This window comes from Paenibacillus sp. p3-SID1389, assembly GCF_025151705.1.
GTDB lineage: Bacteria > Bacillota > Bacilli > Paenibacillales > Paenibacillaceae > Fontibacillus > Fontibacillus phoenicis.
Window position 1 is genome coordinate 1 of the sequence record NZ_JALXVO010000040.1, and the last position, 40938, is coordinate 40938.

The 40938-nt window shown below is 53.2% G+C and carries 37 protein-coding genes and 1 pseudogene; 30 read left to right on the forward strand and 8 right to left on the reverse strand.

Features of this window, described 5'->3' with window-relative positions:
- Positions 1 to 35: 35 nt before the first annotated feature.
- Positions 36 to 1235: an IS4 family transposase gene (locus tag M3G15_RS15585; RefSeq protein ID WP_009227155.1), complete on the reverse strand. Its 1200-nt coding sequence runs from the start codon at positions 1233 to 1235 to the stop codon at positions 36 to 38.
- Positions 1236 to 1516: 281 nt separating this feature from the next.
- On the opposite strand from M3G15_RS15585, the gene deoC reads away from it, so the two are divergent.
- The 5 genes and pseudogenes from deoC (at position 1517) to trxB (ending at position 7724) form a co-directional block, all read left to right on the forward strand.
- Complete coding sequence (gene deoC / locus M3G15_RS15590) at positions 1517 to 2167, forward strand: deoxyribose-phosphate aldolase (RefSeq protein ID WP_036646551.1); 651 nt, start codon at positions 1517 to 1519, stop codon at positions 2165 to 2167.
- 179 nt (positions 2168 to 2346) lie between these two features.
- Positions 2347 to 2493: pseudogene (locus M3G15_RS15595) on the forward strand (ATP-binding cassette domain-containing protein); the annotation flags it as partial.
- Positions 2494 to 3002: 509 nt separating this feature from the next.
- On the forward strand, positions 3003 to 4295 hold the full coding sequence (locus M3G15_RS15600) for a homocysteine synthase (protein WP_009226868.1): 1293 nt from the start codon (positions 3003 to 3005) through the stop codon (positions 4293 to 4295).
- A gap of 326 nt (positions 4296 to 4621) precedes the next feature.
- Positions 4622 to 6568 carry a heavy metal translocating P-type ATPase gene (locus tag M3G15_RS15605; RefSeq protein WP_260071433.1) on the forward strand — a complete coding sequence of 649 codons (1947 nt, stop codon included), beginning with the start codon at positions 4622 to 4624 and terminating at the stop codon, positions 6566 to 6568.
- A 205-nt stretch (positions 6569 to 6773) separates the two neighbouring features.
- The gene (gene trxB, locus M3G15_RS15610) at positions 6774 to 7724 is read left to right on the forward strand and encodes a thioredoxin-disulfide reductase (protein ID WP_009226865.1); all 951 of its coding nucleotides are present in this window, start codon (positions 6774 to 6776) and stop codon (positions 7722 to 7724) included.
- Positions 7725 to 7805: 81 nt separating this feature from the next.
- Here the strand turns inward: trxB and M3G15_RS15615 are convergent, their stop codons facing one another.
- Positions 7806 to 8003, reverse strand: coding sequence for a hypothetical protein (locus M3G15_RS15615; RefSeq protein ID WP_009226864.1), 198 nt, complete (start codon positions 8001 to 8003; stop codon positions 7806 to 7808).
- 301 nt (positions 8004 to 8304) lie between these two features.
- Between M3G15_RS15615 and M3G15_RS15620 the strand changes: the two genes are divergently transcribed.
- On the forward strand, positions 8305 to 9438 hold the full coding sequence (locus M3G15_RS15620) for a transglutaminase domain-containing protein (protein ID WP_260071434.1): 1134 nt from the start codon (positions 8305 to 8307) through the stop codon (positions 9436 to 9438).
- Positions 9439 to 9505: 67 nt separating this feature from the next.
- Here the strand turns inward: M3G15_RS15620 and M3G15_RS15625 are convergent, their stop codons facing one another.
- Entirely contained in the window at positions 9506 to 10651 is a 1146-nt protein-coding gene (locus M3G15_RS15625; protein ID WP_260071435.1) for a virulence factor, read from the reverse strand.
- A gap of 285 nt (positions 10652 to 10936) precedes the next feature.
- On the opposite strand from M3G15_RS15625, the gene M3G15_RS15630 reads away from it, so the two are divergent.
- The 4 genes from M3G15_RS15630 to M3G15_RS15640 all read left to right on the forward strand — a co-directional run bounded on the left by M3G15_RS15630 (position 10937) and on the right by M3G15_RS15640 (position 14435).
- Complete coding sequence (locus M3G15_RS15630; protein WP_260071436.1) at positions 10937 to 12274, forward strand: cytochrome ubiquinol oxidase subunit I; 1338 nt, start codon at positions 10937 to 10939, stop codon at positions 12272 to 12274.
- 8 nt (positions 12275 to 12282) lie between these two features.
- Positions 12283 to 13314: a cytochrome d ubiquinol oxidase subunit II gene (locus M3G15_RS15635; protein ID WP_260071437.1), complete on the forward strand. Its 1032-nt coding sequence runs from the start codon at positions 12283 to 12285 to the stop codon at positions 13312 to 13314.
- Between the two features lie 5 nt (positions 13315 to 13319).
- A complete protein-coding gene (cydS, locus tag M3G15_RS21705) occupies positions 13320 to 13421 on the forward strand; it encodes a cytochrome bd oxidase small subunit CydS family protein (RefSeq protein ID WP_397376634.1) in 102 nt (33 codons plus the stop codon).
- A 63-nt stretch (positions 13422 to 13484) separates the two neighbouring features.
- A complete protein-coding gene (locus tag M3G15_RS15640; RefSeq protein WP_036646547.1) occupies positions 13485 to 14435 on the forward strand; it encodes an MBL fold metallo-hydrolase in 951 nt (316 codons plus the stop codon).
- An 8-nt stretch (positions 14436 to 14443) separates the two neighbouring features.
- Here M3G15_RS15640 and pgmB read toward each other — a convergent pair whose 3' ends face one another.
- Both pgmB and M3G15_RS15650 read right to left on the reverse strand, forming a co-directional pair.
- On the reverse strand, positions 14444 to 15130 hold the full coding sequence (gene pgmB / locus M3G15_RS15645) for a beta-phosphoglucomutase (protein WP_009226856.1): 687 nt from the start codon (positions 15128 to 15130) through the stop codon (positions 14444 to 14446).
- 15 nt (positions 15131 to 15145) lie between these two features.
- Positions 15146 to 17443 carry a glycoside hydrolase family 65 protein gene (locus tag M3G15_RS15650; protein WP_260071438.1) on the reverse strand — a complete coding sequence of 766 codons (2298 nt, stop codon included), beginning with the start codon at positions 17441 to 17443 and terminating at the stop codon, positions 15146 to 15148.
- A 102-nt stretch (positions 17444 to 17545) separates the two neighbouring features.
- Here M3G15_RS15650 and M3G15_RS15655 point away from each other — a divergent pair, with 102 nt between their 5' ends.
- The 8 genes from M3G15_RS15655 to M3G15_RS15690 all read left to right on the forward strand — a co-directional run bounded on the left by M3G15_RS15655 (position 17546) and on the right by M3G15_RS15690 (position 28864).
- Positions 17546 to 18298, forward strand: a complete 753-nt coding sequence (locus M3G15_RS15655) for a helix-turn-helix domain-containing protein (protein ID WP_009226854.1) — start codon at positions 17546 to 17548, stop codon at positions 18296 to 18298.
- A 2-nt stretch (positions 18299 to 18300) separates the two neighbouring features.
- Entirely contained in the window at positions 18301 to 20142 is a 1842-nt protein-coding gene (locus M3G15_RS15660) for a cache domain-containing sensor histidine kinase (protein ID WP_483874604.1), read from the forward strand.
- On the forward strand, positions 20139 to 21689 hold the full coding sequence (locus tag M3G15_RS15665; RefSeq protein WP_260071439.1) for a response regulator transcription factor: 1551 nt from the start codon (positions 20139 to 20141) through the stop codon (positions 21687 to 21689). Before M3G15_RS15660 ends, M3G15_RS15665 begins: the two co-directional genes overlap by 4 nt.
- Before the next feature lie 189 nt (positions 21690 to 21878).
- Positions 21879 to 23126 carry an ABC transporter substrate-binding protein gene (locus M3G15_RS15670; protein ID WP_036646545.1) on the forward strand — a complete coding sequence of 416 codons (1248 nt, stop codon included), beginning with the start codon at positions 21879 to 21881 and terminating at the stop codon, positions 23124 to 23126.
- A gap of 101 nt (positions 23127 to 23227) precedes the next feature.
- Positions 23228 to 24151: a carbohydrate ABC transporter permease gene (locus M3G15_RS15675; protein WP_009226850.1), complete on the forward strand. Its 924-nt coding sequence runs from the start codon at positions 23228 to 23230 to the stop codon at positions 24149 to 24151.
- Between the two features lie 4 nt (positions 24152 to 24155).
- A complete protein-coding gene (locus tag M3G15_RS15680; protein WP_009226849.1) occupies positions 24156 to 24980 on the forward strand; it encodes a carbohydrate ABC transporter permease in 825 nt (274 codons plus the stop codon).
- Positions 24981 to 25004: 24 nt separating this feature from the next.
- Positions 25005 to 27080 (forward strand): amylo-alpha-1,6-glucosidase, encoded by a 2076-nt coding sequence (locus M3G15_RS15685; RefSeq protein WP_260071440.1) that lies wholly within the window; start codon positions 25005 to 25007, stop codon positions 27078 to 27080.
- A gap of 152 nt (positions 27081 to 27232) precedes the next feature.
- Complete coding sequence (locus tag M3G15_RS15690; RefSeq protein WP_036646543.1) at positions 27233 to 28864, forward strand: ABC-F family ATP-binding cassette domain-containing protein; 1632 nt, start codon at positions 27233 to 27235, stop codon at positions 28862 to 28864.
- A gap of 63 nt (positions 28865 to 28927) precedes the next feature.
- Here M3G15_RS15690 and M3G15_RS15695 read toward each other — a convergent pair whose 3' ends face one another.
- Positions 28928 to 29116 carry a hypothetical protein gene (locus M3G15_RS15695; protein WP_016310846.1) on the reverse strand — a complete coding sequence of 63 codons (189 nt, stop codon included), beginning with the start codon at positions 29114 to 29116 and terminating at the stop codon, positions 28928 to 28930.
- Positions 29117 to 29344: 228 nt separating this feature from the next.
- Here M3G15_RS15695 and M3G15_RS15700 point away from each other — a divergent pair, with 228 nt between their 5' ends.
- The 7 genes from M3G15_RS15700 (at position 29345) to M3G15_RS15730 (ending at position 35370) form a co-directional block, all read left to right on the forward strand.
- Positions 29345 to 30214, forward strand: a complete 870-nt coding sequence (locus M3G15_RS15700) for a cation diffusion facilitator family transporter (RefSeq protein WP_260071441.1) — start codon at positions 29345 to 29347, stop codon at positions 30212 to 30214.
- Positions 30215 to 30687: 473 nt separating this feature from the next.
- Positions 30688 to 31713 carry a C40 family peptidase gene (locus M3G15_RS15705; RefSeq protein ID WP_260071442.1) on the forward strand — a complete coding sequence of 342 codons (1026 nt, stop codon included), beginning with the start codon at positions 30688 to 30690 and terminating at the stop codon, positions 31711 to 31713.
- Between the two features lie 164 nt (positions 31714 to 31877).
- The gene (locus M3G15_RS15710) at positions 31878 to 32381 is read left to right on the forward strand and encodes a DUF948 domain-containing protein (RefSeq protein WP_260071443.1); all 504 of its coding nucleotides are present in this window, start codon (positions 31878 to 31880) and stop codon (positions 32379 to 32381) included.
- Between the two features lie 186 nt (positions 32382 to 32567).
- Complete coding sequence (locus M3G15_RS15715) at positions 32568 to 33722, forward strand: PP2C family protein-serine/threonine phosphatase (RefSeq protein WP_260071444.1); 1155 nt, start codon at positions 32568 to 32570, stop codon at positions 33720 to 33722.
- Between the two features lie 71 nt (positions 33723 to 33793).
- Positions 33794 to 34132, forward strand: coding sequence for an STAS domain-containing protein (locus M3G15_RS15720; protein ID WP_009226841.1), 339 nt, complete (start codon positions 33794 to 33796; stop codon positions 34130 to 34132).
- 18 nt (positions 34133 to 34150) lie between these two features.
- Positions 34151 to 34600: an anti-sigma B factor RsbW gene (gene rsbW, locus M3G15_RS15725; protein ID WP_260071445.1), complete on the forward strand. Its 450-nt coding sequence runs from the start codon at positions 34151 to 34153 to the stop codon at positions 34598 to 34600.
- Positions 34597 to 35370 (forward strand): sigma-70 family RNA polymerase sigma factor, encoded by a 774-nt coding sequence (locus tag M3G15_RS15730; protein WP_260071446.1) that lies wholly within the window; start codon positions 34597 to 34599, stop codon positions 35368 to 35370. The genes rsbW and M3G15_RS15730 overlap by 4 nt, the downstream gene beginning before the upstream one ends.
- A 44-nt stretch (positions 35371 to 35414) precedes the next feature.
- Here the strand turns inward: M3G15_RS15730 and M3G15_RS15735 are convergent, their stop codons facing one another.
- On the reverse strand, positions 35415 to 35633 hold the full coding sequence (locus M3G15_RS15735; RefSeq protein ID WP_260071447.1) for a hypothetical protein: 219 nt from the start codon (positions 35631 to 35633) through the stop codon (positions 35415 to 35417).
- Positions 35634 to 35820: 187 nt separating this feature from the next.
- Between M3G15_RS15735 and M3G15_RS15740 the strand changes: the two genes are divergently transcribed.
- Positions 35821 to 36831, forward strand: coding sequence for an asparaginase (locus tag M3G15_RS15740; RefSeq protein WP_260071448.1), 1011 nt, complete (start codon positions 35821 to 35823; stop codon positions 36829 to 36831).
- 24 nt (positions 36832 to 36855) lie between these two features.
- Here M3G15_RS15740 and M3G15_RS15745 read toward each other — a convergent pair whose 3' ends face one another.
- A complete protein-coding gene (locus M3G15_RS15745) occupies positions 36856 to 37083 on the reverse strand; it encodes a DUF1128 family protein (protein ID WP_009226836.1) in 228 nt (75 codons plus the stop codon).
- Between the two features lie 134 nt (positions 37084 to 37217).
- On the opposite strand from M3G15_RS15745, the gene yyaC reads away from it, so the two are divergent.
- From yyaC to M3G15_RS15765, 4 genes are all read left to right on the forward strand, one after another.
- Positions 37218 to 37745, forward strand: a complete 528-nt coding sequence (gene yyaC / locus M3G15_RS15750; protein ID WP_260071449.1) for a spore protease YyaC — start codon at positions 37218 to 37220, stop codon at positions 37743 to 37745.
- Positions 37746 to 37995: 250 nt separating this feature from the next.
- Positions 37996 to 38802 carry an alpha/beta fold hydrolase gene (locus M3G15_RS15755; RefSeq protein ID WP_260071450.1) on the forward strand — a complete coding sequence of 269 codons (807 nt, stop codon included), beginning with the start codon at positions 37996 to 37998 and terminating at the stop codon, positions 38800 to 38802.
- A gap of 148 nt (positions 38803 to 38950) precedes the next feature.
- Positions 38951 to 39598: a DUF6483 family protein gene (locus M3G15_RS15760; protein WP_260071451.1), complete on the forward strand. Its 648-nt coding sequence runs from the start codon at positions 38951 to 38953 to the stop codon at positions 39596 to 39598.
- A gap of 45 nt (positions 39599 to 39643) precedes the next feature.
- Positions 39644 to 40825, forward strand: a complete 1182-nt coding sequence (locus M3G15_RS15765; protein ID WP_260071452.1) for a class I SAM-dependent methyltransferase — start codon at positions 39644 to 39646, stop codon at positions 40823 to 40825.
- Positions 40826 to 40938 lie beyond the last annotated feature (113 nt).

A 40938-nucleotide genomic window follows, 5' to 3' on the forward strand; every position in this document is an offset into this window, starting at 1 on the left:
ACCCGCACGTTACCCATTTTTTAAAATTTAAGTATTTAGTTCAATACTTCTACAATGATTCGTGGCTTCATCGATTTGTTCGCCTGCTTGGGGGGCCGACCGTTTCGCTTCGTTCGTCCTTTTGAACTCCGTGTGGGCTTTTTGAATAAGGCTTCATGCAGCCTAGTCCATGACCGATCGGCATAGAGTCGAATCAATCGAAGTAACTGCCAAACGGTTTGCTTGCACTCTAGCTTCAGGCGTAGCAACAGGCACAGAGCATAGGATATCAACGCGATATACATCTGGTTCCAGATGGCTTCTGCGGTGTACCCATGAGGCTTCACTAAACGGAGGTGTTGCTTAATCCATTTAAAGAATAGCTCGATTTGCCAACGATGCCGATATACATCTGCAATTTGGTGCACGGACAAATCCATGCGACTTGTCACAAGGCGATATAAACGACCTTGCTGATCCTGAAACTCAATGAGTCGCAACTTCATTTGCTGCCCTGGCAGAGTTACATCCGCATCCCGAATGAAATCTCCCCGCTTGGGAAGAGCCCGTTCCTTGAGGATCGTCAATCGGGTATTATCCTTAACCCGAGCCACAAACTTCATCCCTTGGTCCACCCAGGCTTGAAAATGCTTGTGCACCTGATAGCCTCGGTCCATCACATAGGTCACTTCTTTATCGACCGTAAAGTTTGGGGCAACTTCGTGGTCTGCGACATCTTTGGTTGAGGCGATGATTTTATCTGGAACCATCGTCTTCGCGTCGACGACTAGAAGTGAAGTGTGCATTTTCACGCCGTGATTGGATGCAGAGCAGTAAGCCCATTTGGAAAGAATCGCTGGCAAGGTGATTTGAGTAGAATCCATGATCGCGAGCTTTCCGATCTTAGTCGTGATTCCTGGCTTATTCTCCGTTAGTTGTTGGATTTGTCTCGTTACTTGCATGAAAAGCAGGTGAAGGTTCTCTAGGGGAAGCTTCTTCATTTTCCGCGAGAGTTGGGATGGGCTTATGCTTTCAAGTCCACCAAGTATCGCTTGAAAATCTTCATTGGCTTCAAGATGCTCGGACATTTCAGCATAAGACTCTCGTTGCTGTAACTGGGCTTCAATGAACAGCAGTAGGGAAGAACCGACAAAAAGCTTGCGAGCACGATAATCCAAAACGCTATCTCGGGAAGAATTAATATTTAACATTTGTAGACATTGACATATGACACTTAAATTTGTACTGTTATCCATAGAAATCTCCTTTTGTTGAGAGGTTGATGGATAACCTTTGGATCAACTCAACATTAGGGGATTTCTTTATTTTTGTACATGAAAACCAGCCTATAATTTGCAAATTTAGTAAATTGTTGATTTGAAATATCGTTTGAAAAGTTAATGCAACGCTAGTGGATTAAGCCAAGTTTTTAGAAAAAATACCTGCACTTTTGCAGGCATTCACGCATGCAGTTCATTATCTTAAAATCACGAACGGAGGAATTCCTTTGTCAACTCAATCCCAATCCATTACTGCTATGATCGATCATACGCTGCTCAAGGCGGACGCCGGACGCGCCGCCATTATTAAATTAGCGGAGGAAGCCAAGCAATACGGCTTCGCTTCCGTATGCGTTAACCCGACCTGGGTCAAGACCGCAGCGGAGGTTCTGAAAGACTCCCCGGTGAAGGTGTGCACCGTCATCGGCTTCCCGCTGGGCGCCTCGGCGCCGGAAGTGAAGGCGTTTGAAGCGTCTCATGCGATTGCCGAAGGCGCGGGCGAAGTCGATATGGTCATCAACATCGGCGCGCTCAAGGACGGCGACGACGGGCTGGTCCTCCGCGATATCGCCGGGGTTGTTCAGGCCGCGGCAGGCAAAGCGCTGGTGAAGGTCATTATCGAGACCTGCCTGCTCACCGACGAGGAAATCGTGCGGGCCTGCAAGCTGTCCGTGGAAGCCGGAGCGGATTTCGTCAAAACGTCGACCGGGTTCTCCACCGGCGGGGCTACCGTCGAAGCGGTGGAGCTGATGCGCAAAACGGTAGGTCCAAACGTTGGCGTGAAGGCGTCCGGCGGCGTGCGCACGCTGGCTGATGCCGAAGCGATGATCAAGGCGGGGGCAACGCGCCTTGGCACCAGTGCCGGCGTGGCCATCGCCCAAGGTCAAAGCGGCCAAAACGACTACTAAAATCAAGTGACATGAGGGAGAAACAGGGTGCTATTCCAGAGCGGTGGTGGAAATAGTACCCTTTTTTTCATTTCATCCAGACTTTTTATGTCCCCTTTCCGTTACAGCTACAGATGTCTCCCGCGGAAGGCATAACTTGATAAAATGTTCGGAAAAGAGGAACCGTATGATACCAATTGATCCCAAAATACACGCGCGGCGGCTTCGCGCTGCACGATGTCACCTTAACGCTAAACGAAGGGATGGTGGGCCTCCTGGGTCCCAACGGCGCAGGGAAATCTTCGCTGATGCGCATTTTGGCCACGCTGATGCCGCCCACTTCGGGCGATCGACCAATTGCGGTTGAAGCCGGGGATCACTTTGCGCTTATTTGAACCGGTATGCCGAAGGGCGAACGGTCATCACGGCGGTCCATGAGCTGAGCGAATGGGAGGAAGCGGCCGATCATGTGCTGTGGCTGGATCGGGGGAAGGTTCGCTTTTACGGAGGGAAAACATCCTGGATGGCAGACCCCTACCGGGTGTGGCAGGGGACGCTGACGCGCGAGCAATTTGATCAGTGTCCGGAGGCCGGGTTGATCGAGTTTCGGGAAACGCCGGAAGGAATCTATGCCAAGCTGGTTGGCGAAGCCCCCCTCTTTCCGGGGCTCCGCGAAGGTGAGCCAACGTTCGAGGATGCTTATTTTATCCGGAAATATCAACGGGTTTATCTCAATCTAAATAATACATATAAAAATTATAGGATTTCCTATTTTCAAATCACACGAGATGTGAGAGAATATGAAAAAACATTCTTGGTTTATCATTATTTCGATGATTTGAAGGAGGAATTATCCATGTCTGAAGAGCGTCAATATGCCCCAGAAACGCTGGCGATTCACGCCGGCCAGGAGATCGATCCCACTACATACTCCCGGGCGGTCCCGCTGTACCAAACGACGTCGTATGGTTTTCGCGACACCGAGCATGCGGCGAATCTGTTTGGCTTGAAGGAATTCGGCAATATTTATTCCCGGATCATGAACCCAACCAATGATGTGTTCGAGAAGCGTGTAGCTGCGTTGGAAGGCGGCGTCGGGGCATTGGCGACGGCATCGGGTCAGGCGGCGGTCACTTTCTCCATCTTAAATATTGCCGGGGCGGGTGACGAAATCGTCTCCTCCACCTCGTTGTACGGCGGTACCTATAATCTGTTTTCCACAACGTTGCCTAAGCTTGGTGTGCACGTGAAGTTCGTGGATTCCTCGAATCCGGAAAACTTTCGCGCAGCGATCACGGACAAGACGAAGGCGCTTTACGCTGAGACGATCGGCAACCCGAAGGGTGACGTGCTGGACATCGAAGCGGTCGCGGCGATTGCCCATGAGCATGGGATTCCGTTGATCGTCGACAATACGTTCCCAAGCCCGTATTTGCTGCGTCCGATCGATTTTGGCGCGGACATCGTCGTGCATTCGGCAACGAAGTTTATCGGCGGGCACGGTACCTCGATCGGCGGTATCATCGTTGACAGCGGTAAATTCGACTGGGCTGCCAGCGGGAAATTCCCGGGCCTGACCGAGCCGGATCCAAGCTACCACGGCGTTGTATATACGCAAGCAGTCGGTCCGCTCGCTTACATCATCAAGGCCCGCGTTCAGCTGCAGCGCGATCTTGGCGCTTCGTTGTCGCCGTTTAACGCGTGGCTGCTGCTGCAAGGGCTGGAGACGTTGCATCTGCGCGTGGAACGCCACAGCCAGAACGCCCTGAAAGTGGCGCAATATCTGGAAGCGCATGAACTGGTAGAATGGGTCAGCTACGCGGGATTGCCAAGCCACCCATCCTATGAACTGGCGCAAAAATACTTGCCCAAAGGCCAAGGCGCCATCCTCACGTTTGAAATTCGCGGCGGCGTGGAAGCCGGTCGCAAGCTAATCAATAGCGTGAAGCTGTTCTCGCATTTGGCCAATGTCGGCGATTCCAAGTCGTTGATCATTCATCCGGCCAGCACCACGCACCAACAGTTAACGGAAGCGGAACAATTGGCCGCCGGCGTCACGCCGGGTTTAATCCGCTTGTCCGTAGGGACGGAGTCGATCGACGACATCCTGTATGATTTGGAGCAGGCGATCGCTGCGAGCCAGGCCTAATAGCATTTATACCGAATTTATACTGAAGCCGCTGAATCGGAGGACCATGTTTGTCCGTCCGGTCAGCGGTTTTTTTCGTGTGCGGACAGGGGCTGATGCCGATGTGGGTCTGAAGCTGCGGTCAACAGGTGTTTACAAAATGGAAATATCGGCATATAATAGAGTCAAAAGTTTCTCTTAACCAAAATTATTGACCTGATTCAACAATGATTATCGTTCTCATTTGTGAGCTGCTCCGGGAAGATCCCGGGGCAGCTTGCGCCATTTTTAAGGGGTTAACAATAATATTCATTCTCAGCTAACCCGATTACAAGGAGGAATTTATGATGGAATTTGTCCATAGAAGAACGTTGTCGGAAGTGAACCAAACCGCCCATCAACCGAACCCGGGCGGGAAGCGGCGGGGCGATTGGAGGCGGCTCTTGAGCCACCGGGAGATGCTGCTTGCGCTGGGCAGCGGCGGGCTGATGCTGACCGCATGGGCCTGGGAGAACCAGGGGACGCTGCCTTGGATCTCCGTGGCGCTGTATATCGCGGCCTATGCGGTCGGCGGATATGTGAAAGCCCGGGAAGGCTTGATCACTTTAATCCAAGAGCGGGATTTGGACGTGAATTTGTTGATGATCGCGGCGGCGCTCGGTGCCGCCTCCATCGGCTATTGGAACGAAGGGGCGATGCTGATCTTTATCTTTGCATTAAGTGGCGCCTTGGAATCGTTCGCCAGCGAACGGAGCCGGAAGGACATCTCGGCGCTGATCGCGATGAAGCCGGAAACCGCGCTTCGCGTTGGCGAAGATGGGATGGAGCTGGTGCCGGTGGAGGCGCTGGCCGTGGGCGACCTGCTGCTGGTGAAGCCCGGGGAGGTGATCCCGGCCGACGGGATCATCCGCACCGGAAGCTCTGCGGTAAATCAATCGGCAATCACCGGAGAATCGATTCCGGTGGATAAACAGCCGGGGGATGGGGTGTATGCCGGAACGATCAATGGAGAAGGGGCGATTTACGTGGAGGTGTCCAGCCCGGCGGAAGGCACCTTGTTTGCCAAGATCATCACCCTTGTGGAGCAGGCTCAGCAGGAGCTGCCGGGGACGCAGCGGTTTATTAAGCGGCTTGAAGGCATTTACGCCAAGACAATTGTAGCCGCAACGCTAGCCCTCATCCTGCTCACGCCGTGGCTGCTTGGCTGGAGCTGGTCGTTCGCCTTTTACAAGGCGATGGTGTTTCTTGTAGTAGCTTCACCGTGCGCGATTGTATCGTCGGTGATGCCGGCCATGCTCTCGGCGATGTCGAAGAGCGCCCGCAAAGGCGTGCTGTTCAAGGGCGGAGCCCATATGGACCATCTGGGCAGCATTCGGGTCGTCGCGTTTGATAAAACCGGGACGCTGACGGAAGGCTCGCCGGTGGTGACCGGGCTGTACACCATCGAAGGCGTTGACCCGCGGGAGGTGCTGGCTGCCTGCGCTGCGGCGGAGAGCCTGTCGGAGCATCCGCTGGCTCAAGCGATCGTACGCAAGGCGCAAGCCGAAGGGCTGCCGATCGACGGGGCCGAGGAGCTGCGGGCGCTACCGGGCTGGGGCATCGAAGCGAAGGTCAGCGGCGCGGCGTGGCGCATCGGCAAGGCGGACGATGGCGACTCGATGCTACCGGGGCCGCTGGCTGAGCAGCTTCGCCGATGGATCGCCGAGGGGCACACCGTCTCCGTCGTTCAGCGGGACGATGCCAACGTCGGCCTCATCGCGCTCCGCGACGAGGTTCGCCCGCAGGCCAAGGCAGCCATCGCCCGGCTGCACGAGCTGGGTGTCGCCGTCGCGATGTTGACCGGCGACCGCAGCGTGACCGCACACGCGCTGGCCAAGGAGATCGGCGTCGACCTCGTGTACGCCGATCTGCTCCCGCAAGAGAAGGTCGCGCATGTCAAGGCGCTGCGGGAGCGCTATGGCAGCGTCGCGATGGTCGGCGACGGCGTCAACGACGCGCCGGCGCTCGCAGCCGCAAGCGTGGGCATCGCCATGGGCGGCGGCGGCAGCGGGGCCGCGCTGGAAGTGGCCGATGTCGTGCTGATGAACGACAGCATCGAGCGGATTGCGGAGACGATCTCGCTCGCCCGGCGGGCTCGGCGGATCGTGAAGCAGAACCTGGTTTTTGCCGGTGCCGTTATTCTGATGCTGATCGTAAGCAATTTTGCGGCGGGTATTCCGCTGCCGTTTGGTGTCGTGGGTCATGAGGGCAGCACGCTATTGGTGATTCTGAACGGGCTGCGGCTGCTTCGGTAGTGGTTTCGATAGTGGTTTCGGTAGCGTCGCGCGTAGTGGCTCGCGCTGTGGTCCTGACATAGCGGTCTTCACCATTCCTTCATTTAACCTTCACCAAACCTATCCATTACAAAGATTGACAGATTCCTGCAACGTTCACATAATTAGAATCAAGCCATCTTATATCTATAATTTGTGATGAATCCATTTGAAAGGATTTGAGGATATGTACAAATCAATTATTATCGGAACCGGCCCGGCAGGGTTAACCGCTGCAATATATCTGGCCCGCGCGAACATGAATCCGCTGGTGATCGAAGGTCCGCAGCCAGGCGGCCAATTAACAACAACCACGGAAGTAGAAAATTTCCCGGGGTTCCCGGAAGGGATCATGGGCCCGGAATTGATGGATAACATGCGCAAGCAAGCCGAACGTTTCGGAGCTGAATTCCGCACGGGCTGGGTGAACAGCGTGGATCTGAGCCAACGTCCGTTTAAACTTCAGGTAGAAGGAATTGGTGAGCTCGTGACTGAGACATTGATCTTGTCGACAGGTGCTACGGCTAAATACCTGGGCATCCCGGGCGAAGAGGTGAACGTTGGACGCGGCGTAAGCACTTGCGCGACCTGCGACGGCTTCTTCTTCCGCAACAAAGAGATTATTGTGGTCGGCGGCGGCGATTCCGCAATGGAGGAAGCCGGATTCTTAACCCGCTTTGCTTCGAAAGTCACCGTGGTGCATCGCCGCGAAGAGCTGCGCGCCTCGAAGATCATGCAGGATCGCGTGCGCAGCAACGAGAAAATCGAGCTGGCCCTCAACCGCACGCCGCTTGAAGTCATCGCCGGAGAGCATGGGGTTACCGGCCTGAAAGTGCGCAACAACGCAACGGGCGAGGAAGAAATCATTCCGGCCAGCGGCGTATTCGTGGCGATTGGCCATCAACCGAACACCTCGTTCCTGGGCGGCCAAATCGATCTGGATGCCAACGGGTATATCGTGGTGAAGCCAGGCACTTCCGAGACCAACGTTCCGGGCGTCTTCGCTTGCGGCGACGTACAGGACACCCGCTACCGCCAAGCGATTACGGCGGCAGGAAGCGGCTGCATGGCTGCGATCGATTGCGAGAAATTCATCGAAAGCATGGAGCATGAGCAAGCTGCAGCAGCTGTAAAATAAGGAACAGCAAAACGGCGATACAGGAAGGGCCTGTATCGCCGTTTTCTTTTGCATGGAGCAATCAATTTATCGTTATGCTTCCTAGATAAACAGTCCGGCAATCAGTTGGAACACGAAATATCCCAACACTCCGCCGCCGATTAAGGCAAAGCCCGCCCGCTTGCGGCCCTGGAACAATCGCAGTACACCGAGGCTCACCATGGGAGCCACAATCAGCAGAAAAAACATGACGGCTAAAAATAATTCCACCGAAATATCCGAAATATTTACGATAGTCATCCAATCGATTCTCCATTCCTATGGAAGTCTGAAAATTCACGCAATGACATTTATCACATTTTTTTATATTTTTTATTATACATAAGCCCTGCTTTCATTTGTAGAAGCTGATTGTGAATTTTAGGAAACAGATTTTCGTGAGATCTCGAAGGAACCGCCTTACGGGGGCTGTCCAAATCCTGTTTTGCGTTCGACAAAACTAGTAAGCTTTTGCAGGAGAGGCTGTGTTACAATGGGCTTGATCGAAAGATTGGCAGAAGAAATCGTTTATGCAGCTTGACCGGAAGGTGAGGGAAGCCAGATGGGAAAGAAAATCGGGAGACTTTCAACAGGTTGGCTCATAACCGGGGTGATCGGCGGTTTACTGCTGAGTACCGAACCACTTGGAGGGATTGCCGTCCCGGTTCAAGCGGCGGCGGAGCCGGCGACGGTCACGACCGCCAAGCAACTGCAGGCTAAGCTGGCGCAAGGGATGGAGGCGCGGAACACGACGATTACCTTGAAATATAAGGGGTCGACCAAAAATTTGGAGAATCAGCTGAAGCAAGCGGTGCACGATGCGCTGGAAGCCGATCCGTATACGAAATATATCGTGGATCGTTACGTCTACTCCTGGCGAGGCACAACGGGATCGGCCAAGATCACGCTGCAGGTTCATTACCGCGAAACGGCTGAGCAGACCGCTTACGTCCGCCAAAGCGTGAAGAACATCCTCAAGCAGCTGATCCAACCGGGCATGAACAACCATCAGAAAATCAAAGCGATTCACGATTATGTCGTGTTGAACCTGAAGTACGATACCGATCTGCAAAAATATACCGCTTATGAAGGGCTCAAAACTGGCGAAGCGGTATGTCAAGGCTACGCCTTGCTGACTTACGAGTTGCTGAAGGAAGCCGGGATTGAGAACCGTTTAGTGGAAGGGACGGCGGGAGGCCAGCTGCATGCGTGGAACCTCGTGCGTCTCGACAACCGCTGGTACCATCTGGACACGACCTGGGACGACCCGGTCCCTGATGTGCCCAAGCGGGTCAATTATACGTATTACTTGCGAACCGATGAGCAGATGAGGCAGGATCATATCTGGAAAGCGGCCGATTATCCTCGGGCGTCCGTACCTTATATCAAAACTCTGCAGGCGCTAATTGAGGCAGGCGGGGAGAAGAAGCAAACCTATCTTGCGCTGAAGACTGCGCTGGGGTACGACTTATACGACGCCGACGCGGCAGTGTCCACCGCCAAAGGACTGGCAGAACGGGTCAAGTCCGGCATGAAGGCCGGAAAAGCCACGGTGACCGTGCGTTACGCCGGTTCGGATGAGCAGTTGCTGGAGGACTTGACCGGGCTGTACAACCTGGGCATCCGAAATATCCGTTACCTGATGCAGCCTTTGGAGGGAACGGATGATTTGCGGGTTGAGATTCATTGGGAATAAGGATGAAAAAAATAAACGAGCAAGGATCACCGACACCTCATGTCGGGTGACCCTTGCTCGTTTTTGTTTACTTGTTGCCCCCACGCTCGCGGCCGGCCATTTGCTGCCAGACCGTTCCGGCGGCTTGCTCGCCGGACTCGATCCGCTCGACGGCCATGCGCGCTTGCAGACCCACCTCAAATTCAGGGTCGTCTACCGCTGCGCGCAGCGCCTCTAAGGCATCATCCGTGCCGACCTCGTAGAGGAAGCGGGCCGCGCGCCAACGGACCAGCTTGCTGCTGTCCGATAGCGCCGCGATCATCGGCCCCGTGGCCGCCGGATCGCCGATGTCGGACAGCGTATCGCCGGCGGTGCGCCGCACGGCGGCGGAAGCGTCGCGCAGCGCCTCGTACAGCAGCTCCATCGCCTCCGGCGTCCGCAGGTCGCCGAGGTAAACGACGGCGAGCCGGCGGAGCTGCATTTGCGGGTCGCGCAGCGCCTCCGCCAGCAGCGGCAGCGCCTCTGCGCTTGGCTGCTGCAGCGACTCCAGCGCGGCGTAGCGCACGCGCCAATCCGGGTCCTTCATCCGCTCGCGGATTTCGTCCAGGCTAAGCGCGCGCCGCTGCTCGACGAACTCCGTCTCGCTGCGGCCGTGGGCGATCGCTTGCTCGACGATGCCTTTCAGCCGCTCCGGCGGATACGCCGCCTCCAGCTCCTGCTCGATCTCGCGGGCGATGTCAGGCAGCTCGCCGTAGCGCACGCCGTAATCGACGAGCTTGCGCTCCTTGATCAGCGTGGCGCTGGCCACCTCGGTGACGGCGTTCACGAACCGCTCGGACAACGAAATCCGTTCCTCTTGGTTCCCCGCCTTCACCCGAATTTGCATCGGGATGCCGCGGAAGAACTGCACAAAGACCTGCGCCTCCCCGTATCCTGAGGCTTCCCCGCTCTCCGGGGTCCAGGCCGATTCCACGCCTTCCTGTCCAAATTGCTTCTGCACTTCGGACAAAATTGCCGCCCAATCAGCGTTCCCTTTCCGATCCAAGGCAACAAAATCAGCGGTGTGGAACACGCTTTTGACCCCGGGGATCTGCAGCAATCCGCGAATCCAAGCGGGGGCAGAGCGTTCGTTGTTCAGCGTATATGTTTTCCGAATCCCCGGCTCCAAGCTTTCATCCAAATGCAGCTTCATCGTATTTGGGCTGGGGGTCGGTTCGATAAAGACGATCTTCATTGATCATCACGGCTCCTTTCTGTAGATGAGGCCTTTAATCCCAGATTGGTTTAATTTTAAACTTTTCTTGTCTATTGTACCTCAATGCGGCCTATTGCCCAACCCTCATAGGAATAAAAAGGAACATCCGCGACACACTAAATGGGCAAGGAGGCGAAGGCATGTTCCGAAAACAAGAGCGAACCCTGGCGATCGTATGTCTCATCGTAGCCGTGATCATGCTGTATGCCTTCATCAAAAGCTTGATTCGTTTCCTCCATTACTTCTCCTGAAGGAGCTTGAGTTATGGCAAATCTTGACTCGGTCACTTTAAGCCGGATGCTTACCGGGCTGACCTTGTTCGTACATATCATCTTTGCGTCGATTGGCGTTGGCGTGCCGCTGATGATCGCGCTGGCGGAGTGGCGGGGCATTCGCGCGAACGATCCGCATTATACGATGCTGGCTCGCCGCTGGGCTCGCGGCTTCGTCATTTCCGTGGCAATTGGGGTCGTGACCGGGACGTCCATCGGCTTGCAGCTCAGCCTGCTCTGGCCCACCTTTATGCGCGTCGCCGGACAGGCGATTGCGTTGCCGCTGTTTATGGAGACCTTCGCCTTTTTTGTGGAGGCGATTTTTCTGGGGATTTACCTTTATACGTGGGATCGATTCAAAAATAAGGGGCTGCACCTGCTCCTGCTGAGTCCGGTCGCCATCGGCTCTTCCGCTTCCGCCTTCTTCATTACCACGCTGAACGCCTTCATGAACACACCGCAGGGATTCACGCTCAAAAACGGGGTGATCGCAGACTTCCGTCCGCTGGTGGCGATGTTTAATCCGGCAACGCCAACCAAGGTGTCCCATGTCCTGGCTTCCTCGTATACGGCCAGTGCGGGAATTCTGGCGGGCATCGCGGCTTTCAGCCTGCTGCGCGGCCGGGATCACGTCTATTTCAAAAAGGCGCTGAAACTGACGGTCGTCTCCTCCTTCGTGTTTGCCCTGGCGACGGCGGTGATTGGGGATTTCTCCGGCAAGTTTCTGGCCAAGTATCAACCGGAGAAGCTGGCGGCGGCGGAATGGCATTTTGAAACGATGGAACGGGCACCGTTGATATACGGCGGCGTACTGGATGAGGCCGGGAACGTCAAATACGCGCTGAAAATCCCGTATGCGCTTAGCATCCTTGCCGGTAACTCGCCCAATACCCGGGTCATCGGGTTAGAGGAGTTCCCTGTAGATGAGCGTCCGCCGTTGCTGATTCATTATATGTTTGATCTCAAGGTGACGATCGGGGCGCTGCTCGTCCTGATTCCGTTCCTGTATTTGCTGCGGCGCTACTTGCCCGGCGGCAAGACGAAGGTTCCGGTCTGGCTGCTGATCGGCATTTTGGCGCTGGGGCCACTGGCGATGGTCGCCATCGAGCTGGGCTGGATGTTCGCTGAGTTTGGCCGTCAACCGTGGATCATCCGGGGCTATATGAAGGTGGGGGAAGCCGCTACCACCTCGGAAAGCGTTGGCCCGATGCTGCTGATGTTCGCCGTGCTGTATCTGGTCCTGTGCCTTTCCTGCGTTTACGTATTATCCCGGATGTTCCGCAACAAGGATGTGCTCACCGAGCTGCGGCAAGCCGGGCTTGAGGGATGAGACGCACAATGAGCTATGAGCTGGTCGGCATTACGGTGTTGTGGACGTTCCTGTTTGGCTATTTAATCGTCGCTTCCGTTGACTTTGGTGCCGGATTTTTCAGCTATTACAGCGTGATAACCGGCCATGAAAACAAAGTCCACGACATTATTCAGCGGTACTTATCCCCGGTGTGGGAAGTGACCAACGTGTTTTTAATCTTTTTCGTCGTTGGTTTGGTCGGGTTCTTCCCGGATTCCGCTTATTATTACGGCACGGCGCTGCTGATTCCCGGCAGTCTGGTTACCGTGCTGCTCGCCTTGCGGGGCGCTTATTACGCTTACAATACCTATGGCGCAAGTAAAGCGAACAATAAAACGTATATGGCGGTCTACGGGGCAACGGGTCTGCTGATTCCGGCGGCCCTTTCGACGATCTTAGCTATTTCGGAGGGCGGTATCATTGGCGAGCGCGACGGGAAGGTTGTCTTGGATTGGGCAGCCTTCTTTGGCAATCCGTATACCTGGTCGGTGATCCTGCTGGCACTGGTGTCTGTGCTGTACATTTCGGCGATGTTTCTGGCGTTTTACGCGGATAAAGCGGGGGATCAGCGGGCTTTCGGAGTCCTGCGCGGGTATGCGCTGCTGTGGAGCGGGCCGACGATTCTCGCCTGTGTGTTCGCCTTTTTTCAGATCCATCGGCAAAATCCGGAGCATTTCGCACATATGTTGGAGGTAGCGTGGATGTTTATCGCCTCTTTGATTTGTTACCTGGGGGCCGTCATCTTGATGTGGAAAAAGCGGCGGCTAGGCTGGTCGTTCTTGCTGGTCATGCTGCAGTTCGCGTTTGCTTGGTACGGATATGGCCGCAGCCACCTTCCCTATATTCTCTATAAGCAGGTGAGTATCTACGAGAGCTTCACCAACGAGACGATGGCCGTCGCCTTAATCACCGCTTTCGTTGCAGGATTGTGTATTCTCATTCCTTCCTTGTTCTTGCTGATGCGGTTGTTTTTGTTTGACGCCAAATATGTAAGAGGCAATTCGCCGGGGAAAGGGTGAAGGGGATGGAGTGGTTTATGATGATGGTAGCTCCGGAGTTGGTGGTAGCCGGGGCGGTCCTGTTCTTATTTCTCTATGCCTGGAAGTATAAGGATCGGGCCGATTGACCCGGGAAATTTGGGTTTATACCAGAGAGAGCGAAAGAAATGCGGAGAGGAGTCACTGGAGCGATGCCAAGAAGAATGCGCTACAATAACCTCGATAACGTGAGCACCGACAAAACGTTAAAGCAATTTAAGCAGCTGCGGGAAGAACGGCGCAGCAAAAAGAAGGATTATTCCTTCGTGATTCCCAATAAGCCGCCGGAACTCGATTATTTGCAGGCGAACCGTGAAGAGAGCACGATTACGTGGATCGGCCATTCTACGTTCCTGATCCAATATCAAGGTCTTAATATCGTTACCGATCCCGTCTGGGCCATGCGGATGGGATTTCAACGTCGGCTTACCGAGCCGGGGATCCCCATTCATCAACTGCCGCCCATCGACGTGATCCTGATCTCTCATTCCCATTATGATCATATGCATTTTGCTTCGATCCGCCGGATTTATAGCAAGGACACCACGATCATTGTCCCTGTCGGCCTTGGGCGGAAGATGTGGCGGAAAGGGTTCTATAACGTCCATGAGATGAGCTGGTGGGAGCGCGTACGCATTGGGGAGGTCGACATCTCCTTTGTCCCCACCCAGCACTGGACGCGCCGCACGCCATTTGATACGAATACGTCGCATTGGGGCGGCTACGTCCTGGAGCCGGTGCCAAGCAAGGTGGAGAAGAAACCGCCGGTCATCTATTTTGCCGGAGACAGCGGATATTTCCGCGGGTTTGCCGAAATCGGCAGGCGCTTTCAGATCGATGTGGCGCTCCTGCCGATCGGCGCTTATGAGCCGGAATGGTTCATGACGAGCCAGCATACCACGCCGGAGGAGGCGCTGCAAGCGTTCGTTGATGTCAAGGCGAAGCTCATGATTCCGATGCATTACGGCACCTTCCGGCTGGCCGATGATACCGCGCGGGAGGCGCTTGACCGTCTGGAGAAGGAACGGATCCGCCTTGGCTTCTCTGAGGATACGATCCGGCTGCTGCATCACGGGGAAACCTTGCGATGGCCGGGGGAGTAGAAGCAGCTCTACGCTTTTACCGCAAAATGCTCCATCAGATCCCGCAAACTGAGCTTGGCGGTGCTGGGCAGCACGATGTCGGCTTTCGGGAACTGCTCCGCTGCGCCGATGGCGACGGCGAACATGCCCGCGGCTTTGATCGCGTCGACTCCGGAAACGGCGTCTTCCACGCCGATGCAGGCCGCCGGCTCCACTCCGAGTTGGGCCGCCGCGGTCAGGAAAATCTCCGGATCCGGCTTATTGTTCTTTAAGCGGGTCACGTCCACAATCACATCAAACCAGCTTGTCACGCCCAGACCGTCAAGGACGGTTTGGGCGTTTTTGCTGGCGGAAGCGATCCCGGTCTTGATCCCGGCTTCCCGCAGCTCCGTTAGAAACCCGGAGATTCCCGGCAACAGGTCGGCTGGCGTAATTTTCTCGATCAACTTGACGTAAAGGTTGTTCTTGCGCGCTGCCAGCTCATTCATCTCCGCTTCGCTGTAATGAACGGGGGTGGTCGTTTGGCTGAGCAGCAGCTTTAAAGAATCGAGGCGGGATACGCCCTTCAGATTTTCATTAAACTCGCGTGTAAAGGGAATGTTCAATTCTTCGGCAATGGCTTTCCACGCTTGGTAATGATATTCGGCGGTGTCCGTAATGACCCCGTCCAAATCAAAGATCACTGCTTGTAAAGATTTCGTTTGGTTGTTATCCATCCTAACCGCTCCTTCTCAATGTAGTTCAAGGTTTGCCAGAGGACGCGAAACAGCGCGATCCGGCTGCAATGTCACGGTTTCTCCGTACAATTGAATGTCGATGGCGTCGCCTTCGGTCAGCTCCAGGGTGACGTCTCCTTTCTCGATACGCACGGAAATCAGACGGCCGCGGAACGTCAGGCGGAAGGCGTATTGCTCCCAATCCCGCGGGATCGCTGGGGCAAGAGACAGGCCGCTTTCTTTCAGCCGCATGCCGGCGAAGCCGTACACGATCGACATCCAAGTGCCGCCCATGTTTGCCAAATGCAGACCATCTTTCGTATTGCCATGCGTGTTGTCCAGATCCAGCCGCGCCGTTTCGATGAAATACTCGTACGCTTTGTCCAGATTGCCGATCTTGGCCGCCATAATGCTGAAGATACAAGAGGACAAGGAGGAGTCATGGGTCGTGATCCGTTCGTAATAATCGTAGGAACGGCGGATCGTCTCCAGGGACTGCTCGTCCTCCAGCAGGAAATGGGCCAGCACGGTGTCCGCCTGTTTGCACACCTGGTACCGGTAAAGGGTCAGCGGATGGTAGTGCAGCAACAGCGGATAGTTTTCTTTTGGCGTATTGGCAAAATCCCAAACGGCCTTGCGCAGGAACGTATCATCCTGCGGGTTGATGCCCAGAGCTTCATCATATGGCAGGAACATCGCTGCAGCTGCCGCTTCCCAAGCGGCGATTTCGTCGTCCGTAACGCCAAGCTTCGCGCATAGCGCCTGGTAGCCTGCGGCATCGTAGTCTTTCAGGATCACGCAGCTTTTGGCCGCCCATTTCAAATTATGCTTGGCCATAGCGTTGGTATAGTAGTTGTTGTTCACGCAGCAGGTATATTCGTCCGGCCCGGTGACTTCATCAATGTGGAATGCACCGTTGTAATAATGCCCGATTTCAGCCCATAACCGCGCCGTTTCGATCAGCACTTCCGCGCCGTAGTTCAGCAGGAAATCCCGATCCTGCGCAGCAAGGTAGTATTGGACATAGCTGTAGGCGATGTCCGCGCTGATATGATATTGCGCTGTGCCTGACGGGAAGAACGAGGAGCATTCGGTCCCTGAAATGGTGCGCCAAGGGAACAACGCGCCTTTGTGGTGCCCCATCTCCCGCGCTCTCGCTCTGGCATCGTCCAGAATGGAGTAACGGTACAAGAGCAGCTGGCGGGCCAGCTCCGGCTGGGTCATCAAAAAGACCGGGAACATATAAATTTCCGTATCCCAGAAGTAATGGCCTTCGTACCCTTCGCCGCTTAAGCCTTTGGCGGCGATGTTGCTGTACTTGTCCCGGCCGGCGGATTGCAGCAGCTGGAACAGGTTGAAGCGGATGCCTTCCTGCAGCTTCTCATCGTTCTGAATGATGACGTCGGCCGATTTCCAATAATCGTTCAGATACCCCGTCTGCTCTGCGAGCAAATCGCCAAAGGACAAGCCGGACAAGCGCTCGTGCAGATCAAACGCCCGCTCCTGGAATCCTTCGCCATGGCGGAGAGTGTCCGTATATACGTTGAATTTTGTAAATTCAACAGGGCCGTTCAGAGCGAAGGTTGCCGTATAAACTATTTCTCCGTCCTTTGTATCCAGCGCGATCTCTGCATCGGCAGTTAACTGATGGCGGGTGACGCAAGCGGCTTTCATTTTGGAAACCATCGTTTCGTCCACGACGTAGCCGTATTCGCCTCGCGTTCCAGTTTCCACCACGGTCATCCGTTCCGCATGGCCCGCTCCAACCCGCGGATCATTGGGATTGGTGTAGTTTTTGACATTACCGTTTAGCGTAGAGACGATTTTGACCGGGCCGCTAAAGTTGATCGGCTCCAGCTTGATATGAATGGCAAACAATTCACGGTGCGTAAAGGAGACGAGACGGCGGAAGGTCAGACGCACTTCTTTGCCGGTTGGAGACGTCCAATGCACTCTTCGCTCCGAAAATCCCTGATCCATATGCAACGTCCGCTGAAATTCCGTAATCTTGCCTTGATCCAGACGGAAAGGCTCATCCTCCTCGCCGAAATAGATCAGCACCGTTTGAGCATCGATGTTGTTCACCAGCTTCTGTTGCGTTTCGGGAAAAGCAAACAGCTTCTCGCCATAAGGAATTTCGATCACATCGTGAAATGCGTTCAAGTAAGTGCCGCGGATGCTGGTCATTTGCTTACCGTAGCCTTCTTCAAAGTTGCCCCGCACGCCCAAATACCCGTTGCCGAGCGCAAAGATACTTTCCATATTCAACAGCTCTGGCTGTGAAACGTCCGAATTCGTTAATTTCCAAGTCATGGTTGTTAGATCCCTCCTGGTCGTTATGATTGAATTTTAGAACCTAAAGCGGTAATGTAATACTAAATTCTTTAGATAATTGTCAAAATTTTTAGGTGGGATATGATGAATCTTCAACAGGGTCATACGTATTATCGGTCATCGAAAATGCAGGCACTCCAGGATCGTTTTGTCCATCCTCCGGTAGACTACGAACAGGAGCTGCTGGAAGCGGTCCGGATGGGGGACGAAGCAACAGCACTTCAGGTGATGCGAAAAATCAACGAGCTTGAAGCTGCGGTGTTGGCAACCTATCCGCTGCGCTCCAAAAAAAACGCCCTCATCGCCTCCTGCACTTTGTTTACAAGGGCGATTATCCAGGGCGGGGTCGATCCGGAGATTGCTTTTCACTTAAGTGATACTCTAATATTGGAGATCGAAAGGCTTAACGATCTCGAAGCGCTGGCCCAATTCGAATACGAGATGCTGGTGCAGTTCGTGATGACGATTCAGCGGGAAAGGGAGGAGCTGCCGTACTCCCATCTGGTGAAGCTGGCCATCCATTATATCCGGCAGCATATTTTTGACGATTTGACCTTGCCGCTCATTGCGGGTCACCTTGGCGTTCATCCGAGTTATTTGTCCGATCGTTTTCGCCGGGAAACCGGATTGCCGCTGATGAAATACATTAACAGCCGCAAGATTGAAGAGTCGAAACACATGCTTATCTATACGAACCGTTCCATTTCCGAAATCGCATTTCATTTTAAATTTTGCAGTCAGAGTTACTACACCCGGTTGTTTAAGGAATTTGTCGGCATGACGCCAAAGCAATTTCGGACAAGCGGAGCGGGGCGATCTATTCTGGAGAGGTAATGATGATGATATTCACCCGGCAGAAACTGTCACAACTGAGCTTGGAGAAGAAGCTGATCGCTGCCTTTTCCGTCTTTATTCTCATTCCGCTTATCTTGATCGGCGGGATCGTGTCATGGATTTATGTCGACAAGAACCGAAACGTGATGCTGGATGCGGCGGTGGAGAACAACAAGCAAATCGTGACCAATATTGATACGTCCCTGCAGCCGTTACAAAGGTTGTCCATGTTTCCCATCCAGGAGCAAAGCGTGTACCAAATCATGAAGAAGGACTATACCCAGGTCCCTTATCCGCTGCTGGAACGCGGTCGGGACTTCGATAAGGTTAACGGATTGATTCAAAGCGGGATCATGCTATATTCTGATTTGGTGGATTCGGTCGTTATTTTTCATGAGCATGATCAGTCGATTATCGGCCGCAGCAACCGCGAGTATATCAACTATCAATATTTCAAAACCACTTATTTACAGGAGGCGTTTATCCGCAAAATACGAGAAGGGAACGGGCAGTTTGTCACGACGGGTATTCATTACGACGAGCTGTTATCGCCGCACCGCCTTCCGGTCGTATCCGCGGGCCGGGCCATTATGGATCCGTATACCAAGGAACGGCTCGGATTTATTGTCTTCAACATCTCGACGGACAAGCTGAAGACGTTGTGGAGTAATACAGCGTTCGCGGAAAAATCCAACTTCTATTTGCTGGATGAAGATCGGATGATTATTCAAAGCTCAAACAGCGGAGAGATCGGCAAGGCGGCCTCCGCCGTGTTTGGGAGCGGCTTTCAGGAGGAGCCGTCCGGCCGGACCGGTACGACCCGAATGTGGATCAACCAAAAGCTGTATATGATCTCTTCTCCGTCTCAGGTGGCCGAGTGGCATGCGGTGACCCTGATTGCGAAGGACGACCTGTACTCCATTGTGTACCAGTTGGTGGCCATCATGGCCGGTACGCTCCTCCTGCTGCTGGTCTTGTCGATCCTGATCTCCCTGCGCATTGCCACGCGAATTATGAAGCCTTTGGCCGTATTGAACCGCAAAATGAAGCTGGTCGCCCAGGGCCAGCTCGATGTCAGGTTCGATACGCGGCAAAGCGATGAGGTTGGGGTGATCAGCAGTACGATCGATCAGATGCTGCAGGAAATTCGCAGTCTGATTGCGCGGATTTACGAGAAAGAGGAAGAGAAGCGCAAGCTGGAGATGGACGCGCTGCAATCGCAAATCCGCCCGCATTTTATATACAATACCTTAAATGTGATCAAGTGGATGGCCAAAGTGCAAGGCGCTTCTGGAATTGAAGAGGCGCTGCAAGCTTTCGCTTCTGTAATGAAGTTCAGCATGAAGACGGATGAGAACTTTGTTCCCATCGCTGAGGAAGTCGTATTTGTCCAGAGCTATGCCAAAATTCTGGATTTCCGGTACTTCAACAAGTTTGAGGTGACGTATTCGATTGACCCGGGCGTCACCGAATACAAAACGTTGAAATTCCTGATCCAGCCGCTGGTGGAAAATGCGATTTTCCATGGCTTTGAGGGAATTGATTATAAAGGGAAGCTGGACATTTCCATTTATGAACGGCAAGGCGACCTGTACGTGGAAGTGGCGGACAACGGCCGCGGGTTCCCGGAAGATGGCGGGTTACATGCCAAGCCAGGGTATAAGGAAATCTCCAGAGATGGATTCAACTCGATTGGCATTCAGAATATTCGAAGCCGGATACGTCTGCATTTTGGACCGGGATACGGCTTATGGCTTGCCCCCGGAAGGCAGGGGGGAACTGTGGCGCTGATTCGGGTTCCAGTCATTTCGAATGAAACGGCAGGGGGAGGGGACAGCAAATGAAAATATTGATTGTAGACGACGAGCCGCTGGTGCGAATCGGCATTAAATCGGCGATCGATTGGCAAGCCGAAGGCGTGGAGATCATCGGCGAGGCTGGAGACGGAGCTGAGGCGTTGCGGTTGATCGCCAGCGAGCAGCCGGATGTCGTGCTGCTGGACATCAAAATGCCGAAAATGGACGGGCTTGAAGTGCTGCGCCGGATCAAAGAGCAGGAGCTGCCCGTCAAGGTGGTGGTCCTGAGCAGCTTTGACGACTTCGGGTTTGTGAAGGAGGCGATGAAGCTGGGGGCGCTCGATTATTTTCATAAGCCGGACATCAATGACCGGGAGCTGATTGGCATGCTGCAGAACATCCGCGAGCAACTCGGGACCGCCCCTATTCCTTCACAACCCCCAAGGGCAACAAATCACAAGGAGCAGCTGCTCAGCGGCCTGCTGTACGGCACCGGTATCCAGCATGAGCTCTCGGAAACACGGTTAAAAGAAGGCAACATCTACGTTGTGTTGTTCAAAATTAAAAACTATGACAAGGTGCTGCAAAGATACAGCGAATCGTCGCAGTCCGTACTCGGGAATACCGTGCAAAATATGGTGAACGAAATGGTTTCGGCGGAGCGGGAGATCGAGTTCGTGCCATTAAACGAGCGGCTGTCCGCCCTCCTGATCAGCAACAGCGAACTGAAGAGTCTGCTCGCTTCGCTGACGCGCGTCAACGACATCGTGCAACGGATCAGTTCCACGCTCAAGCGTTTCGTGAATATTGATATTGTGCTGGGCATCAGCGATTGGGTGGACCGATTCGAGCAAGTGCCCACGGCGTACAAACAAGCGCTGCAGGCGTTGTCGCACCATTTTTACCATCCGGAATCCTCGATTTTCTATTACAGCCACCAGAAGGAGCGAAGCGAGGTGGCCTTGGAGCAAGCGGAGGTTTATGTGAAGCAAATGAAGTCAGCCTTGGCCGAGCATGCGCACGAGAAGTTCATGGATGGGCTGTCGCGCTGGGAGAATCTGATCCGGACGGAGGAGTGTCTGGACGAGGCAGAGGTGCAAAAAGTGTACGAAGGCTTGTTATTTATGATGGACCGAAACGGGAGCAAGGCCAAAACAGAGGCGGAGGAAGAACTCACCGCCCGCGGGGCTTTTGAAGATTTCGAGCAAATGTCCAGCGCATACCGGACTGTTTTTGAACAGCGGCTTGGCGGAGGGGCCAACGCTTTCAAAGGGTACAGCCAGTTGATCCGCAATATTTTGGAGTACATCGAGCATCATTATCAAGACAGCCTCTCCCTGAAGCTGTTTGCCGACCTGTTCCAAGTCAGCCCGAATTATGTCAGCCGCCTGTTTAAAGAGGAAGTAGGGCAAGGCTTGTTTGATTATATTAATGAGCTGCGCATCAATAAAGCCAAAGAGCTGTTAAAAGATTACCGCTATAAAATTTACGAGGTCGCCGAGAAAGTCGGGTTTAGCAATCAGGCGCATTTTGCAATCGTATTCAACAAGTATACGGGAGTCTCTCCGAAGCAATATCGCAATGAAGAAGGATAAAAAAGAAGCATAAATCAGATAAAAAAGTGTGATTATATTAAAAACTTATACCGCCGCCTGCAACGATCAACTAAAAATCGAGGCGAAAATCTAAAATTAATCAATATTTGATTAATTTTTTTTGTGTTTAGGGGTGTTTATGCTTAAGGAGCAAGAAAGACAGAAGTGATCAAAAGGGAGGCAACAACAATGAAAGCCAGAAAAAGAACACTTTCAGCTCTGCTGATTTTGTGCCTTGCCGCTGTCGTAGGCTTGACCGCTTGCGGAAGCAGCAAAACCGCTGACAATACAGGGGGAAGCGAGACGAAACCGGGACAAAAAGTCACCGTCAACTTCGGGTTCTGGGGAACCGCCCAAGACTTGGCGATCTATCAAGCCGCAGCTGATAAGATCAACACGGTTTACCCGGATATTGAGTTGAAGATCAAGCAGTACCCAAGCAGTGAGCAGTTTTGGAATACGTTGCCGGGGGAAATCGCCGCGGGCGTCGCACCGGACTTTATCAAGATGTCCAACGAAGGCGCGTATGAATACATCAATAAAAATCTGTTTACGCCCATCGATGATCTGATCCAAAGTACGGGCATCGATATGAGCCGCTTCCCGGAATCTTCGAAGAACATCTGGAAGGTTGACGGCAAAATGTACGGCATCCCGAATACGGACATGCCTGCGATGTTCCTGATCAATGAGAAGATGTGGAAAGGCGCCGGGCTTGGGGACTATCCTACGACCTGGGATGAAGTGATTCAAGCAGCCAAAGTGCTGAATAAAGGCGACGTGAAAGGCATCATTGTGAACCTGGACGCCTTCCATATCACCAACTATGTGAAAAGCTTCGGCGGCGGCTGGGGCTACGGCAAAACGATCAATTCTCCAGAGAACGTCAAAGCGCTGGAACTGATCGTCGATATGTACAAAGAAGGCATTGCGGTAACACCGAAATCGTTAGGCTTTGGTTGGGACGGCGAAGTATTCAGCAACGAGAAAGGTGCGATGAGTACTGGCGGTTACTGGTACAAAGGTTACCTGAAGGACGCAAATCCGGATCTGAAATATGTGGCTTTGCCGATTCCTAAAGGGACGACCAACGGCAGCACGATGAGCTCCGACGCTTATATTGTGCTGAAGGACGCCAAAAACAAAGAAGCAGCGTTGAAAGCGGCTTACTACATGACGAACGACGAAACGCAAAAGGCCTTTATGGATCTGGGCTTTAACCCGGCATTAACTTCGCTGTCCGGCCAATACTTCGAGAAAAATCCGGAGTTCAGCGCATTGAAGCCAGCGCTGGAATACAGCACGGACTTCGAATATCCAACGGATACGAAACGCTTTACCGATGCGCTTGTGCAAGAGCTGGAAGGCCTGATTCTCGGCGGATCCGGCAAGACGGCGCAGCAAATTCTTGACGATATCCAAAGTCAGTTTAACTAAGTTCCATTTGCTCCTTGATAAGCAGCCGCTCTCTCCTGATCAGGCAAGTTTCAGAGAGAGCGGTACCTTTTTTACTTTATCCGCAAGAAAGCAGAAACGAGGTGTTACCCGTGAAAAACAATAAAAATCGGCAATCCGTGTTTCGTTCCATCGCCGATTCGGATCTGACATTAGGCTGGTTGTTTACCCTGCCTTTTTTGCTTTTATGGGCCTGGTGGTTTTTATATCCTTTCATTCAGTCTTTTGTCAGAAGCTTTCAGGATGCCAACTTTGCCTCGCTGGATCAAGCCAAGTTTATCGGGTTAAGCAATTATATTGAAATTCTTCATGACCGGGAGTTCTTCCGTGCCCTGCTCCATTCCCTGGAGATCGTGGTGGTTTCGATCCCGTTGCAAACGATACTGGGCTTGTTTCTCGCATTGCTCGTTAACCAGAAGCTCAAGGGCAAGGGCATCTTCCGGACGGTCTTTTTCTTACCCTACATCACTTCGCAAATTGCGATTACCACCGTCTTTATGATGCTGTTTAAGCAAGGGACGTTCCTGACGAATTTCTTCGGCACGCTGGGATTCGGCAATGTTACCTGGTACGCCGATACGAAGTACGCGCTGCTGTTTGTATGCATTCTGTTTATCTTCCAGCAAGCCGGGTTTACGATGATCGTCTATTTGTCCGGCCTGCAGGAAATTCCCAAAGACTTGTACGAAGCAAGCGAGATCGACGGCGCCTCGAAGTGGAATAAATTCCGCTATATTACGGTGCCTTCGTTGAAGGCGGTCACGTTCTTTATCGTCTCCGTGTCTACGATCGCCGGATTTCAAATCTATGACCAAATCGCCGCCATTTCTAGGTACGGGGCGCTGGGAACTCCGGCTGGAGCAACTAGTACGGTCGTCACCTACTTCTACCAACACGGGATCCGTTACATGAACATCGGGTACGGAAGTGCGGCCGTTGTCCTGTTCTTTATCATCATTATGCTGATTACGTACCTGCAAAAAAAATTCCTGGACGTGAAGGAGTGAGAACATGAAAAGCCGTACGCGCATAGGTCGGCCGTTTCTTTACCTCGGCATGATCGTTCTGGGGCTTCTGTTTGCCATCCCTTTTATTTATACGTTGTATTCCTCCGTATTGCCGATGCGTTTCGTGAATACACTCACTTCGCCGGCAAACTGGACGCTGGATAACTTCAAACTGTTTTTTACGAATGAAGCTTACAATGTACCGCGCTGGTTTCTGAACACGATCATCATGACCGGTGTGGTGGTGCTTGGGAACATGGTCATTAACCCGATGGCAGGCTTTGCACTGGCCAAGCTGAATTTCCGGGGGAAATCGGTCATTTATTGGATCGTGGTCGCGACGATGATGGTGCCTTACCATATGATCTTGATCCCGGTCTATGTCAACATGGCTCAGTTGGGCTGGCTCAACACGTTTTGGGCTTTGACCATCCCGTTCCTGTATCAGGGACTGTATATTTTTATGCTCCGTCAGTTCTTTATTTCGGTGCCGAACGAATTTTTGGAGGCGGCCCGGATTGACGGTCTGACGAAGATGGGCGCCTTCTGGAAGATTGTTTATCCGCTTGCCCGTTCGTCGCTGATTACGATGGCGATTTTGGCATTTGCCGGAACCTGGAACAGTTATCTGATTCCGAGTACTTTGACGAATAAGCCGGATATGTACGTGCTTGTCGTAGGTCTGAACAGTGTGAAGGACCAATTCTTCGAAAATACGTCGCTGATTATGGCCGGCGTCGTATTGTCGACGCTGCCGATTATCCTCTTCTTCTTCCTGTTCCAGCGGCAGTACATCGAGGGCATCTCAAACGCCGGCATTAAAGGTTGATATCACAACTTAAGGAGGCTAACGATGGATTACCGCGTAATCAAAGAAGGGGAGCTGTTTATGCTCTCTGGGCTGAACGGCGACATTGGCCGGCACAATGAGCAGGGATTTGGATTATACGCGCAGGATACGCGCTTCTTAAGCCGCTTTGAGCTGGAGGTGGACGGCGGGAAGCCCGTGCTTCTGTCTTCCGCAGGCGACAAAAGTTATGTAGCCAGCTTCCGGCTTATCAAGGAAGCCAAGGATGACGGAGCGATTGAAGTTACACGCGACCGCTTCATCTATAATGGCAGACTTTATGAACGCATTGCCTTGACGAATTATTTTCCACGGGAGATCGCCTTTGATGTATCCGTTTCGTTCGATGCGGACTTTCAAGACATGTTCCTGGTTCGCAAATACCGCACGGGGGAAGTTGGCAAGGTGGAAGGAGTTGTCGTCGGGGATCAGAATATGACGTTCCGGTATCTTGGAGCAGATCAGGAAACAAGACAAACGAGGATCGCCTGGGACGCTAAAGGCGGACGGGCGGATGACGGCGGGACGGTTACGTTCCCATTGTCCTTGAAGATCCAAGAGACATGGCAAGTTACGTTTCAAGTTGTCCCGATGGCGGACAAGCTGCTTCCAGCGGACACGCCGCTTAGTTTTGATGAAGGGCTGCAGCGGCTGGAGCAGTCGTACGAAGCTTGGTATGCGGACAACACCCGTATCGCTTCCGACTCCCCGGTATTTAACGAATTGTACCGGCGCGGGGTACAGGACTTGCGTATGTTGACGACGGATATCGGCTACGGTGAGACGACGGTTGCGGGACTGCCTTGGTTTGCTGTTCCGTTTGGCCGGGACAGCTTGATCACCTCGCTCTTCATGCTCCCGATTAACCCTCGGCACGCCGTGGGAACGTTAAGAACGTTAGCGGCCTATCAGGGGGAGCAGGTCGACCCGTGGCGAGACGAACAGCCGGGCAAAATCATGCACGAGATCCGCTTCGGCGAGCTGGTGACCACGAAACAATCGCCGTTCTCCCCGTACTACGGCACGATCGATTCAACACCGTTGTTCCTTGTTTTGATCGGCGAATACTACCGTTGGACCGGCGACCTCGCTTTGGTGGAGGAGTTGCGGCCGAACATAATGCGCGCATTGGCTTATATCGATGCGTCCATGCAGTCGGGCTCAGGGTTTATGGCTTATAAGCAGGAAGCGGACAAAGGCTTCCCGAACCAGGGCTGGAAGGATTCCGCCAATTCGATTATGCACGAACACGGAGCTTACGCGGATTCGCCAATTGCGCTGGCTGAGGTGCAAGGGTACGTCTACCAGGCGAAGCATTCGCTGGCGCCGCTGTTCGAGCTGATGGGTGAGCCGGAGACGGCCCGCCGGCTGGAGGCGGAAGCGGAAGAACTGAAAGCGCGGTTCGAGTCGGCTTTCTGGATGGAGGACGAGCAATGCTACGCGATCGCCTTGGACAAAGATTTGCGCCAAGTCCGCAGCGTCAGTTCGAATCCGGGGCATCTGCTGATGAGCGGAATGCCCGAGGCTTCTCGCGCCAAGGCGCAGGCCGGGCGGATGATGAAGCCGGATATGTTTAACGGGTACGGCATTCGGACGATGAGTACGGAATCTACGGGCTATTACCCGATGAGTTATCATAACGGCAGCGTATGGCCGCATGACAACGCCATGATCTTGCTTGGCCTTGGCAAGCTCGGCTTCAAGCAGGAGGCGGAGCAAGTTATCTCGGGATTGCTGAACGCTTCGGTGCATTTCGAGTACCAGCGCTTGCCGGAGCTGTTCTGCGGTCATGACGCGGGTCTGGGCCATCCGGTTCCGTATCCGACGACCTGCTCGCCGCAAGCTTGGGCGGCCGGCACATCGATCGTCTTCCTGCAGGCGATGCTGGGGCTGTACCCCGATGCGCTCCGCCGGGAAATCGCATTGTCGCCGTTCCTTGTGCAAGGCATGAACCAGCTGGAGGCAACGCATATCGCGATCGGCGGCGGGCACTTGTCGGTTCGCGTTACGCGGAACGCGGACGGCAGCACCTTCTCCGTCGAGATTCTGGAGAACACCACAGGTTATACCGTGGTTGAATAAGCTCTCCTACCTCTGACCTTCCTTTGGGAAGGTTGGAGGTATTTTTTTGCCCAAAGCCTGCAATATCCTGACAATGCTCAACTTAAGGGCTAATGTATGCTATAATATTGAGCCAGTAGTTCGATAATGAAAAAAGGATGGTAATGCCTAACATGATCAGTACTAACGGTGTGACGCTCCGGTATGGAAAACGGACACTTTTCGAAGATGTAAATATAAAATTCACCCCCGGCAACTGCTACGGTTTGATCGGGGCCAACGGGGCGGGCAAGTCGACGTTCCTGAAAATTCTCTCCGGCGAGATCGAGCCCAACCAAGGCGAAGTGTTTATGACGCCGGGCGAACGTTTAGCGGTCCTCAAGCAGAACCACTATGAATACGACGAGTACCCCGTGCTGGAAACGGTGATCATGGGTCACGGCCGGTTGTATTCGATTATGAAAGAGAAGGATGCGCTGTACGCCAAACCCGATTTCTCCGAAGAGGACGGCCTGCGTGCAGGCGAACTGGAGGGCGAATTCGCTGAGTTGAACGGCTGGGAAGCCGAGTCGGATGCAGCGGCGCTGCTGATTGGCCTTGGCATTCCACGCGAGCTGCACGATAAGAAGATGGCCGAGCTGAGCGGCAACGAGAAGGTGCGCGTGCTGTTGGCGCAAGCGTTGTTTGGTCGCCCGAATAACCTGCTCCTGGACGAACCAACGAACCACTTGGACCTCGAATCGATCCAGTGGCTGGAGAACTTCCTGATGGACTACGAAGGCACCGTTATCGTCGTATCCCATGACCGTCACTTCCTGAATAAGGTATGTACGCATATCGCGGATATCGACTTCGGTAAAATCCAGTTGTACGTCGGCAACTACGACTTCTGGTACGAATCCAGCCAGTTGGCGCTGCAAATGCAGCGGGACGCCAACAAGAAGAAGGAAGAGAAGATCAAGGAGCTGCAAGCCTTTATTCAACGTTTCTCGGCGAACGCTTCGAAATCGAAGCAAGCGACCTCGCGGAAGAAGCAGCTCGAGAAAATTACGCTGGAGGACATCCGTCCGTCCAACCGGAAATATCCGTTCCTGCACTTCAAGGCAGAGCGTGAAGCGGGCAAGCAGCTGCTGACCGTGGACGGGCTGACCAAAACGATCGAAGGCGAAAAGGTCTTGGATAACGTCAGCTTCGTCGTAAACAAAGGCGACAAAATCGCCTTCGTCGGACCCAACAGCGTGCCGAAAACAACGTTGTTCCAAATCGTCATGGGCGAGTTGGAAGCCGACAGCGGGGAATACAGCTGGGGGATTACAACTTCGCAGGCGTATTTTCCGAAGGACAACTCCCGTTATTTCGATGGGGTGGACCTGAATCTGGTGGAATGGCTGCGCCAATATTCGCCGAAGGATCAGGACGAAACGTTCCTGCGCGGCTTCCTTGGACGGATGCTATTCTCCGGCGAAGAAGCGCTGAAGAAAGCGAGCGTATTGTCCGGGGGCGAGAAGGTTCGCTGCATGCTGGCCAAAATGATGCTGAACGGCGCAAACGTGCTGTTGTTTGACGAGCCGACCAACCACCTCGATCTTGAATCGATTACGGCGCTCAACAACGGGTTGATCGACTTTGATGGCACGATCCTCTTCACGTCGCATGACCATCAGTTCATCCAAACGATCGCCAACCGCATCATTGAAATTACGCCAAACGGCATCATTGATCGCGTTATGACATACGACGAATATCTGGAGAGCGAAGAGATTCAAAACTTACGGAAATCGATGTATCCGGAAGAAGTAAAATAAATAACCCAAAAGCCGCACGGGCAGTTCTTCGGAACTGCTGCGTGCGGCTTTTTGCGCTGATTCTTACGAGCCGCCCGTCCGGCGGCGCTGGTTGTTCGGTTTCTTATTATTTTGGCTCTTCAGTGTTTTGGTTTGAAAACTGTCTTTCAATCCCGGTTTGTTGCCGTTTTGCTGCTGCTGCTTTTTCTGTTGCAGTTTTTGGCGCATCGCTTCGGCCAAATCGATTTTACGTGGTTCTTCATTTTCCGTCACGCTGATCATCTCCTTGACATTGGAAAGGGGGTGTCCCTATTTTATACGTTTTTAAATGCGCGTACAACGGGAATAATGATGAAGGCTGCTTTTCCCGGGGGCAACACTGTTTCTCTAGACTTACACGGGGTTGATTTGCTACGATGATTAAACGCTTCTGATGTTTTAGAAATGAGAGTTTGAAGAAGTAGGTTATTGGCTTCGGGGAGAAGTCTGGAGGTGCGGGGCTTGGATATTTACGACGATATACGCAAAGGGGAACGCGGGGCTTGGGTAAGCATTGCCGCTTATTTACTTCTGTCCGCTTTTAAATTGATCAGCGGGTTTGTGTTTGATTCAAGCGCGCTGCTTGCCGACGGGTTTAACAACCTTACGGATATCGTGGCCTCGGTGGCGGTGCTGATTGGACTTAAAATCTCACAGAAGCCGCCGGACTCCGACCATGCTTACGGCCATTTCCGTGCGGAGACGATCGCTGCATTAGTCGCTTCTTTTATTATGGCGATGGTTGGTATCCAAGTCATCATAGGTGCGGTCCGGTCATTGATCGAAGGTGTGCATAGCGAGCCAGACATTCTGTCGGCTCTGATCGCTATCGTGTGTGCTCTGGCGATGGGCGGAGTCTATGCTTACAACCGCAGGCTGGCGAAGCAGATTAACAATCAGGCGCTCATGGCGGCGGCCAAGGATAATTTGTCGGATGCGCTGGTGAGTGTGGGCGCAGCAGTTGGGATTATCGGGGCTCAATTCGGGCTGCCTTGGCTGGACGTAGTTGCTGCGATTGCGGTAGGTTTGCTTATTTGTAAAACCGCTTGGGATATTTTCCGCCAATCGACGCATAATCTGACCGATGGATTTGATGAAAAGGAACTGGGCGACCTGCGCAGCACTATTGCCCGAACTCAAGGCGTGGAAGGAATTAAAGACTTAAAGGCCCGGGTTCACGGGAATCACGTGCTGGTCGATGTCGTCATTGAGGTAGATCCGCAATTGACGGTGATCGAAAGTCATAAGATCAGTGACCGGGTTGAGGAACGGATGAGAAAGAAGCAAAACGTCATGCATGTTCACGTTCATGTTGAGCCTAAAGAAAGATAGGACTCGATTTTGGACGGGAAGTCATAAGGATGATTGAAGAATTAGGATGAAGGCGAAATCAAGCCCGAATGGACAGGCCTAAGGTAACATTTACCAAGCCTGCCGTTCGGGCTTTTTTGGCGAAAAAGCGGGCATTTGTCCCTAAAAAATAGGCCGATTGGTTAAATTGGAATTAATATGTAATTTATGCGGTTACATGCGAAATCGGGTACTTTCGTTGCAGAAATCCGGTGCTATTGCACGGGAAGGGCTGCTATAGGTTACATTCGTCCAGTTTTTATAGGTCGATTGCCTCTAATTCCGATAGGTAAAATCTAGGGCCATTGTCTTTGAAAACGCTTTTCTATAAAGTGATCTTCGACCGATTTAGACTAATTTCGACAATCGCTATAATGGGTGCAAGACCAAAGAAAGGAGGATTGGAACGCAGGCTAACAACTAGATTTATTACATTAGGAGGCAGGATAACACCCATGAAACGAAGCGTAGCGATCACATTATTGAGTGCCATTCTTCTCTCTACTTATACAGCTGTTCCTCATCAGGCATCAGCCGCAACCACAACCGCAACCTCACAATCGATCACCAAAGGCCATATTGTCGGCGGAGTCAATTTCCGTGACCAACCTTCCCTTTCGGGTAAAGTGATTGGTTTTCTCAAAAAGGGCTCCGAAGTCACCGTATTGGATCAAAGCAATAAATATTTCTATCTAGTGAAAACCGAAGATGGGAGCATCGGTTACGTCAGTTCGAACGAAAAGTACATTCAACTGGAAACCGTGAACACCGCTCCTTCCCAACCTTTGCTTAATTTGCCGGCAACGGTGACGTACGGCGTCAACCTGCGCGATCAACCGTCCACCTCGGGCAACGTCATCACGATGCTTCGCAAAGGTACCACATTAACGATTCTCGAGCAAAGCAATGAGCATTTCTATAAAGTACAGACGAACGACGGGACGATTGGTTACGTTAGTACGATAGATAAATATTTGGAAATTGGCGGACAATCCAGCACGCCGCAGCCAACACCAACTCCCGCTCCTTCCAGTGGGATTAGCCAGCAAATCGAGCAGGTGATTCAGGCCGGTATGAAATACCTCGGCACTCCGTACGAGTACGGCTCCAGCCGCAGCAATACGAATACGTTTGATTGCTCTGATTTCGTAAGACAAGCCTATAAGGATGCCTTGGGCATTACGCTTCCTGCGGATTCCCGCAAGCAAGGGGATTACATAAAGAGCAATGGAACGGCCGTATATCGCATCGATCAATTGAAGCGCGGCGATCTGGTCTTCTTCATGAGCTATAAAGGCTCTTCGGCCAAGTCCTACCAGGGAATCGACAAGCAAAGCCAGCGGATTACCCACGTCGCGATCTATCTTGGCAACGGCCAGCTCCTGCACACGTATTCCAATGAATCCGGCGGGGTTATCGTCGACAAGCTCGACGGCTCCTGGGTTTACCGCTTTATGTTTGGCGGCAGCGTCCTGAAATAAATCTAATCATGCCGTTTGGCCCCGTTCTTGGGATGGAGGAGGCCAAGCGGCTTTTTCGATTTAAGGTCGATAGAATTACGGTTCTTCGCACACTTCCGCCCATTTTCGTGTATAGTTAAGGAAAGACGGGTGAACGCCCAAGGACGGAAAGCGAGGAACAAGGTATGATTTGGGAGATCAGCGTGGCGGTGGCTGCGGCGGCTTTTGTGGTGCTTGTCGTTTATTTGGTCAAAACGCTGAAAGCGGCGGAACATTCGCTGAAGACAACCACCGAAACATTGAAGGACGTACAAAAAACGATCGATGAGTTGGGCAGCGACGTCCGGCAGGTCGTCCGGCAAGCGAATGAACTGACCAGCGACATCCAGCACAAAATGAAGCAGATCGACCCGCTGATGGAATCGGTTAAACATGCGGGTGAAGTGTTAAGTGAAGTTACGCTGGCGACAAAGCAGGTTTCGGCAGCCCTTGCCAGCCGTATCGCCAGCCGTCCTCTGTCGGTCAAGCGAAAGGCTCCGGCATCTCCGGCTCCGGCAACCTCTGTACCTTCGGCCCAGCCGCTGCAAGCTGAAGGGGAGCAGCCGGTGCAGGAAGCGAACCGCAAACCGGCGAACTGGGTCAAATGGGTGGATGTCGCCGCCGATGTCTGGCAGAAATATCGGAGTTAAGCGGACGTTAACGGCAATTCAATCTGCCGTTTCAACTGGAGTTAGACTGGGTAATGTACTATGTTACTCAAGCCTTGCCCGCATTGTGAGTCGAGAAGGAACGGGAAAGCGCCCCGTTCCTTTTTTTATCACCGTGATCTGTATATCACTTCTATGCTTACTCAAGCTCATTTTAAGGAGATTATCATGCGAATCTTGATCGTTGACGACAATCCGACAAATACCATGATCATTCGTGAGATTTTAAAGAAGGAAAACTACCGCAACACAGTCACCGTAACTTCGGCCCGGGACATGTTCGAGCGGCTCGGCGTCAAAAATTTGGATGCGGTTGAAGAAAGCGGGCCATCCGATGTGGATTTGATCCTGCTGGATATGATGATGCCGGAGATGGACGGGATTCAGGCTTGTCGGATTTTGCAGCGCTCCGAGCATCTGAAGGAGATTCCCATTATCGTAGTCACGGCCGTTGGGGATTCCCACAAGCTGGCGGAAGCGTTGGATGCCGGAGCTGTGGATTATGTGACGAAACCGATCAACAAGGTGGAGCTGATGGCGCGGATTCGCCTGGCTCTGCGGCTGAAGCTGGAGAAGGACTGGCACCGTAACCGGGATCAGCGCATCCAGGAGGAATTGAAGCTGGCGTCGCTTGTTCAAAACGCAGTCCTTAGCCCCCCGATCCATGATTCGGAGGTCGAAATCGATGCCCTGTACAAGCCTTCCTATGAATTGGCAGGAGATTTGTACTCCTGGTACTCGCTTGGTGAGGGGAAGTATGCGGTGATCCTGCTGGATATGATGGGTCACGGCATTTCTTCTTCCCTCTTCTGTATGTTCATCTCCTCTGTTCTCAAAGATACCGTGTTTACCTATGTGGAACCGAAGCTGGTTATTGAAGAGTTAAACCGTCGCTTTATCCAGCTGCATATCGAAAGCAAATTGATTCAATATTATTTCACCGCCATCTATCTTGTGGTGGATACCCGGCGCAAAGTGATCGAATACGTGAATGCCGGACATCCGCCTGCCCTCCTGTACACGAACAATAAGCAACCCGTTCGTTTGGATCAAGTGGGGCCGCCCGTAGGCTTGTTTGATGGAATCGAAACGCATCCGCAGATTCTACATTACGAAGGACCAGGCCATCTCGTCCTCTACACCGACGGGTTGATGGATGGACAGGAGGATTCCTTAGAGGCACGTCAGGCGTGGCTGGAGGAGCAGTTAAATACCTGCAGCCATCACTTCGACCGCGAGATGATGAGTCGGTTGTTCTTCGAAGATGCCGTCCCGCTGAACAGAGAAGACGATAAATGTCTGGTATGGATCTCGTTCAAATGATCCCCTTGATTCAGCAGTGGACAAGCTGGGTTATGTTGTATTAAGAAAACCTATTCCAGGGAGAGTATTTCATGAATACAAGAAAAAGTTTGAAATTTTCCACCACAACACAACGGGAAAACGGAGTTTGTACCGTATCGCTGCGCGGTGAGCTGGACTTGTCTGCAGCGCCAGACTTCCGTAAGGTGATGGACCCGCTGGTTGGCATCGATGACGCGGATTTAGTCCTGAATCTGAAGGAATTGAAATACATCGACAGCACCGGAATCGGAATTTTTCTGTCCATCTTAAAGGCTAGGCAAGGGATGAACTCGAGTTTTTACGTGCAGGAAGTACCGGACCATATCCGGAAGCTGTTTGAAATGACTGGGATCGCTAAGTTTTTCGCGGAGCAGAAGAACTCCCAATAAGGAAAGGATCGAGTCTTAATGGTAGAGGAAACAGAGAGAATTGTCATCAGCCTTCCGGCGACAGCCGAATATGTGGATATTGTAAGGCTGAATCTTTACGGTATCGCATCGAAAATGGGATTTTCGTATGAAGAAATCGAAGACATGAAGGTGGCGGTATCCGAAGCATGCAACAATACCGTGTTGTATGCGTACAAGCAGGATGCCGGCAAAATGGAGATCACGTTTGAGATCTTAACCGATGCTTTGTCGATTACGGTCAAAGATGAAGGGGAGAGCTTTGAACCGTGGCGACAGGCTGGAGGCGTGACTCTGCACGAAAAAGAGTTGGGTGAGGCCCCGATTGGCGGATTAGGCTTCTATCTGATGCAGGCGCTCATGGACGACGTCCGCGTGGAAACGCAATCCGGAAAAGGAACGAGGGTGACGATGGTCCGCCGACTCCAGAGGAGTGAGGAGAAGGTATGACTGATCGTGCGGCTCCCCAAGCGTCATTTCAGGAATCTACCCGCCTCATTCAACAGTACCAGCAAACCAGGGACAATGAGATCGCCACGCAGTTAATCCAGAAATACGATTCGATGGTCAAAATGGCCGCCGGCAAAATCGCCCGAAATCGGCCGGATTTGTACGAAGACCTGTACCAGGTGGGCGAAATGGCATTGGTTCGTTTGCTGCAGCAGTATGACAGCGAGCTGGGTATTCCGTTTGAACCGTATGCGATGAAGAGTATGATCGGGCATATGAAAAATTATTTGCGTGACAAGTCTTGGTATATTCAAGTGCCGCGGCGAATTAAGGAAAAGGGAGCGCTGGTTCAGCAGGCGATCGATGAGCTGACGCTGAAGCTGGAGCGATCTCCCAATGTGCAGGAGATCGCGGAGTATCTGGAGCTCTCGGTTGAAGAAACGGTTGAGGTGCTGGCCGGCCGGGATTGTTATCATTACGTGTCCCTGGATTCGCCCTTATCACCGGATGAAAGCGCCGTAACGCTGGGCGAAGTGATCAGCGCGGATGCAGATGATTACGATGCGCTTGAGAACCGGATGGATTTGCAACAAGCGCTGGGACAATTGAAGGCGCAAGAGCAGCAGGTTTTGCTGATGGCCTATCAGGAGGGGCAATCCCAAAGGGCCATTGCCCGGAAGCTGGGCATCTCTCAGATGAGTGTATCCCGCATTCAGAAGCGAGCGACCGAACGGCTGAAGCAAATCATGAATCATATGAACACCACTTAAATGCGTTGCCTGGGGATTGGGGGCAGCGCTTTTTTTGGTTATGTCTATTGCCCGGGATCGGGCAGCAAGCCGTCCTTCTTGTCTTCCCGGTTCGGTTGCATCGCCTCCATGTCTTCTCCCAACTGAATCAAATCCTCCATGTCATTCACCATGGATCCGTTCTCCGCTTCTTCGATATCTTTATGCTCGGGATATGCGCCGGCTTGGGCAGCACGGATTTGCCCCGCGACATACTGCTCCTGCAGGTCCTCGGGTTGGGTCATGGACGATTCCTCCTTTGTTCTCGTATGAAACCGTAAATAGTTTGCACAAACGGCCATATATCATATACCTGGCGCTCTCTCGATTCTTGCAGGACGTTCTATAGCCAGCGGGCTTCCAAAGTACTATACTGTGTAGGAATGGAGCAAAATGAGCAGGGAATGGATCAGGTTAAGGAGAGAACATGAGATGAACTATAACGAAGCTTTGCTGGTTAATGAATATCGCGGGGGGCTGCTGGAATGCGCCCACTATGGTCATATTTGCGTCGTTGATGAACAAGGGAACATTGTGGGGCAGGCAGGGAATCCCCGAGCCACCGTATTTACCCGCTCTGCGGCCAAGCCGATTCAGGCGATTCCGGGGATTCGCGCCGGGATGAAGGAGGCTTATGGTCTAACGGACGAGGAGATTGCCATCATGGCCGCTTCGCATCGGGCCGAGGAGATCCACGTCGAGACGCTCAATCGACTGCTGGAGAAGACGGGGCTTACGGAAGAACGGCTCGTATGCGCCCCCAGCCTGCCACTGGATCGGGTCGCCAAGGAGCAGCTGCTTCGACAAGGCGGAACGTACCGTCGAATCTACCATAATTGCTCGGGCAAACATTTAGGCGTTCTCGCCTATTGCAAAATGAAAGGATACTCGCTGGAAAGCTATAATCATCCGGAGCATCCGGTTCAGAAGGAAATCTTGGTGACGCTGGCCGGCTTGGCGGGGATTCCGGAAGCGCAGATTTCGCTGGGGACGGATGGCTGCGGTTTTCCTGTTTTCGCCCTCCCGTTATCCGCTTTGGCTTCCGCCTATTTGAAGCTGGCATGTCCGGATTTGATCGAGGATTCGGCTACCGCTGAGGCGGTCAGAGTCATTACCGGCGCTATGAACCGCCAACCCTTGCTGGTTGCCGGCACCGGGCGGATCGATTCGATCCTGCTGGGCGATCCGAATATCGTGGCCAAAGGCGGTTTTAAAGGGGTTTATGCGTTTGCTCTGCGCCGCGAGCGCCTAGGGATCACGTTTAAAATTCAGGACGGCTCCGAGGAGGAGTGGGGAATGATCGCTTTATCCGTGCTGGAGCAGCTCGGATACGAAAACGAGGGAACGCTGCAGAAGCTCCGCGAAGCATTCCCGTCTTCGATCAAGAACGATGAGGGCTGGGAAGTAGGGCAAGCCGAAATCGCGTTTCAGCTGGAACGCTAACTCTGACTTAGAGCGGCTTGCCGGTTAGGCTTTATTCCGCAGTCTCCCCAGCTCTTGGGCGAGCGCTTCAACTTCGGAGATGCTAAGCCGCTCTTTGCTCATGACGATGTCATAAACATCGCGGATATCATCATATTGGTTAACGTGGAATGCGGACGCCGACATCGCCGCTGCGGAGGCCATTTTCAACTTGCTTTTGATCGCTTCGATCATGAACTCGATATTTTCCTTGCTCTTGATGGATAGATCCATAAGTTTTCATCCTTCCGATTTATGGGTTATTAGCTATTGTACCACGAGGGAAGCGGTTCATGAAATTTTGCGGCCTGGCGTCCGAATGCGTTACAATCAGGTTACGAAATACCGGGAGGGAGCGTGTCTAGGTCATGCAGGAACAGAAGGAATGGCCGGCGGCGGGAGTAAACCGGAGGAAGCTGAGCGGCGGGGAGCTGGCGGCTTTTTTTGCAGACATTCGTGCCCGGCATCTTCGTGAGGACGTTACCTTTCTATGCATCGGTACGGATCGGTCGACGGGAGACGCGCTGGGGCCGTTGGTGGGAACGAAGCTGACAGAGTTGGGATTTGAGCACGTCATTGGAACGCTCCGCGAGCCGTGTGACGCAACCAATCTGGAGAGGCGCATGGCCGAAATCCCCGAAGGGCGCGTGATCATCGCCATCGATGCCTGCCTGGGGATGGCCGATTCGGTGGGGACGTACCTCGTGTCCAGCCAGCCGTTGCAACCGGCCCAATCCGTCGGGGCCAGCTTGCCGGAGGTCGGGCATTACAGCATTGCCGCAGTCGTTAACGTCAACGGCCCCAAGCCCTATTGGACGCTGCAGATGACCTCGCTATACAAGGTCATGCAAATGGCCGATGAAATCGCGGGCGCTGCGGCATCGGCATTTCGGTGAAGGGTTGGATCCGAAGATGACTTTTTGAACAACCAGTTCAAATAAGAGTTCAAAAAGTTAGGTTTGGAGTACCGAGAAGGTTGGATGAAGCTAGGGAGTGAGTAGCGGAGCGTAGATAGAATCTAAGTGAGCAACGGAGCGACCGGCTGAATTCAAGATTCGATGTCGAATGCGTTTCATGGTTTACATCGTGATCCAAAGATAACTTTTTGAACAACCTCTAAAAATTGAGATGAAAGTGGGTAGCGTAATGGACAAAGTAACAGTTAACGGAACAACGATCGCCTATGAACAACAAGGACAGGGCGAAACAGTAGTTTTGCTGCACGGTTTTTGCGGCAGCTCCGCTTACTGGGAGAAGGTTCAGCCGCTGCTTGCCGAACAATATCAGGTCATCGCCCCCGATCTTCGGGGCCACGGGGCCACAACTGCGCCAGTCGGCGCGTATACGATCGATCAAATGGCGGACGATGTCGCAGGTCTGATGGAGGCATTGGGCATCACCAAGTACACGCTGCTTGGTCATTCGATGGGAGGCTACACTGCCCTATCGTTGGCTCAGCGGTATGCAGATCGGTTAAATGCCTTTGGTCTGATCCATTCAACCGGCTATCCGGACAGTGAGGAAGCCAAGGAGAAACGGCTTCAGGCGGTTTCCCGCATTCGGTCCGAAGGCATCACCCACTTTGTGGACGGACTCGTGCCGGGGTTATTTGCACCGGACAATGTCAGCAAACTTGGAGCCGAAGTGGATCGCGTAAAGGAGATTGGCTACAAGACGCCGCCTCAAGGGGCGACGGGAGCCGCGCTGGCTATGCGTGAGCGGCCCGACCGCCGTGACGTGATGGAGGCGACATCGCTTCCGTTGCTGCTGGTCGCAGGTGAAAGCGATACCGTCGTACCGATGGCGCGGCTGTTTACGACCGAAGGACCCAACGTCACAAAGGCGGTCATCAAAGGCGCGGGTCACATGAGCATGTATGAAGCGCCGGAGCAGCTGACAGCCGTCATCGCCGATTTTATGCGCAGCGTAACGGAAAAGACTGTGGAAGTGTAAAACCTAGCACTTTTGAACAATGTTTCGCAATGATCAGCTAGTCGAACCGAGGCCTAGGAACCGGAGATTTCATGGGGAACTCCGGTTTCCGGCTTTTTTTGAATTGGCGGGAAGCCAGCTTGAATCAGGGACGAGAGGGGGAGGAACCGTGCTGCGAAGAGATTACCTTATGAAGATGATCGAGGAAATGACCGAGGTACTGGGAAAAGTGTTTATGCTCAAACAGCAGAAAAAGAAGATCGAAGCGTTATGGACGCTCGACGAGCTGTTTAAAGGGCAGTTTCGCTTGAGCTCCCAGCTGCTGGAGAACTTGCCCGCTAAAGACATCGTACGCCTGTTTCAAAGCGGCGGAGAAATCGAGGCGGACAAGCTCCAAAGTCTGTCCCGTCTGCTCAAAGAAGAGGGCGACGTGTACGAGAGCTCTGGAGAGCCGGACGAAGCGGCAAAGCGTTGGATCAAGTCGCTTCATCTTTACTTGACCGCTGCGCTGCATGGTGCGGACCGCTCCCTTTGGGATCTGCCCGCGGCTATTGCTGAGCTGCAATCGCTGTTAAAGCCCTACCGTCTTCCGCCGGACACCGAATGGCTGGTGTTGCAATGGGAAGAAGGTGAAGGCCGCTACGACCAGGCGGAAAATGCACTCTACCGCTTGCTGGAGGAAGGCCATGCCACCAAAGAAGACGCGGTGGAGTTTTACCAGCGATTGCTCGCGCTTCCGCGGGATACGCTTGCGGCTGGGGGCTTGCCGGCTGAGGAAGTTGAGGAGGGGCTTGCCGACGTGGAGGCCCGGTTTTGAACAAACGGAATGACTAATATGCAGAAAGGCAGCTGTTAATCAAACATGGAATCACTGCGCAAACTCGCAAACGAACTGGCGGAGAAGGGCAGTCTGATCACGGCAACGATCAGCGGCCGCCGCAGACCGGGGGAGACGGAATACACCAAAGTCCAAATCAAGCCGGTCGAAATCAAAAAGAGCTTACACTATCAATTTGCCTACCACTACCCAAACAAGGTGTTGCATCAAAATATCCCGGCCGCGGCATTTGCGGACGAGCTGACAAAGCTGTTTGAGGAGACGTTCCGGCAAGGATTGCTATGCACGGCGGAGGCCGATTATCAGGTCTTGATCAGCAAGAAGTTCAAGGTCACGATTCTGAAAAAAGCACCGTCACGCAAACCGCTGGGGACGCTGACCCATAATCGGAAGAAGCAATATGTGCTGGAGGAAGGAACGCCGGTTCCGTTTTTGGTGGAGCTGGGGATCATGAACGGGGAAGGCAAGGTGCTTGCCAAAAAGTACGATAAGTTCAAGCAAATCAACCGTTTCCTCGAAATGGTTGAGGACGTCCTTCCTCATTTGCCGACGGGCCGGCCGCTGACGATCGTCGATTTCGGTTGCGGCAAATCCTATTTGACGTTTGCGCTGTATCACTATTTGGCCGTACAGCAGCAAAGAAAGCTGAACGTGATCGGGCTGGATCTCAAAGCCGACGTCATCGAGCACTGCAGCGGGTTAGCGCGCAAACTGCAGTATGACGACCTGCGGTTTCTTGTTGGCGACATCGCCGACTATGACGAGCTGAGCGCGGTGGATATGGTTGTAACGCTCCACGCCTGCGACACGGCGACGGATGCGGCGCTAGAGAAAGCGGTGCGCTGGGGTGCGTCGGTCATCCTGTCCGTGCCTTGCTGTCAGCATGAGCTGTTTAACCAGGTGCAAAGCGAGGTACTGCAGCCGCTGCTGGGACATGGCATCCTGAAGGAGCGCTTCTCCGCATTGGCGACCGATGCGATTCGGGCCAAGCTGCTGGACGTGATGGGCTACAAAACGCAGCTGCTGGAGTTCATCGATATGGAGCATACGCCGAAAAACATTTTGATCCGCGCCGTGAAATCGGGCGGAGGGAACGTTTCGCAGCTCTGGCGGGAGTATACGGCGTTCCGCGATTTCTTAAGCGCCGATCCGTACCTGGAGCGCGCTTGCCGCGATTTGCTGCCGGAGGCGGCAAAGAGCAACTGAAATTGAACCGGTTGGGAGGTGTCCCGACCGGTTTTTTTGTGGTTTAAGCTGGGGTTGCGGAGCGCCGCTGGTATGCTCGGGGGAGGGGAGGAGATGCCCGATAACTGCAAAAA

Coding starts and splice junctions, on each gene's coding strand:
- M3G15_RS15585 (WP_009227155.1), bottom strand. CDS start 1,235: ATGGATAACAGTACAAATTTAAGTGTCATATGTCAATGTCTACAAATG.
- deoC (WP_036646551.1), top strand. CDS start 1,517: ATGATCGATCATACGCTGCTCAAGGCGGACGCCGGACGCGCCGCCATT.
- M3G15_RS15600 (WP_009226868.1), top strand. CDS start 3,003: ATGTCTGAAGAGCGTCAATATGCCCCAGAAACGCTGGCGATTCACGCC.
- M3G15_RS15605 (WP_260071433.1), top strand. CDS start 4,622: ATGGAATTTGTCCATAGAAGAACGTTGTCGGAAGTGAACCAAACCGCC.
- trxB (WP_009226865.1), top strand. CDS start 6,774: ATGTACAAATCAATTATTATCGGAACCGGCCCGGCAGGGTTAACCGCT.
- M3G15_RS15615 (WP_009226864.1), bottom strand. CDS start 8,003: ATGACTATCGTAAATATTTCGGATATTTCGGTGGAATTATTTTTAGCC.
- M3G15_RS15620 (WP_260071434.1), top strand. CDS start 8,305: ATGGGAAAGAAAATCGGGAGACTTTCAACAGGTTGGCTCATAACCGGG.
- M3G15_RS15625 (WP_260071435.1), bottom strand. CDS start 10,651: ATGAAGATCGTCTTTATCGAACCGACCCCCAGCCCAAATACGATGAAG.
- M3G15_RS15630 (WP_260071436.1), top strand. CDS start 10,937: ATGGCAAATCTTGACTCGGTCACTTTAAGCCGGATGCTTACCGGGCTG.
- M3G15_RS15635 (WP_260071437.1), top strand. CDS start 12,283: ATGAGCTATGAGCTGGTCGGCATTACGGTGTTGTGGACGTTCCTGTTT.
- cydS (WP_397376634.1), top strand. CDS start 13,320: ATGGAGTGGTTTATGATGATGGTAGCTCCGGAGTTGGTGGTAGCCGGG.
- M3G15_RS15640 (WP_036646547.1), top strand. CDS start 13,485: ATGCCAAGAAGAATGCGCTACAATAACCTCGATAACGTGAGCACCGAC.
- pgmB (WP_009226856.1), bottom strand. CDS start 15,130: ATGGATAACAACCAAACGAAATCTTTACAAGCAGTGATCTTTGATTTG.
- M3G15_RS15650 (WP_260071438.1), bottom strand. CDS start 17,443: ATGACTTGGAAATTAACGAATTCGGACGTTTCACAGCCAGAGCTGTTG.
- M3G15_RS15655 (WP_009226854.1), top strand. CDS start 17,546: ATGATGAATCTTCAACAGGGTCATACGTATTATCGGTCATCGAAAATG.
- M3G15_RS15660 (WP_483874604.1), top strand. CDS start 18,301: ATGATGATATTCACCCGGCAGAAACTGTCACAACTGAGCTTGGAGAAG.
- M3G15_RS15665 (WP_260071439.1), top strand. CDS start 20,139: ATGAAAATATTGATTGTAGACGACGAGCCGCTGGTGCGAATCGGCATT.
- M3G15_RS15670 (WP_036646545.1), top strand. CDS start 21,879: ATGAAAGCCAGAAAAAGAACACTTTCAGCTCTGCTGATTTTGTGCCTT.
- M3G15_RS15680 (WP_009226849.1), top strand. CDS start 24,156: ATGAAAAGCCGTACGCGCATAGGTCGGCCGTTTCTTTACCTCGGCATG.
- M3G15_RS15685 (WP_260071440.1), top strand. CDS start 25,005: ATGGATTACCGCGTAATCAAAGAAGGGGAGCTGTTTATGCTCTCTGGG.
- M3G15_RS15690 (WP_036646543.1), top strand. CDS start 27,233: ATGATCAGTACTAACGGTGTGACGCTCCGGTATGGAAAACGGACACTT.
- M3G15_RS15705 (WP_260071442.1), top strand. CDS start 30,688: ATGAAACGAAGCGTAGCGATCACATTATTGAGTGCCATTCTTCTCTCT.
- M3G15_RS15710 (WP_260071443.1), top strand. CDS start 31,878: ATGATTTGGGAGATCAGCGTGGCGGTGGCTGCGGCGGCTTTTGTGGTG.
- M3G15_RS15715 (WP_260071444.1), top strand. CDS start 32,568: ATGCGAATCTTGATCGTTGACGACAATCCGACAAATACCATGATCATT.
- M3G15_RS15720 (WP_009226841.1), top strand. CDS start 33,794: ATGAATACAAGAAAAAGTTTGAAATTTTCCACCACAACACAACGGGAA.
- rsbW (WP_260071445.1), top strand. CDS start 34,151: ATGGTAGAGGAAACAGAGAGAATTGTCATCAGCCTTCCGGCGACAGCC.
- M3G15_RS15730 (WP_260071446.1), top strand. CDS start 34,597: ATGACTGATCGTGCGGCTCCCCAAGCGTCATTTCAGGAATCTACCCGC.
- M3G15_RS15735 (WP_260071447.1), bottom strand. CDS start 35,633: ATGACCCAACCCGAGGACCTGCAGGAGCAGTATGTCGCGGGGCAAATC.
- M3G15_RS15740 (WP_260071448.1), top strand. CDS start 35,821: ATGAACTATAACGAAGCTTTGCTGGTTAATGAATATCGCGGGGGGCTG.
- M3G15_RS15745 (WP_009226836.1), bottom strand. CDS start 37,083: ATGGATCTATCCATCAAGAGCAAGGAAAATATCGAGTTCATGATCGAA.
- yyaC (WP_260071449.1), top strand. CDS start 37,218: ATGCAGGAACAGAAGGAATGGCCGGCGGCGGGAGTAAACCGGAGGAAG.
- M3G15_RS15755 (WP_260071450.1), top strand. CDS start 37,996: ATGGACAAAGTAACAGTTAACGGAACAACGATCGCCTATGAACAACAA.
- M3G15_RS15765 (WP_260071452.1), top strand. CDS start 39,644: ATGGAATCACTGCGCAAACTCGCAAACGAACTGGCGGAGAAGGGCAGT.